Raw genomic sequence first — 57,671 nt, 5'->3', positions numbered from 1 at the left:
CAGCTGCACGTGCATCTGCACCTTGCATCTGCACCGCTCTTCCGAAACCATGGTCCCGCGCAACCGCTGCATCGCAACGACCGCGAATTCCCGGGAGTGCCTCGCATGGGGACGAATGGATCGACCATGCTCGAGCCGTTACGGCAGGGCCTTCCGCCGCTGGATCCCGCGGCCGTGTCCGACGCCGCCTCCTGTTCTCTTCCCGCCCGCTACGAAGCGGTCGGTGACGCGCGGAGGTTCACCCGCAGAACGCTGGACCAGTGGGACCTGGGCGACCGCTTCGACGACGTCTGCCTGGTGGTGTCCGAACTCGTCACCAACGCGCTGCGGCACGCGATGCCGGCCGGCAGTGTGAGCGCGGGCGAGCACAACCCGCCGGTGCGGCTGCACCTGATGCGCTGGACCGGGCGGCTGGTGTGCGCGGTGCGCGACCCCAGCCAGGACAGTCCGGTCGCGCGCGACTCCGAGGACTTCTCCGCGGAGTCGGGACGCGGGCTGTTCCTGGTCGACTCCTTCAGCGACAGCTGGGGCTGGCACCCGATGTCCGGGACGCTGAGCGGCAAGGTGGTCTGGGCCCTGTTCCGGCTCCAGCCGGCGACCGGCCCCCAGGGCACGAACGACTGACCCGCCGCGGCGTTTTGCGACGCCACGGTTCTACGCGCGTTACGTGAAGCGTTCGACCGATCACTCCCGGCCATCCCCGGTCGCCCGTGGACGGCCGGGGATCAGCCCGCTATCAGGTGGTCGAACTCGCCGTCCTTGATGCCCAGGAGCATCGCCTCGATCTCCGCGCGCGTGTAGACGAGCGCGGGACCGTCGGGGAAGCGGGAGTTGCGGACCGCGACACCGCCGTCGGGCAGGCGCGCGAACTCCACGCAGGAACCCTGCGAGTTGCTGTGCCGACTCTTCTGCCAGGCCACATCACGGAGATGCGTGGCCGCCATGCCGTTGTACACGTCGAGGTCCACAGGTCGCTCCCCGGTGGTGCGGTGGCCATGTGGCCAGTGATGCAGCGGTCAACTGGTCCGGATCATAGCTCTGTTCACGTGCAGATGCATGAGCAGATGCACGTGCACGAGGGGTGTTCCTGCGGTTACAGATGTGACGTGTGGGGCCCTCGATATGTTCCCGCGTGTGCCCCGGGACCCTGCTCGCATGCCTCGTGCACAGGATGAGACGCATTCGGGCCCACCGGTGTTCCACGTTCCGGGTCACGGACCTGTCGGCTTGCATCTGCCACTGCGCCGGCAGACGGGCGGGCGGGACGCAGGAGGGTGACGGGGTCAGCGGGGGCCGGCACCGTACGGCAGCAGCGCCATCTCCCGGGCGTTCTTGATCGCGCGGGCGAGCAGCCGCTGCTGCTGGGCGGTCACCCGGGTGACCCGGCGGCTGCGGATCTTGCCGCGGTCGGAGATGAACTTCCGCAGCAGGTCGGTGTCCTTGTAGTCGATGTAGGTGATACCGGCCACGTCCAGCGGGTTGGGGCGGTTCTTGGCGGGCTTGCGGTCGAGCTTGCGGGGCGGCATGGGGGTTCAGACCTCCAGGAGGGTGTCGAAGGCGGGCGGGAGCCGTTTCCAGGCGTCGCGGCCCGCGGCGTACTCGGCGTCGGTCAACAGGCAGGACTCCAGGAGCCGTTCGAGTCCGTCGCGGTCGAGTCCGGGCGAGGTGAAGACGAGGTGCTGGCAGCAGTCGCCGTGCTCGGGGTGCCAGTCGAGGGCGGCGGCCGCCCGGCGCACCGGCGGGACCATGTCCCAGGCCGCGTCCGGCAAGGAGGCGAGCCAGGGGCCGACGCTCTCCACGCACAGGGCGCCGCCGGCCGCGTCCCAGTGCAGCAGCACGTCCGGCTTGTCGGCGAGCCAGAACCGGCCCCGGCTGCGGGCGGCCGCGCAGGTGATGTCCTCCAGTGCCTCGTAGAGCCGCTCGGGGTGGAAGGGCCGGCACCGGTGCCACACCAGCGTGGACACCCCGTGCGCATCGGCCTCGGCGGGCAGCCGGGCACACGCGGGGTGCTGGGCCGCGGCGGCGGACTCCACGTCGAAGCCGGCGAGGGCGGCCCGGGCGAGCGCCGAACGCGGGGAGGGCCGTACGGGGTAGAGGGTGCCGGAGGCGTCGGTGGGTCGTACGGGGTGGTCGGTGGGGGTGGAATCCGTCAGCCGCGTCGCGTGGTCTGGGACCGAAGGATCCGTGAGCCGTGTCGAGTGGTCGGTGGTCGTGGGACGGCCGGTGCCGATCGCGACCTGGTGGGCTGTCGGGTGGAGTTGGGCGAGGAGTTCCCGGTCCTCCTCGTCGGCCTCCGGGGAGTCGAGGACGGCGAGGACGGGGGCGTACTCCAGCTGGCGGGCGAAGGTGTCGGCGACCGTGCGCTGGTCGGTGGCCGCGGCGGCGAGGCCGCGGTCGGCGAGGTCGTCGCCGTTGCCGAGGTACGGCAGCACGAGCGCCGGGTCGACCGCGGTGATCACGCCGGTGACGGTGAGGCCGCCGGCCGCGACCACCTCGGCCATCGCCTTGGGCTCGACGGAGTCCCACAGTTCGACGACGGCGAGGCGGAGCGTCCCTGCCGCGTCGAGGCGGCGCAGCTCCGGGACCAGGTCCTCCCGCAGCGCGCAGCAGGCACAGTCGTTGACCAGGGGCGTCTCGCCGGCGGAGAGGATGCCGCCGGCGTCGCGGATCGTCCGTACGACCGTGCCGTCCGCGGCCGTCGCCAGGTCGTGGTGGAGGACGACACTGCCCGGCACGTCGGCGAGGAGCCGTTCCACGGTGGCCTTGCGGGCGTCGGCGTGCAGCCCGCCGACGATCACGACGGAGAGCATCAGCCCTGCTTTCCGTACCGGCGCTCGAAGCGCTCCACGCGCCCTGCGGTGTCCAGCACGCGCGCGGTGCCGGTGTAGAAGGGGTGGCTGACGTTCGAGATCTCGACGTCCACGACCGGGTAGGTGTGGCCGTCCTCCCACTCGATCGTCTTCTCGCTCGTCATGGTCGAGCGGGTCAGGAAGGCGTGGTTCGCGGCCCGGTCACGGAAGACGACGGGGCCGTAGGCGGGGTGGATTCCCTGGCGCACGAGGGTCAGCGCTCCTCTCGGAAGTCGACGTGGCGGCCGGCGACCGGGTCGTACTTCCGCAGGGTCATGCGGTCCGGGTCGTTGCGGCGGTTCTTGCGGGTCACATAGGTGAAGCCGGTCCCGGCGGTGGACCGCAGCCTGATGACCGGGCGGAGTTCGTTGCGTGCCATGCTGGTACCTTACTGAAAATGAATACCATTAGCGAAACAACCCCGAGAGAGGTGCGTCACCCTTGTCCGCTCACTGCATGCTGACCGGCGCCCGGCCCGGTTTCGGCAACCACATCTCGTTCTCCCACCGGCGCACCTCGCGCCGCTTCGACCCCAACATCCAGTCCAAGCGGTACTGGCTGCCCAGCGAGGGCCGGTACGTGCGGCTGCGGCTGAGCGTGAAGGGGATCAGGACCGTCGACACGATCGGCGTCGAGGCGGCCGTCGCCCGCATCCGAGCCCGGGGAGTGAAGGTCTGATGGCGAAGAAGAGCAAGATCGCGAAGAACGAGAAGCGCCAGGAGATCGTCGCGCGGTACGCCGAGCGGCGGGCCGAGCTGAAGGAGATCATCCGCAGGCCGTCCTCCAGCGACGCCGAACGGCTCGCCGCGCAGCAGGAGTTGCGGCGCCAGCCGCGGGACGCGAGCGCCACGCGCGTGCGGAACCGCGATCAGGTGGACGGCCGCCCGCGCGGTTACTTCCGGACCTTCGGACTGTCCCGGGTCGGACTGCGGGAGCAGGCGCACGCGGGGCATCTGCCGGGGGTCCGCAAGTCGTCCTGGTAACTCTTTCAGGTGAGGCTGGTAGCTTGCTGCGATCCATGCAGCCGCTACAGCTTGGGAGCCTCCAGTGACTACGGCGAACTTCTCGCGCCCCGTGTCGCGCCGACGGGCGGGGCTCGCGGCGGCGGGGCTGACGGGCGTCCTCGTCCTGACGGCGTGCAGCGGGGGCGGGGGCTCGGACGACGGGTCCTCGCCCAGCGCGTCCGCCCCGCCCTCGGCGTCCGCCTCCGGGAGCACCGGCGGCTCCGGCGGTACGTCGTCCTCCGCGTCCGGCAAGGTCGCGGGCAGCTGGCTCACCACCGGCGACGGCAAGGCCGTGGTCCTGGTGGTCAACGGCGACAAGGCGGCGCTCTTCACTACGGGTGGATCGGTGTGCAGCGGCACGGCGAGCACCGAGACGATCCGCCTCAAGTGCCCGGACGGCAGCAAGGAGCGCGCCGAGGGCACGGTGGAGTCGGTCGGCAAGACCTCGCTCAAGGTGAGGTGGCAGGGCTCCCTCGGCACCGAGAGCTTCATGAAAGCCGAGGGCGGAAAGCTGCCGAGCGATTTCCCGACGGCGGGTCTCGGGTCGTAGCCGAACCTGTGTTCGTCGGTGGGGGCGGGCGAGCGGAGTGCTCCGTGATGCGTGATGATCCATGCACCGGACCGCTCACATCAGAGGACTTCACATGCGCGCCGCCCCACTCGCCGTCACCGCTCTCGCCGCGGCCCTGCTGCTGACCGCCTGCGGCGGCGGTGACGACTCCGACGACAAGGCCACCGCGAGCCCGAAGGGCGGCTCGGCCTGTGCGGTCGGCCCGGTGGACCTGGAGGTCGGCCCCGCGAACGTGGCTCCCGCCGCCGGCGACACCGGCAACATCCCCGTCACGCTGACCAACCAGAGCGCGCCGTGCACGCTGGAGGGCTTCCCGGCCGTCGGCCTCAAGGGGTCGGGCAGCACGATCAGCCTCGCCAAGGACACGGCCGCGCAGCCCCAGAAGCTGACCCTGGCCAAGGGGGACACCGCGACCTTCACGATCACGTACGTGCGCGGCAAGGCGGGCGCCGCGGACAGCCTGGACGCCCGGACGCTGGACATCACCCTGCCGGGTGAGGGGACGCCGCACAGCTACAAGTGGTCGTACGGCCCCGTCCAGGGCAAGGGCGGCAAGGCGGACGCCCTGAACGCGTCGGTCAGCGCGTTCGGGCAGGCGGGGGACTGACGGAGGCGGGGGCGCACGGAGGCGGGGGGGGCTGACGGAGCGGGGGCTCACGGAGTCGGGGGGCTCACGGAGCCGGGGCGGGTGTCCGGGCTTCAGCGCGGGCGGGGCCGGGTTTCAACGCGAGCGGGTCCGAGCTTCAGCGCAGGCGGGGCTGGGCCTCAGCACAGGCGGGGCCGGGCCTCAGCGCGAGCGGGGCCCAGCTTCAGCGCGAGCGGGGTCCAGGTTTCAGCGCGGGGGGGTCAGTTGCCGGTTCCGGGGCGGTGGTCGAGCCGGGGGTGGTGGTCGACCCGGGCGCGGTCGGCTGCCTGGGCGCCCTCGGTCCAGCCCGCCTCGTCGGTGACGCCGCGCAGGCGGGTCGTGGTGGTCTCGGGGAACAGGCGGTCCACGCGGTCGGTGACGGCGACCTCGCGGGAGGCCAGCACCGGCAGCAGATCCTCGGTCACCGGGGTCTCGGCGGCGGCCCGCAGCCGGTCGCCGACGCGATGGGCGTAGGCCGCGAGGAAGGACTGCCGGAACGTCTTGGTGCGCTTGCGGCCGCCCGCCCGCTGGGCCGCCTCCGCCTTGGCCATCGCGGACTGCGCCTGCACGAGCAGTGAGGTGTGGAGGAGCTCCACCGCCTCCAGGTCGGCCTCGAAGCCCACGACCGTGGAGAAGGCGAGCGCTTCGTTCCACACGGCCCGGCAGTGGTTGGCGGTCGCCACCGCGTCCAGCAGCACTGCCTTGGCCTGCTCGTACGGCGGCTCGACCCCGATCCGGCAGGCGCCGGGCGTGTCCTTGGCGGGCGCCCGCGCGTCCAGCAGCGCCTCGTCGACACTGTGCCGGGCCATCAGCTCCTGCGCCTTGGCGGTGAGCGCCTCCGCCTCCTCGGGATAGCCGGTCGCCTCCGCCTTGGCGAGCAGCGCGCGGATACGGCCGAGCATGCGGGCGTCGCCCTTGTGCCCCTGCCGGGGCTCCTCCAGGGGCTCCAGAGCGGGCAGCCGCAGCAGCAGGCGGTACAGCTCCAGTACGGCGGTGGCGTGCGGGAAGCGGTCGGGGCGGGGGGCGTTCGGGTCCGGCTCCTGGAGCTCGGCGAGCTGGGCGGCCCAGCGGTGACCGCGCGGGCGGTCCTCGGGGGCCTGCGCGCGGATCAGGGCCGTGACGAGCCGTACGTGCGTGTCGTCCAGCTCCCGCCGCACCAGGCGTACGACGTCGGCGGGCTGCCAGCCGCGCCGCCAGGCCTGCGCCACGAACTCGACTCCCCGCCGGGCCAGTTCGGCGTCCGCCGCGGGGTCGGCGGCGAGGAGGGAGGCACCGGTGTCCAGGGCGGTGTCGTCGTCGGAGTAGAGGGCGGTCCTGAAGGCACGGTCGACGGTCACAGGGCGATCGTCTCACTCCGCAAGGAGAGGCAACCTGCGGTTGACACTCCCCCACTGTCAACCTAAGGTTGACAGCATGACATCGAACCCCGCCGTCACGTCATCCGTACGTCTCGACGACCTGATCTCGGCGATCAAGAAGGTCCACGTCGAGCCCCTCGACCAGCTTCAGGACGCGGTGATCGCCGCGGATCACCTCGGGGAGGTGGCCGACCATCTGATCGGCCACTTCGTGGACCAGGCCCGGCGTTCCGGTGCCTCCTGGACGGACATCGGCCGGAGCATGGGGGTCACCCGGCAGGCCGCGCAGAAGCGGTTCGTGCCGAAGGAGTCCGCCGACCTGAGCGCCGACCAGGGCTTCAGCCGTTACACCCCGCGGGCCCGCAACGTGGTGATGTCGGCGCACAACGCGGCCATCGCCGCCCGCAACCCCGAGGGCCGCCCCGAGCACCTCGTCCTCGGCCTGCTCGCCGAGCCGGAGGGCCTCGCGGCCAAGGCGCTCGTCGCACAGGGGATCACCCTGGACGCCGTACGGCAGGCCGCGACCGACGCGCTGCCGCCCGCCGCCGACGAGGTCCCGGAACTCGTTCCGTACGGCTCCGACGCCAAGAAGGTCCTGGAACTCACCTTCCGCGAGGCGCTGCGCCTCGGCCACAACTACATCGGCACCGAGCACATCCTGCTGGCCCTCCTGGAGTTCGAGCACGGCACCGGCGTCCTGTCCGGGCTCGGCGTCGAGAAGGAGCCGGTGGAGGGTGCCATCGCGAAGGAACTCGAGGGGTATCTCAAGCTCCAGCGCGAGCAGGACGGGCAGCGCGAGCAGGACGAGCAGCGCTGAGGCCGGCCACCGCGGGGGCGGCGGATGTCCGGAAGGTCCGTTGTCAGACCCTGGTGTCACACTCGCAACCATGACCGACCGCTGGGTTCTCGCCCCGGCCGAGGACGGTGGCGTGGAGCTCGCCCCCCTCGGCCCGGACGGGCTGCTCGCCGGGCCGGTCCTGCGGGAGGCGGACGCGGCCGAGGCCGTACGGCGGCGGCCGGAGGTGGCGCGCTGGGTGTGGCGGTCCACCCCCGAGATCTACCCGCGCCTGCTCGCCGCGGGGGTGCGGGTGGAGCGGTGCTACGACATCGAGGACGCCGAGACCCTCCTGCTCGGCCACGCCGGGCGGTCCGGAGAACCCCGCTCGGCCGCCGCCGCCCTGGCCCGGCTGCGCGGCGGCCCGGTACCTCCCGACCCGCCCCAGCGCTCCGCCGAACCGGGCGCGCAGTCCCCCCTGTTCGAACCGCAGGGCGCCCGGCTGCCGCTCACCGACCTGGCCGAGGTCCACGCCGACCAGCAGCGGCGCCATGACGCCACCGCGCACCCCGACCGCATGCGGCTGCTGACCGCCGCCGAGTCGGCGGGGATGCTGGTGGCCGCGGAGATGAACCGCGCGGGGCTGCCGTGGAGCGCCGAGACGCATCGCCGGGTGCTGCACGAACTGCTCGGCGACCGGTACGCGGGCGGCGGCGAACCCCGGCGCCTCGCCGAACTCGCCGACGAGGTGTCCGCGGCCTTCGGGCGCCGGGTGCGGCCCGACCTGCCCGCCGACGTCATCAAGGCGTTCGCCCAGGCGGGCATCAGGATCAAGTCCACCCGCCGCTGGGAGATCGAGTCCCTGGACCATCCGGCCGTGAAGCCGCTGGTGGAGTACAAGAAGCTGTACCGCATCTGGGTCGCGCACGGCTGGTCCTGGCTCCAGGACTGGGTGCGGAACGGGCGCTTCCGGCCCGAGTTCCTGGCCGGCGGGACCGTCACCGGGCGCTGGGTCACCAACGGCGGAGGCGCCCTCCAGATCCCCAAGGTGATCCGGCGGGCCGTGGTCGCCGACCCCGGCTGGCGGCTGGTCGTCGCCGACGCAGACCAGATGGAGCCGCGGGTGCTGGCGGCCATCTCGCGTGACCCCGGGCTGATGGAGGTGGCGGGCCGGGAGAGCGACCTGTACCAGTCCGTCTCCGACCGGGCCTTCTCCGGCGACCGCGCCCAGGCCAAACTCGCCGTGCTCGGCGCGGTCTACGGCCAGACCTCCGGGGACGGCCTGAAGAACCTCGCCGCGCTCAGACGCCGCTTCCCCAAGGCGGTGGCCTACGTCGACGACGCGGCCCGCGCGGGCGAGGAGGGCCGGCTGGTGCGGACCTGGCTGGGCCGGACCTGCCCGCCGGCGGCCGGGTCGGGTGACGCGGAGGAGGCGGGCATCCCCCAGGACGACCCGGCGGGAGCGCCCGCTTCCGCCGAGGACGGCTGGGTGCCCGGGTACGCGTCCGGCAACACCCGCGCCCGGGGCCGGTTCGCGCGGAACTTCGTGGTGCAGGGCAGCGCCGCGGACTGGGCCCTGCTGCTGCTCGCCGCGCTGCGGCGGTCCTGTGCGGAGATGGCGGCCGAACTGGTCTTCTTCCAGCACGACGAGGTGATCGTGCACTGTCCCGAGGAGGAGGCCGAGGCGGTCGTCGCGGCGATCCGGGAGGCGTCACTGCTGGCCGGGCGGCTGACGTTCGGCGAAACGCCGGTGCGGTTCCCGTTCACGACGGCTGTGGTGGAGTGCTATGCGGACGCGAAGTGAGGGGGTGGACGTGAAGGGAGCGGGTGGACGTGAAGTGAGGGGGCGGACGCGAAGGGAGCGGGCGGACGCGAAGTGAGCGGGGGGAGTCGGAGCGGCCCACGTGAGCCGGGGGCGCGGGCGTTAGCCGGGGGCGCGGGCGTCAGCCGGAGTCGCCGGCGTGATCAGGAGTCGCCCGTGTCAGCCGGGGTCGCCCGTCAGCCGGGGTCGCCCGCGTCAGCCCGGTCACCGGCGGGTCGCCGGGGCGTCAGCGTAAGCCCGAGTCGTCGAGGAGGGCGATGAGTTCCTTGAGCACCGTCTTCTCGTCCGTGCCGTCCAGCGCGCCTAGAGCGGCCCGCCACTGCGCGTGCGCCTCCTCGACGCTCCCCCGCTCCCGCAGCAGGAGTCCGTACTGGTGGCGGGCGAGGGCACCGGTGTAGCGGTCGGCGCGGGCGTCGGCGCGGCGCAGCAGTTCCGCGCACTCGGCGGCGGCGCGTTCCCCGTGACCGATCAGGCGCAGGGCGCGGACCAGGCCGAGGCGGCTCTGCGACTCGCCGTGCCAGTCGCCGGGGCTGCCGAGGATGCGCAGGCTCTCCTCGAAGTGGGCCAGGGCGGCGGTCGGTTCACCGAGGGTGAGATGGGCGTAGCCGATGTTGCAGTGCGCCGAGTGTCGTACGACCACGCTGCCGGTCTCCTCGCCGATGGCGAGCGAGCGGCGGTGCTGCTCGATGGCGGCGCGCGGGTCGGTGTGCTCGTAGAGGTTGCCGAGGTTGCTGTGGGTCACGGCCTCGCCGAAGGGGTCGTTCAACCGCCGTGAGTAGGCGAGGCTCCGACGCAGCGTCTTGCCCGACTCGGCGTACCGGCCGAGGCTTTCGAGGAGCAGGCCCCGGTTGTTGAGGCAGCGGCGGATCCAGGAGTCCGCGCCGAGCCGCCGCCAGATCGCGAGGGCCCGGTCGTTGAGGTCCAGGGCGTCGCCGTGCCGCCCGGTGAGGAAGTGCAGGCCGGCCAGATCGCCCAGGGCGCACGCCTCGGCCGCCTCGTCCCCGAGCCGCCGAGCCACCTTGAGCGCGGCCCGGCCGAGGAACTCCGTCTCGGCGACCCGGCCGCTGCGCTGGAGGAAGGGGGAGAGCAGGCGCAGCAGGGCGGAGACATGGCCGGCGGCGCGTTCGTCGGGGGTGTCCTGGTGCCGTTCGACCAGGGCGACGATGTTCTCCAGTTCCGACTCGGCCCAGGCGAAGGCCTTCTCGGACGACGGGAACGGGGCGATGGCCAGCACGTGCGCCGCGTGCTCGGGCGGCTGCGCGGCGGTCGGGTGGCGACGGTCGTCGAGGTCGAGCCCCGGTTCGACGAGGGCCGTCAGGACGCGCTCGGCGACGGCCGCGTACCAGCGCAGGGTGGTGCGGGCGATGTCGGGGGCGTGTCCGGTGCCCGCGAGTTCCCTCGCGAAGTCGCGGACCAGGCCGTGCGGGGCGTAGCGGCCGTACGCCGTCTCCTCCAGGAGGGCCACGTCGACGAGGCGGTCGAGCGCGTCCTCGGCGCGGGACTCGTCGGTGCCGTCGGTGCCGAGGAGCCGGGCGACCAGGGGGACGCCGTAGGTGGGCAGGTCGAGGGCGCCGATGCGGCACAGCGCGAGAGCGGCGTCGCGGTCCGACCGCCGTCCGGAGGCGGCGAGGGCGTCGTGGGCGACGGCGAGGGAGCGGCGGACGGAGAGGTCGTCGTACTCCAGGTGCCGCAACCGGTCCTCGGTGGCGGCGAGTTGGTCGGCTAGGACGTCGGGGGTGAGGGCGTGCCGGGCGGCGAGACGGGCGGCGACGACGCGGAGGGCCAGGGGGAGGCGGCCGGTGAGTTCTATGAGGGGGTGAGTGGCGTCGATGGGGATGGGGGCGTCGACGGGGGTGGGGGGTGAGGGGGCCCCGTCGGTGTCCGTGTCGTGGTGACCGGTGGCCGTTTCGCGGCCGTCCCTGCCCGACACCGCGCGCAGCAGCTCGGCGCTCTCCTCGGCCGAGAGGGGGGTGAGGGGGAAGCGGTGGGCGTCGTCGAGGGCGGTCAGGGGCGAACGGCTGGTGACGAGGACCGCGCAGCCGTGGCCGGCCGGGAGCAGGGGGCGTACCTGCGCGGCGCTCGCCGCGTCGTCCAGGACCATGAGCGTGCGGGTCGGTGCGAGCAACGACCGCAGCAACGCGGCCGCCGCGTCCGGGTGTTCGGGGATGCTGCGCGGGTCGGCACCGAGGTCGCGGAGCAGGGCGGTGAGGGCCTGGGCCGGGGTGAGGGGGGTCATGCCCGGCGCCGCGCCCTGGAGATTGACGTAGAGCTGCCCGTCGGGGAAGCGGTCCCGAAGACCGTGGGCCACGTGCAGTGCGAGCGCGCTCTTGCCGACGCCGGCCATGCCGCTGATGACACCCAGCGAGGGCCCGGTCCCGGAGGTGAGGACGCGGTGCAGGTCACGGCGGGTGGCGAGACGGCCGGTGAAGTGGCCTGGGGGTGGGGGGAGTTGGGCGGGGCGGGACGGGGTCAGGGGGGTGGGCGGTGTGTCTCCGCGCGTAGCGTTCGGCGGGAGATCGTTGGGGGTGGTCGGGTGGGCGCGTTGGGGTTGCCGGGGTTGCTGGGGTTCTGGAGCGACGGCGTCGGCGTCCGGTCCCGCGGGGGTGGGGGCGGCGGGCGGGTTCGTGTCGTGTGATGCGTGCGTGTCGTGCGATGCGCTCGTGTCGTGTGATGCGGTCGCGGCATGCGTGTTGGGGGTGGCGTCGGTCAGGGGGGTGCTGTGGGCCTGGTCGGGGCTGTCAGCCCGGCTGGTGCCGTGGTGCGCATGGTCGGTGCTGTGGGCCCGGTCGGTGCTGTGGGTCCGGTCGGTGCTGTCGGGCGGTGGGGCGGTGAGGTCGTTCGGCTCGGTGCTTCGCGGCGCCGCTCCCCCGCGCAGTACCTCCACGTGGGCCGCGCGGACGGCGGGGCCCGGCTCCACGCCGAGTTCCTCGATGAGGCGGCTGCGCAGGTCGCGGTGGACGGCGAGGGCCTCGGCCTGGCGGCCGGTGCGGTGGAGGGCGAGCATCAACTGGCGGTGGTAGGACTCGCGGAGCGGATGTTCGGCGGCGAGCGCGGAGAGTTCCGGTACGAGGGCGTCGGGCCGGGTGGGCGCGAGGGCGAGCTCGGCGTCGTAACGCCACTCCAGGAGGAGGAGCCGGGCCTCCTCCAGGCGCTGCACCAGGGCGTAACCGGCGACTTCCGAGGGGACTCCGCTGAGCGGTGCGCCCCGCCACAGCGCGAGGGCCGCCGCGCAGGCGTGGAGGGTCTCGGTCCAGTCGCCGTGGGCGTGGGCACCGCGGGCCCGGGCTGCGTGGCTCTCGAAGACCTGGACGTCGAGTTCGCCGGGGGCCACGCGCAGCAGGTAGCCGGGGGCCACCGCCTGGAGCCGCTCGGGGTCGTCGAGCAGCCGACGCAGTCGGGAGACGTGGTTGTGCAGGGACGCCTTGGCGGAGGCGGGCGGGGTGCTCCCCCACAGCGCCTCCTTGAGGGACTTGGTGGAGACGACCCGGCCGGCCTCGAGGAGCAGCGCGGCCAGCAGGATCCGCTGCTTGCGGCTGCCGACCACCCGCACACCGGCGCCGCCGTGGCCGCCGTGACCGTCGTGGGCGTCGTGACCGTCGTACAGGATCGGCGGCCCGAGCAGTGCGAACCGCAGCCCTGACTGCGATCCGCGCCCCATCACACCGCCCACTTCTGGCGGAATTCCGCCCTCGTCACGACGGTTTCCCGCCAGCCAGCCGACACCGTCCAGTGCCGGAATCCGCTCCCACCCCGCGCTTCCACACCATCGGTTCCCCACCGGTGCCGTCGACTTCACGCCAGGCGGCGAGACGCTGAAACGTAGATGCGTTGGCCAATGTTAGCGATTTGTTGGCGCAACCTGATGTGATCACTTCATCGGATCTGGCCCGAGGGTGCGCGCGTAGGACGCGCAGCTCGGGGGAGTGTCGCCGTCGTGGCCGGATCCGTGGGACGCGAGAGGGCCCCGGTCGGCGGAGGTGAACGACCGGGGTCCTCGTCCTGTTTCCGGGCCGAAGTCGCCTACGTCTCAGATCGTGTCGGACCGTCTCGGGCCGTCTCGGGCCGTCTCGGGCCGTCTCGGGCCGTCTCGGGCCGTCTCGGGCCGTCTCGAATGACGGTCGGGGGTCTCAGATAATGGGTGCCTCAGATGATGGGCGGGCGGCCCAGGCGGGTCAGCTGCCAGACCGTTCGCCAGCGCATCGGACGCCGTTCGCCCGCGGGTTGCCGTACGCCCTCGACGAACCCGCCGAGCCAGGCGCGCAGTCCGCTCGACGACCTCGTCCGCAGCAGGGTGAGTGCCGTCCAGACGGCGAGGTGGACCGGGATGAGCGGCAGGGGCAGCCGACGGCGGACCAGCCAGACACGGTTGCGGGCATTGACCCGGTAGTAGATGGCGTGCCGGGCCGGTGAGGTCTTGGGGTGCTGGAGCAGGAGCTCGGGCGCGTACAGGATGCGCCAGCCGCGGTCGGCGGCCCGCCAGGCCAGGTCGGTCTCCTCGTGCGCGAAGAAGAACTCGGCGGGCCAGTCGCCGGTCTCGGCGAGCATGGCCATGCGGAAGCCGTGGCCGCCGCCGAGGAAGCCGGTGACGTATCCGCCGCGCAGCGGGTCGGAGGCGCCGACGCGGGGCACGTGCCGCTGCTGGGTCTCGCCGTGCTCGTCGGCGATGCGGAAGCCGACGATGCCGAGGCGGTCGTCGGCCGCGAACAACTCCTGTACGCGGCGCAGCACATCGGCGTCCACCAGGAGGCCGTCGTCGTCGAGCTCCACGACAACGTCGACGTCGCCGAAGTCCCGCAGGCGGGCGAGCGCCACGTTGCGCCCTCCGGGGCAGCCGAGGTTCTCCTCCACGTCGAGGGTGGTGACCTCGCCGGGCAGGGAGAGCCGCTCGGCGAACTCGGGCAGCCGGCAGCCGTTGCCCACGATCACGATCCGGACGGGGGCGAGGTCCTGCTTGGCCACGGAACGCAGCAGGGCGTCGACCTCGTCGGGCCGGTTGCCCATCGTCACCACGGCGACGGCGACCCTCGGCGCGTCCATGTCCCACGTCCCCTCAATGCGACGGCCATCAACCGCGGCGATGCTAGCCGTTCACGGTAAGGACTTCTCGAGGTTGGGGAGAGGATGGGATGCGCGTCGCCCCCACCTCATCCACTCCTCATCCGCTCCTCATCCCTTCCTCAGCTCCGCCACTTCTCTTTCTGGTTCTGCGTCTGGTTGTCCGTCCGGTTCTCCTTCCGGTTCTCCTTCCGGTTCTCCGTCCGGTTCTCCTTCCGGTTCTCCTTCCGGTTCTCCTTCCGGCGTACGAACTTCAGGCCCGACCAGTCCTCCCCGAGCGCCGCGACCTTCACGTCCACGACGCCGAGGGGCAGGAAGACCTCCCGCAAGCCGTTCTCGGTGATGTCGCTGACGTGGCCGGCCGCTCTTCGTGGCCAGGCGATCCACAGCGCGGCGTGATCCGCCAGGTCCTCGACCAGGCCGGCCGCCTCGCCCGCGAGCCTCGCGTACTCGCGGTGGAAGGCGACCACGACATCCGCTCCGCGAGGTCCACCGGCGGCGAGGTCGCAGTCGTCGGGCAGCCCGGGAATGTCCCACCCGTCGGGCGCGCCGTCGAGCCGGACCCGGTGCCCCGCCTTGATGCCGAGCTTCTTGGCGAGGGGCGTAGCGGAGTAACCTCCCGCTGCAGCAGACCCGGCCGCTCCGGACCCCGCTCCACCGGACCGCGCACCACCAGACCCCGCTCCCCCGGCCCGCGCACCACCAGACCCCGCTCCCCCGGCCCGCGCTCCACCGGACCCCGACCTCGGCCCCGATCCCGCCATGTGGCACCTCACCTCCACGCGCCGGCCCGTCCGCACCGCTCCGGCCCTCGCCCTCCAGCCTGACGGTCTCCGGGCCAGATGTCTCTCCGGACACGGGAGTCACAGGGGCACCGCTGCCGCCCCGCCCCGCCCCTACCGCATGAGCACCGGAACCGGCACCGGCCGCGCGCCACTCCCTACCGCACCAACCGTGCAAGAAGCGTGACCAGGTCCGCCATGAACTGGAGCCAGGGCCGGGCCTGCTCCGCGCGTCGACCGAACCGCCGGCGCCAGGCCCCGGACCTGACTTCCTCCCGCCGCTGAATCGCTCTGTCCCGCACGCGTCGTAAGGACGTGCCGCGGCTCGTTCCGATGCGCTTGCGTCGCCTCATGCACCGACGCTAGCCACGCCGGAACGGGGCCACAGGGCAGCGGACCACCAAATCGGGGAGCCGGTTATTGGCGGTAACGCGTAAGGCGCAGGCACCCGGGGGTCCGCCGTATGTCGCGGACATGGACGACCGACTGGCCGACTGGCCGACTGGCCGACTGGTCAGCTGACCGGCTGACCGGCTGACCGGCTGACCGGCTGACCGGAGAGCTTGGCGCGATCGCGTACGACGCACTCGGCGTCCGTCGCCTGCTTACGTCACCCCGCCGCAACGAGCGCCGTCGCCGCGCCCTCGGCACTTCCCTCCGGCCGAAACCGCCCCAGCCTCCGCGGCGGCACGATGCTGGGCAGCAGCATCTCCCACATCAACGTCGTCTCGGCACTCAAGTCCTGCCGCCCGGACAGCACTTGGGAACTCAGCTGAAGTCCGGTCCAGGAACCCACGATCAGCCGCGCCACCCGGGCCGGATCGACGTCCGGCTTGACGTCCCCTCGCTCCTGCCCCCGAGCCAGGTGACCCTCGAACAGCTCGATCCACCGGGTGTACGGCTCACTGACGATCCCCGTCTTGGAGCTCTGGTCGATCACCAGCCGGATACCGGCCCGCACCCGTACGTCCTGCACCAGCTGACGAGCCATCATGTGCAGGATGTCGATGACGGCCTGCACTCCCGCCCGCTCCGCGGTCGCCGCGGGGCCGGGGACCGAGAACTGCTCGTCGATCAGGGCCTGCGCCAACTCTTCCTTGGACGAGAAGTGGAAGTAGAGCGCTCCCTTCGTCACGCCCGCTTCCTTCACGATGTCGCCGAGAGAAGTCCCGTGATATCCCTCGGCGTCGAAGGCTCGCGCCGCCCCGTCGAGAATGGCCGCCCGAGTGACCTCCGCGCGTTCCTGCCTGGCCATGCATCCAACCCCTTCACCGACTCCCGCTCCAGTCTGCCTCTCCCCTCACAAAAAACCAACTAACTGGTACTTTTCCCGGCGCTCCGGGCTGCACATGCCGCGGGGATTCACTTCTCCGGTGAGGGGTCGGCAGTGGCGGAATGGTTCATTCCGCGAGTAGATCAGACCGAGCCCAAGGGGGCACCGAGATGCGAGCGTACGAGTAAATGCACTCTGACCTGCACTTTCACTCCCCCGACCGAACCCTCCGACGACCAAGGCCGAACTGTTTGACAAACAGGTCGATTGGTTTTTTACTGTGGAGGTACCTCGTGGGAGCGGCTCCCCGCTTCGACGTCGACTGGGGGGTAAGCCGCATGCGATCCGATCTGCTCGGCCCGTTAGAAACCTTTTCCGCAGCAACCCGCGAGCCCCAGAGGGTTCAACAAAGAGGCCATCGCGGGATTTCTACTTCTGTACGCCAATAAAGGCCTGCCCAATCGGCACAGCGTGTTCACCGAGTCGCCGGCCGACGCCCGGCACGGTCGTGCAGAGCCCTGGCGTCTGCGCCGCCCTCTGATCAGCCTCACTCGGCTGCTCAACCCCGCAGCACAAGACCCGATTTCCGCCATGCCGACATGCCCAGGTTCCGGCATGCCCACGTTCCCGCTTGCCCACGTGCCCACATGCCCACGTGCCGACGAAGGAAGTGAGTAATGACCCGCCCCACAGCACCGCCACGCACCCCACGTGGCCTGGCGCTCACCATCCTCTGCGCGATGCAGTTGATGATCATCCTTGACGGGACGATCGTCACGGTCGCTCTTCCGACCATCCAGAACGGGCTCGGCTTCTCCCAGAGCGGCCTGTCCTGGGTGGTGAACTCCTACCTCATCGCCTTCGCCGGCCTGCTCCTGCTGTCCGGCCGGCTCGGTGACCTGATCGGTACGAAGAAGGTGTTCCTGAGCGGTCTGGTCACCTTCACCGTCGCCTCGCTGGTGTGCGGGGTGGCGAACAGCCCCGAGATGCTGATCGCCGGCCGCTTCTTCCAGGGCGTCGGCGCCGCGCTGGCGTCCGCGGTGGTGCTCGGCATGATCGTCGGCCTGTTCCCGGAGCCGAACGAGCAGGCCAAGGCCATGGGCATCTACAGCTTCGTGTCCGCGGGCGGCGGCGCCCTGGGTCTGATCGCGGGCGGTGTCATCACCGACACGTTCGGCTGGCACTGGGTGTTCCTGATCAATCTGCCGATCGGCGCGCTCACCCTGGTGTCCGCCCTGAAGCTGCTCGGTGAGCAGCCCGGCCTGGGCCTGAAGGCGGGCGCGGACGCGGTCGGCGCGGTCCTGGTGACAGCCGGTCTGTCGCTGGGCGTGTTCACCATCTCGCAGGTGTCCGAGGACAAGTTCAGCGCAGGTGAGCTGTCGCTGTACGGAGCGATCTCGGTGGCCCTCCTCGGGGCGTTCGTGTGGCGGCAGGCCACGGCGAAGCGTCCGCTGCTGGCGCTGCGGATCTTCCGCAGCAAGGAGATCGTCGGCGCCAACATCGCGGTGGTGCTGGTGTTCTCCGCCGGTTTCGGCTTCCAGTTCCTCAACGCCCTCTATCTCCAGCGGGTGTTGGGCTTCGACTCGATGCAGACCGGTCTGGCGTTCCTGCCGGCGCCCCTCGTCATCGGCACGATGTCGCTGTTCTTCACCGCCAAGCTGGTCGCCCGCCACGGCACCCGCCCGGTGCTGCTGACCGGGCTGCTGTTCCTCGGCGTCGGTCTGCTGTGGCTCAGCCTGGCCCCGGTCGACGGCACCTACTGGGTGGACGTGGCGCCGACGCTGGCCGTCCAGGGCTTCGGCATGGGTCTGACGGTGCCGGCGGTCATCATGCGCGCCATGTCGGGTGCGAAGCCGGAGGACGCGGGCCTGGCCTCCGGTCTCAACAACACGGCGCAGCAGGCCGGCGCCGCGGTGGGCCTGGCGGTGCTCGCGACGGTCGCCACCGCGCACAGCAACTCGCTGCGGGGTGAGGGCCGTCCGGAGGTCCAGGCCCTGCGCGACGGCTACAGCCTGGCCTTCGTGTGGGCGGCCGGGTTCGTGTTCGTGGCCTGGCTGGTGACGTTCTTCGCGCTGCGGGATGCCAAGCAGCCGAAGGCGGAGCAGGCCGAACCGACGGCGACGGAGGCCGATGCACAGGTCACGGACGTGACGCCCCACGCGGCCCCGACGGTTGGCCACGTCTGACAGTCCGGCAATCCGGCAATCCGCCGGAGCAACTCACCTACAGGAAAGGCGATCACGTGGCGGACAGGATCCGAGTGGGAGTCGTCGGCGCACACGCCGAGCGGGGGTGGGGCCGGCACATCCATCTGCCGGCGCTGAAGGCACTGGACGACTTCGAGGTCACGGCGGTGGCCGCCCGCAGCCCGGAGTCTGCGCGGGCGGCGGCCGAGGTCTGGGGCGCGGGAAGCGCGTACGACGACGCGGCGGCGCTGATGGCCGACCCGGACGTGGACCTGGTCACCGTCGTGGTGCAACTCCCCTCCCGGGACGGCCTGGTGGAGTCGGCGATCGCCGCGGGCAAGCATGTGTACAGCGAGTGGCCGCTGGCCCTGGACGCGGCGACCGCCGAGCGCTTCGAGTCGGCGGCGCGGACGGCGGGCGTACGGCACGCGGTGGGTCTCCAGAGCCGCCACCACCCGGCCGTACGACTCCTGCGGGACCTGCTCGGCCAGGGCCTGATCGGCGAGGTGCTGTCGGCGTCCCTGCTGTTCTCCCTCTCCACGCCCGAGGTGTGGTCGCAGCGGTACGCAGCCCTGTTCGACGAGACGAAGGGCGTCAACCATGTCGCCGTGGTCGGCGGGCACTCGCTGGACATGTTCCAGTACGCCGTCGGGGACTTCACGGAGGTCTCGGCGACCCTCACGACGCGGATCGACCGCGTCACGATGGAGGAGACCGGGCGGCGGATCGAGGTGACCTCGCCCGACCAGATCGTGCTCGGCGGCCTCCTGGAATCGGGCGCGGCGGCCTCGGCCCACTTCATGACGGGCGGCCCGCGGGGCGACGGCTTCCGCATCGAGGTGCACGGCCGCGCGGGCCGCCTGGTCCTGGTGTCGTCCGACGACTCGCTGGTGGGCCCGCAGTTCACCCTGACCCACGAGACGGCGAACGGCACGCCCGCGGAGCAGCTGCCCGTGCCGGACGCCTACGGCCCCTTGCTGGGAACGCCGTCCCCGGTCAGCAACGTGGCCCAGGTGTACAAGGACCTAGGCCAGGCGATCCGCACGGGCGGCGACTTCGCCCCGGACTTCTCGACAGCGGCCCGCACGCACCGCCTGCTGGACGCGATCAAGTCCTCGGCGAAAACTGGCGGTCGGATCCACCTGGCCTGAACACAGCGCGATTCAAGACGTGGACGAGCCGGCCGGGCACGGCACGGCACGGCACGTCGCGGAAGCCGACACAGTGACCCGCGATACGCAGGCCCCTGTCTCCCCGCCGCCCGCGCCACCCCCGGATCAGCCCCCACACCCTTCCGCCCCACCGTCCCGCTCGCTACCGACCGACACCGTGTAGGCGATGCCCGTCCCCACCACGGGCTCGGGCGAGAAGCCCCCAGGCCGAAGCTCGACGTCGAGCACCAGATGCCGACCCTGCTCGATCCTGGTCCAGCAGACGCCGTCCAAGGTGGCGGAGGAGTCCTCCTCGAGCTCCCAGCCGGCCGAGGCGGCTGCCCCGGCGTAGTAGCTGATGACGTCCTCGGGCCTGCCCGGAAACGCGTACAGGCGGTCCGCGTGCAGCCAGGGCGCTCCGCCGCTGTCGTCGTCGCATCCCGTGGTCACGCCCACCCCGCGGTAGTTGGCGGGCACCGAGGCACGAGCGGGCGCAACGCCGAGCACCGGCTGCTCGGCCAGTCGCCGCAGTTCAGAGGCCGCGCCCCGGCAGCCGTCACCCCGACCGAGAGCGGCGCACGCACCCAGAAGAGCGACCGAGAGAAGAAGAGCCGCCGTCAGAAGGACATGAGGGCGGCCGTTGCTCACCAGAGCTCTCACCCGAGCTGCGCACCTCCTGAGCCAATGACGCATTCAAGCCAACTGCCAGAAGCAAATAAAAGGAGCAAAGAGCCCAGAAAGAACTCAGCGTCTCACCCAACTCGACCGCGCCACCCGGACCGCCGAATCACTGAAGTCCTATACGCGCATGCCCACTTGCGGCCTCGGTCTTTACATACTCATGCGCTTGGTAAATATTTCCATTGACCCTCGCCTTACCTCTGCTTGGTATTTAACGGCAGTTGAGGGCTCGCTCACCCGCTCCCGACATCGCAAGAAATCACGCATACCGCCCATCCCTGACCGGCTCCAAGTCCATCCGCTCGATACCGGATGCACCCATCGCGACCTGGCCAGATACATCTCTCCTTCTGATCTCTACGCGGAGATCATGTGAAGGAGAGGTAATGAGCATTCGAAGAACGGGCGCGCCGCCGGGGGTACGCGAGAGATCACCTCTGCGGGGGCGGGTGCGTCGGATCTCCGGCTCGCTCGCGTTCGTGCTCATCGCCGAGGCAGCACTGCTGGCCACAGCCGGCACGGGGACCACCGCAGTCGCCGATGACTCGCCCGCCGCCGGCTCGTCGGCCACGTCCCTCGGCGCTGCCGAGGCGCAGGACGAGGCATCGGCGCTGCTCATGGCCCGGTTGCAGAACCGCAGGATCGAGGTGCTTTCGGAGCGGACCAGTACCGCGACCACCTGGGCGTTGCCGGACGGGACGCTGCGAACCGACACGTACGCCGGCCCCGTCCGAGTGAAGCAGGACGGAAGGTGGCAGGACATCGACACCTCCCTGTCCGACACCGGCGACGATCTCCAGCCCGAGGCCGCCGCGGCAGACATCGCTGTGTCCGACGGTGGTGACCGACAGCTCGCCTCCGTGACCAAGGGCAAGGAATCCTTCGGCCTGGGCTGGCAGGAGAAGCTCCCGAACCCGAAGGTGAAGGAGGACACGGCCTCCTACGACCTGGGCGACGGCCAGACGCTGAAGGTCACCGCGCTGGCACAGGGCTTCTCGGAGAACATCGCCCTCACTCAGCAGCCCGATGCGGCGGTGTCCTACCGGATCCCGCTGGATCTGCGGGGCCTGAAGCTCTCTCAGGCCGACTCCGGCCACCTGCTGCTGAAGGACGGCGACGGAAAGCTGGTTGCCGAGGCCCCCGCCCCCATGATGTGGGACTCGTCGCACAACGATTCCTCCGGCGAGCCCGAGCACAGCGAACGAGTGGACACGAGGATCGAAACCGCGTCCGACGGTTCGCAGACCCTCGTACTCAGCCCGGACAAGGGCTTCCTGGCCACCGCCACCTATCCGGTGACCGTCGACCCCACCTCGACCCTCGCGGTGACGACCGACACCTGGGTCCAGACCCCCGACTACCCCGACAGCCAGGTCTCCTCGGCCGAGTTGAAGTCAGGCACGTATGACGGCGGCACGGACAAGGCCCGCTCCTACCTGAAATTCGACGTGTCGAAGTTCAGCGGCAAGCACATCCTGGACACCAATCTGGCGCTGTACTCGTACTACTCGTCGACGTGTTCCACCTCCGGTGCGGGCACGCAGGTGCGGCGCATCACGTCGACCTGGTCCTCGTCGGACGTGACCTGGTCCACCCAGCCGTCCACCACCACGACCGACGCGGTGACGAACAAGGCGGCACTCGGCTACTCCTCGTCCTGTGCAGCCGGAACGATGAACTTCGACATCGACGGCATCGTCCAGGCATGGGCGGACGGCTCGGCCAACTACGGCCTCCAGGTTCGGGGCGCCGACGAGACGGATTCCACCACCTGGCGCCGGTTCCGCTCGGCGAACTACGTCTCCGGCGACAACTCGGTGGAACCGCACCTGACGGTCACGTACAACTCCTACGCCGTGAACGCCTCGGCGGCCATCGCTCCCTCCGTGGTCAACGCGTACAACGGGAAGCGCTACGTCACGTCCCTGACCCCCACGCTGACGGCCAAGGTCACGGATGCGGACGGGAGTTCGGTCAAGGGACAGTTCGAGGTCACGGCCGATCCCGCGTACGCGGACACCACGTACTCCTACACCGGCACCTCGCCGTCGGTCTCCTCCGGCTCGACGGTGAAGCTCACCGTTCCCTCCGACTCCGCGTTTCCAGCGGCCAAGCACCTGCGGTTCAGGGTCCGCGGTTACGACGGCACGGACTACGGGTCCTGGTCCGGCTACACCGCCTTCGCGCTCAACACCGGCCTGCCCACCGCTCCGGCGGTCTCCTGCGAGACCTACGACGAACAGACCTGGACCGCCAAGGCCGGGTCGGCCGTGGACTGCACGCTGGACACCTCGTCCGCCGACGGCCAGGGCTACTACTGGAGTCTGGACGATCCCAACGCGACGAGCAGGGTCGACGACACCGCGGACGGCAACGGCGGTGACGCGCTCACGGTCAGCATCAGTCCCGACAACGGGTGGCACACCCTCTACGCCAAGACGGTCGACTCCGGTGGGAACCTGTCGGCGGCCACCACGGCTTACACGTTCGGAGTGGGGGCCGACGGCGCCGCCGTGACCTCTCCCAAGGAGGGCACCAGTACCGCAAGGCGCGTCACCCTGAGCGCCCGCGGCAGGACCAGCTACACCTCGGTGACCTGGTACTACCGCACGGACGGAGTGGACGACTGGGTTCAGGTACCGGCCGGTGACGTGGTGACCGCGAGCAGCGGCACCGCCGTCACATGGCCCGTGTCCGTCACCGCCGGCAAGGCCACGGACGTGATCTGGAACGTCGCCTCGACGCTGGGCGTGGACACCGACCTGGACGTACGAGCCACCTTCACCGACGGCACGACCCCGGGCAACACCCAGAGTGTCGGGCTGACGCTCGACCGGGCGGCGGGCGCCGCCCCGCAGAAGAAGGTCGGGCCCGGGCAGGTCAATCTGCTCACCGGCAACTACACCCTCTCCGAGACCGATGTGTCCCTGCTGGGCCTGACCGCGCAGCGTACGGCGTCGTCGCGTGTCCTGAGCGACGACGTCGACTCCGACACCCTCGTCCCCGTCTTCGGCAACGGATGGGTCGCCGGTCAGGGAGCCGACGTACAGGCCGCCCGGTACTCCCGAATCGACGAGCTGAGCGCCGGCAGCATCAGGCTGACCGACATGGACGGTGAGACCGTCGACTTCGCCAAGGGCACGAGTGGCTGGACGTCCGGCGATGTCACCGACGTGACGCTGACCGGCGCAGTCACGGGAACCACATTCACCCTGAGCGATGCCACCGGCACCGTCGCGACCTACACGCAGCCGTCCGGCTCGACCACCGTCTGGCTGCTGGACACCGTCGCCGACACCTCCTCCACCGACGAGATCGACGTCTCCCAGGCGCTGATCACCGGTGACACCGTTCTGGCCCGCCCGAAGTACGCGATCACCGGCAGCGGCACGGTCTCGGCGAAGGACTGCTTCACCGACCGCACCGTCACGGGTTGCCGTGCTCTGGAATACGTGTACGCCGACTCGACCACGGCGACCTCCAGCACGGACGGCGACTACACCGGTCGGGTCAAGAGGATCAACCTGTGGGCCGCCGACCCCGGCGCCTCGACAGCAACCTCCACCGCGGTGGCCGCCTATGCCTACAACACGGCCGGACGCCTGACCCAGGCATGGGATCCGCGCGTGCCGTCCGCACTGAAGACCACCTACGGCTACGACTCCGACAGCAGGGTCACCTCGTACACAAGGCCGGGCCGGCTTGCGTGGACCTTCACCTACGGCTCCGTGGGTGACAGCGCGACCGCCGGGGCCGGCATGCTGCTCACTGCCTCGCATCCCGCGCTCGCGGCGGGTTCGGCCTCGTCGACCGCCGGCACGAGCGTGACGACCGTCGTGTACGACGTCCCGCTCAGCGGCAGCAACGCACCGCATCAGATGACGAGCGGCGATGTGGGGTCCTGGGGACAGGGCGACCGGCCCACGGACGCCGCGGCCGTGTTCTCCGCGGACAACGTGCCTGCCTCCAGCCTCGGTTCGGACCTGAACTCGTCGAACTACCGCCTGTCCACCATCTCTTACCTGGATCCGTCCGGCAACGAGGTCGACACCGCCACCGACGGCGGACATCTGATCAGCAAGGACTACGACGCCTACGGCAACGTCGTCCGCGAGCTCAGTGCGGCCAACCGCGAACTGGCCCTCGGCACCGCCGATGGCGCCGACACCGAACTGGCACGCCTCGGTATTTCCGGCTACTCGACCGCCGATCGGGCCGAGCGGCTGTCCACGCGCTACGTCTACAGCGACGACGGAACCGAGATGAAGGAGGAATACGGCCCGCTGCACAGGATCACCCTCCAGAACGCCCTCTTCGGCGGGGTGTCCGACGCGAAGCTCGCGGCCGGCACCGAGATACCCGCCCGCAAGCACGCCACGTACACCTACGACGAAGGACGCCCGGCCGGATCCGACACCCAGGGCCTGGTCACCAGCACCACCACGGGCGCCTCCGTCGACGGATACCCGGGCGACGCCGACAAGGTGACGGTGTCGACGGAGTACGACTGGAACAGTGGGCTGCCCACGAAGACGGTCACGGACCCGAGCGGTCTGGCGCTGACCACGTCCGCCACCTACACCTCCTCCGGTTCCACCGCGACCAGCACCGTCCCCGGCCCGAGCGCCTCTCAGGGAGTCAGGTCGACGACGACGTACTGGAGCGGCAGCGGCAGCGGGGACTGCTCAGGACATGCGGAGTGGGCCGGGTGGACCTGCCAGGTCACCACGGCATCCGTATCCGGCGGCGCGGCTGGGGAGACCGTCGTCAAGACGGTCACCTACGACCGCTGGGGCAACCAGGTCAAGGTGACCGAGACGTCGTCGGCGACGGCCCGGGTGACGACCTACACCTACGACGGCGACGGCCGCCTGACCAGGACGTCGGTCTCCGCCGGGACGGGAACGACCACACCCGACACCACACGCACGTACAACACCTCGAACGGCCTGGTTGCCACCATCACCACCAACGGCAGGACAGCGGCGTACGGCTACGACAAGCTCGGGCGAGTCATCAGTTATGACGACGGGTCGGGCAACACCGTGACTACCTCGTATGACGCCCTGGACCGCAGGACGAAGGTCAGCGACAGCGTGCCCTCCAGCACCAGCTACGCCTACGGCACGACGGCGGCGGGCGACTCGGTCGTCACCGTCGCCGACTCCATTGCGGGCACCTTCACGCTGACGCACGGAGTGGACGGCCGCCTGGAGTCAGGCACACTCGCCGACGGCAGCACGCTCGCTGTCAGCTACGACGAGGCCGGCAACACGACGACCCGCGCCTACTCCGCCTCGGACGGTACGGCGGAGCTCTCCGACAACGCCTCGTACACGGTCCAGGACCAACGCGCCCACGAGAGCAGGACAGCGGGCACCACCTCGGTCCTCGACTACAGCTACGACCGGGCCGGACGGCTCACGCAAACGGCCGTCGACGAAGGCACCACCTGCACGACGCGGGCCTACACCGTCGACGCCGCCGGAAACCGCACCCAGTCGCGGACCAGCACGGCGAACTGCGCGGACGGAGCCGACTCGACGTCGTCCACGGCCACCGCCTTGTACGACGCCATGGGACGGGCCGGCGCATTCACCTATGACGCCCTCGGCGAGGCCACACAGCTGGACGACGGCACTGCAGTCGGCTACTTCACCAACGGCACCGCGTACCAGTCCACCAAGGGCACCGACCGTGTCACCTGGTCCGTGGACGCCGAGGCCCGCCCGTCCGTGGCCACGGTGTCCAGCAACACCACAGGTACGTGGACGCAGGCATCCGTCACGACCACGCACTTCGGCGCGGGAACATCGCTCCCCTCGTGGAGCACCGACGGCACCACGGTGGTGCGCTGGGTGACCGATCCCGAGGGCAATCTGCTGGCCACCACCGGAGCGACGAAGAACGTCGTGTTGCAGCTGACCGACCTTCACGGCGACGTCGGCGTGGAACTCTCGACGAGCGACGGGAGCGCCACTGTCCACTCCTACACGGAGTACGGAGCGACGGACGCGTCCGCACGCTACGGCTGGTTCGGCAACACCCTGCTCGCCGACCGCCAGGCCAGCGGCCTCGTCCTGGTCCGCGGCAGGCTCTACCAGCCGGCGACCGGCCGCTTTTTGCAACCTGACATCGACGGCGCCGCCTACACGACGTACACCCTGGACGACGCGGATCCGGTGAACGCCCTCCGCCCGACCGCCACCCCGCAGTGAGCGGCCGGCCTGAGGCCACGCCACCGCGATCACCGGACAGAGAGACCACTTTGCGCACGAAGAGACTCGCCGCGCTCCTGGCGGGAGCCCTGGCATTCACCGCTGTCACCACGGAGCATGCGGCCGCCGCAGTACCCACCATCCTCACCGCCTGCGATCCGGGCAGCAGCTGGAAAGCCTGGAGCTACACGCACAAGGCGTACGTGATCACACACGAGAACGACAAGTACAACAACACCGGCATCACCCGGTCCTACTCCATTACCGAAGAGGTGGAGACCGTCGTCACCGCGGGCGCCGAGGCGACGTTCAACACATCAGAGAAGACCAACGTCGTCATCGGGAAAATGGAGGTGACCGTCGGACTCAATCTGCACTACGAGCACGCCCACACGTCGAAGTCGTCCATCACGTCGAGCTTCACGATCCCGTCGAGCGACCATCTGTACATCTTCTACAACGGCACCCGGAAAGCGTGGGGTAAATGGTCGCACTTCCACTGCGACTCCGCACAGAGCTGGCACGTCACCGCATACAAGAAGGTGAAGAGTTTCGCGGGAACCAGCGACGGATCCATTCGCTGCGACAAGTCGACCACCAACGGGCTGGCCAAGCTGGCCAAGAAGAAGTACTGCTTCTGAGGAGGAGGCTGTCGTGAAAAGCAGATCATTCCAACGGCGAGCGGTGGCTTCCCTCGCCGTCCTGAGCGGCCTGGCCACGCTGGTCGCAGGATGCGCAGCCTCGCAGGATGCGAAGAGCACGACGAGTGCCTCGGCCACGCCGAAGGCGGAGAACCCGGTACGCGCATGGACGTGCGCCGAAACCACGTTCCACTGGGGCAGGTTGTCCGAGAGCACGCCTCTCGTGGCAGCCTCCCAGGTGGTTCGCGTGACGTCAGGCAGCCATCTCGGTCTCACCACCTACGCGGCGATTCCCGTACGCCACGTCACAGCCTCGGTCGAGTCCAGCGGGAAACTGGACGCCCATGCGGTACTCGCGTCACTCCGCGCGAAAATGGGCCGCTCCGACCTCGCCGAAGCCGGAAAAACCCTCCCGATCCCAGGGAAGGAGGGATTGTTCAGCACTGACCCGGGGAACACGAAGGGGGACTTCGTCGGATATCTCGGCGTCCATGTCGTGACAGCGGACTTCGCCTACGGGTGTGTCAGCAACAAGACCGGAAAGAGCGTCCCGGCGTACGGCACCGTGACGACGTGGTATCGCCCCATCCAGGGCGAGTTCAAGTGCGGCATCGACATGAAGCTCAACGACGCGGCACGTGAAGCAAATTCTCTCCTATGCGGCGAGAAGGCCTCGCAGGGCGAGTAATACTGCTTCTGGAAGGTTCCGGACGCTGACACGGCGTCCGGAACCTTCCGCGAAGACAGCGGTTACGAGAAGGCACCCACCGCGGCTGAGCCCTCGCACGACCGGACGTCGCCGTGCCCAGCGAGCGAAGGCTGCCAGTAGTCCCGCCCGCGCGCACAGCCGAACCCGGACAACGCGCATGTCGTCGACGGCGGCAAGCCCGCTTCCGTCCGCCTGTTCCCCTAGATCAAGAAAAGCCCCCCGTGACCTCACGGAGGGCTTCACAACATCCTGACCTGCACTTCTGAGAGCCGCCTTCGGGATTCGAACCCGAGACCTACGCATTACGAGTGCGTTGCTCTGGCCATCTGAGCTAAGGCGGCGCGCCGTCCGCACCATGGTGCGATCAGCAACGTCGGTAAGTCTACACAGTTTCCGGAGGTGCTCCGCACCAGCCCTCGGCGCACCCCCGGACCGTCCGCCGAGGCGGCTACGAGCAGCGCTTTCCCTCCGCCGGCGGGGTGCCGCGGAGCAGGTACGTGTCGATCGCGGAGTCGATGCAGGTGCTGCCGCGGCCGTACGCGGTGTGGCCGTCGCCCTCGTAGGTGAGCAGGCGGGCCGAGGCGAGCTGGGCGGCCAGGGCGCGGGCCCAGCGGTACGGGGTGGCCGGGTCGCGGGTGGTGCCGACCACGACGATCGGGGCCGCACCCCGCGCCTCGATGCGATGCGGCTCACCCGTGGCCCTGACCGGCCAGTACGCACAGCTCAGGGACGCCCAGGCAAGGCCCTCCCCGAACACCGGCGACGCCTTCTCGAAGGACGGCAGCGCCCGCTCGACCTCCTCGGGGCTCCCGTAGGCGGGCGGCAGGTCGAGGCAGTTCACGGCCGCGTTGGCGGGCATCAGGTTGCTGTAGCGGCCCCCGGCGTCCCGCTCGTAGTAGCTGTCGGACAGCATCAGCAGGCCGGCGCCGTCCTTGTCCTTCATCGCCGACGTCAGCGCCTCCCGCAGCTGCGCCCACGAGCTCTCGTCGTACATCGCCGCGATCACCCCGGTCGTGGCGAGGGCCTCGCCGAGCCGGCGGCCGTCCGCGTCGCCGGTCGGGATCGGGTGCGCGTCCAGCTTCCTGAAGAAGGCCTTGAGGTGACGGCCGACCTCCGCGGTCGGCGTGCCCTTACCGCCGAGCGGGCAGTCCGGCTGCTGCACACAGTCCTTCGCGAACGACTGGAACGCCGTCTCGAAGCCCGCCGTCTGGTCGAGGTTCATCCGGCGCGCGGGCAGGGAGGGGTCCATCGCGCCGTCCAGGACGAGTCGCCCGACGCGCCCCGGGAACAGGCCCGCGTACGTCGCCCCGAGGAACGTCCCGTAGGAGGCCCCCACGTAGTTCAGCTTCCGGTCGCCAAGCACCGCCCGCACGATGTCCATGTCCCGGGCCGTCTCCACCGTCGACACATGCCGCAGCAGCCCCGGCGAGTGCGCACCGCACGCCTCCGCGAACTCCTTGTAGGCGTCGACGAGTTGCGTGGTCTCGCGCGCGTCGTCGGGGGTGGTGTCCGTCTGGGTGTACGTGTCCATCTTCCGCCCGTCGAGACATTCGACGGGCTCGCTGCGGGCGACGCCGCGCGGGTCGACGGCGACCATGTCGTACCGGGCCCGGACCGCCGCGGGGTAGCCGATCCCGGCGTACGCCTGGAGGTAGCCGACCGCCGAGCCGCCCGGCCCGCCCGGGTTCACGAACAGCGACCCGAGGCGCTTGCCCGGCCCGGTGGCCTTCTTGCGGGAGACCGCGAGCCGGACGTCCCCCGCCCCCGGCTTGGCGTAGTCGAGCGGCGCCTTCAGCGTGGCGCACTGGAAACCGGGGACACCGCAGCTGCGCCAGCGCACCGTCTGTCCGTAGTACGGCGCGAGCGCGGCCGGTGTCGCCTCCGGCAGCGCGGCCAGCGTCACCTCGGCGGCCGCGGTGGCCGAGGTCGACGGACCCGTCGAGGCACTGGCGGAGCAGGCCGAGACGAGGAGTGCCGCGGTCAGAAGGATGCCGCCGGTGCGGAGGGAGCGGGAGCTGCGCCTGGTGTGCATCAGGCGAGCGTAACTCTGCGCAGTTTGCTGATCGCGATCCGTGTGGACAAAGCCTCGTACGAGTGACGCCGGTCAACCCGCCCCCACCGAGGCCACGCCGTGGTCACGACGCCGTCAGCCCGCTCTGAGCGCCATCGCCATCGCCTCCACCGCGAGCAGCGGGGCCACATTGCGGTCGAGGGCCTCGCGGCACGCGCCGATCGCCTCGATGCGGCGGAGCGTGCTCTCCGGTGAGCTGCCGCGGGCGAGCCGCTCCAGGGCGTCCTCGGCGTCCGCGTTGGCGATCGCCACCCTGGATCCGAGCTGGAGGGCGAGGACGTCCCGGTAGAAGGCGGTGAGGTCGGTCAGCGCGAGGTCGAGGCTGTCGCGCTGGGTGCGGGTTCTGCGGCGCTTCTGCTTGTCCTCCAGGTCCTTCATCACCCCGGCCGTGCCGCGCGGCATCCGGCCACCCTGCACGGCCCCCATCGCCGCCTTCAGCTCCTCGGTCTCCTTGCCGTCCATCTCCTCGGCCAACTGCTTGGCGTCGTCGGCCGCCGCGTCGACGAGTTCCTGGGCCGCCCGCAGGCAGCCGCCGATGTCGTCGATGCGCAGGGGGAGCTTCAATACGGCGGCGCGGCGCTCACGGGCGGCCGGGTCGGTGGCGAGGCGACGGGCCCGGTCGACATGGCCCTGGGTGGCACGGGCGGCGGCCATCGCGGCGGCCGGCTCGATGCCCTCCCTGCGCACCAGCATGTCGGCGACGGCGTCGACCGAGGGGGTGGACAGGTTCAGGTGCCGGCAGCGGGAGCGGATCGTCGGCAGGACGTCCTCGATGGAGGGGGCGCACAGCAGCCACACCGTGCGCGGGGCGGGTTCCTCCACGGCCTTGAGGACCGCGTTGGCCGACTTCTCGTTCAGCCGCTCGGCGTCCTCGACGAGGATGATCTGCCAGCGGCCGTTCGCGGGCGAGGTGAACGACTTGCGCACGGTGTCCCGCATGTCGTCCGCGAGGATCTGGGTGCCGACGGCGGCCACGGAGGTGACGTCGGCGTGGGTGCCGATGAGTGCCGTATGACAGCCGTCGCAGAAGCCGCAGCCCGGTACTCCGCCGAGCGCCCGGTCGGGGCTGACGCACTGCAACGCGGCGGCGAAGGCTCTCGCCGCCTGGTTACGGCCCGCGCCGGGCGGGCCGGTGAACAGCCAGGCGTGGGTCATCTTCGACGCCTCGGGCGGCGGGGCGTCGGTGGCGACGGCGGTGACCAGGGCGTCGGCGTCCCGAGCGGCAGCGCCGAGCTGCTCGCTCACCCTCTCCTGGCCGACCAGGTCGTCCCATACGGTCATGGGTTGCGCCGCCCTTTCGTCATGCTTCGTGCGTAGGTCCATTGTGCGGGCCGGCACTGACAACGAGGCGACGGACGGTTGTCGGCCGCGGGCCGGTGGGGGCTGGTCGCGCAGTTCCCCGCGCCCCTAGGTGGGTACAGCTGGGCATGCCTGGAGCACACCCACTCAGGGGCGCGGGGAACTGCGCGACCAGCCACGACACACCCGCACCCCGCCGCCGACCGCTACCGACCCGCCCCCCGACGCCACCGCACCCGGCAACCGCCCCCTACCGCCCCCGACCCCGCCGTCCCCGATCATCCCCGTACTCGTCGTCATGCGGCCCGAGCAACTCGTCCGCCAGCGACGGCAGATCGTCCAGCGGCGTCTCCTCGGCCCAGTCCGAGCGGGGCCTGCGTCGAGGTGCCCCCTGCTCGTCGACCTGCGGCAGCTCCCGCGTGCGCTCCTCGTCCCGGAAGTACCCCGGCGGCACCCGGTCCCCGGGCCCGTCCCCCGACACCGGAGGCAGCACAGCCGTCTCGTCAGCCGCACCCGGCGTAACCGGCGGCAGCACCGCCGTCTCATCGGCCGCACCCGGAGGCACCGGAGGCAGCACGGCCGTCTCGTCGGCCGCACCCGGCGTAACCGGCGGCAGCACCGCCGTGTCGTCCGCCGCACCCGACGGCACCGGCGGCTGCGGAAGCTGCGCCGTCACCTCCGAGTCGGAGACCTCGCCGGAGTCCCCGCGTGAGTCCCCGTCCGTATCCTCGTCGTCCTTCTTCATGGACACCCGGGGCAGCACCGCCGTCTCGTCCACCGGACCGCCCGACGCGTTCGTCGGCGTCACCACGGGCGTGGGCACGGTCGCCGCGTCCAGCCCGGCCGACGGACTCGCGGTCTTCTTCGGTCCCGCCTCCGCAGCCGCGGTCGCGGACTCGGCGAGCCGTCGCGCCTCCTCGGCCCGCAGCAGCGCCTCCTCGGCCTTGCGCTGCTTCTCCAGGCGCCGCTCCTCGGCCTCGGCACGCACGCGTGCCTCCTCCTCGGCCTGCTTGCGGGCGGCCTCCTCGCGGGCCTTGCGACGCGCCTCCTCCTCGGCGCGGGCCTTCTCCTCGGCGAGCAGCCGGACCCGCTCCTCCTCGGCCCGCCGACGCGCTTCCTCGGCCCGCAGCCGGGCCTCCTCCGCCTGCCGCTCGGCCTCGCGCCGCTGGGCCTCCTCCAGCTCGCGCCGCTTGCGCTCCTCCTCCTCGGCCTTCAGCCGGGCGAGCTGCTCCTGGCGCTCCCGCTCCAGGCGCTCCTCCTCGGCCTTGCGCGCGGCCTCTTCCTCGGCCTTGCGCCGCGCCTCCTCCTCGGCCTTGCGGCGGGCCTCCTCCTGCTCGCGGATCTCCTGCTCGGAGAGCGGCAGCAGTTGGTCGAGGCGGTGCCGTACGACGGTGGTGACGGCCTCGGGCTCCTGCCCGGCGTCGACGACCAGGTACCGGCCGGGGTCGGCGGCGGCCAGCGTCAGGAACCCGGACCGCACGCGCGCGTGGAACTCCGCGGGCTCCGACTCCAGCCGGTCCGGCGCCTCCGTGAACCGCTCGCGGGCGATCTCGGGAGAGACGTCCAGCAGGACCGTCAGATGCGGCACCAGTCCGTTCGTCGCCCAGCGGTTGATGCGGGCGATCTCCGTCGGGGACAGGTCGCGCCCGGCGCCCTGGTACGCCACCGAGGAGTCGATGTACCGGTCGGAGATCACGACCGCGCCGCGCTCCAGCGCGGGCCGGACCACGGTGTCGACGTGCTCCGCGCGGTCCGCCGCGTACAGCAGCGCCTCCGCGCGGTGCGAGAGCCCGGCGCTCGACACGTCCAGCAGGATCGACCGCAGCCGCTTGCCCACCGGGGTCGCCCCCGGCTCGCGCGTGACCACGACCTCGTGGCCCTTGGCCCTGATCCACTCGGCGAGCGCCTCGGCCTGGGTGGACTTGCCGGCCCCGTCGCCGCCTTCCAGCGCGATGAAGAAGCCCGTGGCGGCGGGCACCGTCTCCGGGTCGTCGCCGCCGAGCAGCGCGTCCCGCAGGTCGTGCCTGAGGGGGACGCCGGAGCGGTCGTCGACCTTGGCGAGGACCAGCGCGGCCACCGGCAGCAGCAGCGCGCCGACCAGCATCAGCGTGAACGCGGCACCGCCGTGCGCGAAGACGAACTTGCCGTTCTCCAGCCGGTGCGGTCCGATCGCCGCGGCCACCACGGGTGCGAGCAGCGCGCCGAGCGCCACGCTCACGCGGACGACCGCGTGCAGATGCTCGGTGGTCCGGGCCCGCCGGGACTCCTCGGTCTCCTGGTCGAGCAGGGTGTGCCCGGTGTTGGCGGCCACCCCGGCGCCGATGCCGGCGAGCACCTCGATCAGCAGCACGGTGGTGAGGTCCGGGACGAGCCCGGCGGCCAGCAGGGCGATGCCGGTGAAGGCGATCGCCAGCGCGAGCAGCCGGCGCCGCGACAGCGTGACCAGCACCTTGGGCGCCGTACGGACGCCGACGACGACTCCGCCGGTCAGCGCGGCCACCATCAGGCCGTACGTCACCGGGCCGCCGCCCAGGTCCTTGGCGTGCAGCACCGCGACGGCCACGGCCGCGGCGATCGCCCCGGCGACGGCCGCGCAGGCCGGCACCAGCAGTGGGATCGCGCCGGTACGGCCCTTGTCGACACCGGCGCCCGCCTTGGGCCGGCGCAGCCCCTCCAGCGGCGAACGCGCGCGCGGGGTACGGGTGTCGGGCAGTTCCAGGAAGGTCAGCAGCGACAGCGAGGCGGCGAACAGACCGGCCGCGACGTACGAGGCGAGGGCCGCCTGGTGCTGGCCGAACCAGACGATGCCGGAGCCCAGCAGGTTGTTGAGCAGGGCCGCGACGACGAGCACGACGGCGGCGAGCGGGATCACCACGAAGGTCGTGCGCAGCGACAGGCGGCGCAGCGCGTCCAGGTGGTCCGGCAGCGGTCGTACGGTGGCCCCCTCCGGCGGCGGAGCCGGCAGCAGGGCGGGGGCCGCGCTCTCGCGGCACACGGTCCAGAAGCGCTCGGCGACACCGGTCACGAAGGCGGTCACCAGCAGCAACGCGAGGGCGTTCTCCGGCGTCCAGTCTATCCACAGGGGCGCGACGATCAGCAGCGCGATCCTGACGCCGTCCGCGCCGACCATCGTCCAGCGGCGGTCGAGCGGGCCTTCCTGCGACGTGAGCGAGGTCAACGGGCCGAGCAGGACGGCGCCGAAGAGCAGCGTCGCCAGGATGCGCGTACCGAAGACGGTCGCCACTGCGAACGCCACGCCCCGGTAGCCGCCGCCGAACGCGCCCTCGCCGATCGCCGCCTGAAGGGCCAGCAGGACCAGCACCAGGAGCGCGAGGGTGTCGCCGATACCGCCGACGAGTTGGGCGCTCCACAGGCGTTTGAGCTGGGGCCTGCGCAGCAGGGCGCGGACGGCGCGCTCGCGGGAGTCCGCGACCAGGGCGTCGTCGGGGGCCGGGTGAGGGGCCGTGGGCTGCTCGGCACGGGTCATGCTTTCAGCCTATCGGGAGCCACCGACAGCCTGGGATGCCCGTCCTGACGTGCGCACGTCCCGACACCAAAGTGATGCCGGGACGTTCGCTTTGCGAAGCCTCGAACGAGGAGTGCGACCCGTCCGCGGGGGAACACGGACCCGTTGGCCGGGGGAACGCGCCCCGGAACCGGGCCGGATTCAGTCGTCGGACGCCGACTTCGACGCCGTCGCCTTCTTCGCGGCGGACGTGGTCGTCTTCTTGGCCGTCGTCTTCTTCGCCGCCGTGGTCGTCTTCTTCGCCGCGGTCTTCTTGGCGGCCGTCGCCTTCTTGGCCGGGGCCTTCTTCGCGGGCGCCTTCTTCGCCGTCTTCTTGGCGGGGCCCTTCGCCCGCTTCTCGGCGAGCAGTTCGAAGCCGCGCTCCGGGGTGATCTCCTCGACGCTGTCGCCGGAGCGCAGGGTCGCGTTGGTCTCCCCGTCGGTGACGTACGGCCCGAAGCGGCCGTCCTTGACCACGACCGGCTTCTCGCTGACCGGGTCGGTGCCCAGCTCCTTCAGCGGCGGCTTGGCGGCGGCCCGGCCGCGCTGCTTGGGCTGGGAGTAGATCTGGAGGGCCTCTTCGAGGGTGATCGTGAAGAGCTGCTCCTCGGCCTGGAGCGACCGCGAGTCGGTGCCCTTCTTCAGGTACGGCCCGTAGCGGCCGTTCTGCGCGGTGATCTCCTGGCCCTCCGCGTCGGCGCCGACGACGCGCGGCAGCGACATCAACTTGAGCGCGTCCTCGAGGGTCACGGTGTCCAGGGACATCGACTTGAACAGCGAGGCCGTCCGCGGCTTCACGGCGTTCTTGCCGGTCTTCGGGGTGCCCTCGGGGAGCACCTCGGTGACGTACGGGCCGTAGCGGCCGTCGCGGGCGATGATCTGATGTCCCGTCACCGGGTCGGCGCCCAGCTCGAAGTCGCCGCTCGGCTTGGCGAGCAGTTCCTCGGCGAGTTCGACGGACAACTCGTCGGGGGCCAGGTCCTCGGGCACGTCGGCCCGCTGGTGGTTCTCGGAGTCCTTCTCGCCGCGCTCGATGTACGGGCCGTAGCGGCCGACCCTGAGCACGATGCCGTTGCCCACCGGGAACGACGACACCTCGCGCGCGTCGATCGCGCCCAGGTCCGTCACCAGTTCCTTGAGGCCGCCGAGGTGGTCCCCGTCGCCGTTGCCGGCGTCGGCCGCGCCGCCCTCGCCGCCGCCCTCGCCGAAGTAGAAGCGCTTCAGCCACGGCACGGACTGCGCCTGGCCGGCCGCGATGCGGTCGAGGTCGTCCTCCATGCGGGCGGTGAAGTCGTAGTCGACGAGCCGCCCGAAGTGCTTCTCCAGGAGGTTGACCACCGCGAAGGACAAGAAGGAGGGGACGAGTGCCGTGCCCTTCTTGAAGACGTAACCGCGGTCGAGGATGGTGCCGATGATCGACGCGTACGTCGACGGGCGGCCGATCTCGCGCTCTTCGAGCTCCTTGACCAGGCTGGCCTCGGTGTAGCGGGCCGGGGGCTTGGTGGCGTGCCCGTCGACCGTGATCTCCTCGGCGGACAGCCGGTCGCCCTCGCTGACCTGGGGCAGCCGGCGCTCGCGGTCGTCCAGCTCGGCGTTCGGGTCGTCGGCGCCCTCGACGTAGGCCTTGAGGAAGCCGTGGAAGGTGATCGTCTTGCCGGAGGCGCTGAACTCGACGTCCCGGCCGTCGGCGGCGGTGCCGCCGATCTTCACGGTGACGCTGTTGCCGGTCGCGTCCTTCATCTGCGAGGCCACGGTCCGCTTCCAGATCAGCTCGTAGAGCTTGAACTGGTCGCCGGTCAGACCGGTCTCGGCCGGGGTGCGGAAACGATCACCCGAGGGGCGGATCGCCTCGTGCGCCTCCTGGGCGTTCTTGACCTTCCCGGCGTAGGTCCGCGGGCTCGACGGCAGGTAGTCGGCGCCGTAGAGCTGGGTGACCTGGGCGCGCGCGGCGGAGACGGCCGTGTCGCTGAGGGTCGTGGAGTCCGTACGCATATAGGTGATGAAGCCGTTCTCGTACAGCTTCTGCGCCACCTGCATGGTCGCCTTCGCGCCGAAGCCGAGCTTGCGCGAGGCCTCCTGCTGGAGCGTCGTCGTACGGAACGGCGCGTACGGCGAGCGGCGGTACGGCTTGGACTCGACCGAGCGGACGGCGAACTGCGTCTGCTCCAGGGCGGCGGCCAGCGCGCGGGCGTTCGCCTCGTCGAGGTGGAGGGTGTTCGCGCTCTTGAGCTGCCCCAGGGAGTCGAAGTCACGGCCCTGCGCGACGCGCCGGCCGTCGACGGTCTGGAGGCGCGCGACCAGGGACGACGGGTCCGAGGGGTCTCCCGCGCGGCCGGTCGCGAAGGTGCCGGTCAGGTCCCAGTACTCGGCGGAACGGAACGCGATGCGCTCGCGCTCCCGCTCGACGACGAGCCGGGTGGCGACGGACTGGACACGGCCGGCCGACAGGCGCGGCATGACCTTCTTCCACAGGACCGGCGAGACCTCGTAGCCGTAGAGGCGGTCGAGGATGCGGCGGGTCTCCTGGGCGTCGACCAGCTTCTTGTTCAGCTCGCGCGGGTTGGCGACGGCGGCCTGGATCGCGGCCTTGGTGATCTCGTGGAAGACCATCCGCTTGACCGGGACCTTGGGCTTGAGGACCTCCTGGAGGTGCCACGCGATGGCCTCGCCCTCGCGGTCCTCATCGGTGGCGAGGAAGAGCTCGTCGGAGTCCTTGAGCAGGTCCTTGAGCTTCTTGACCTGGGCCCGCTTGTCGGCGTTGACGACATAGATCGGCGCGAAGTCGTGCTCGACGTCCACACCGAGGCGGCGCACCTCGCCGGTGTACTTCTCGGGCACCTCGGCGGCGCCGTTGGGGAGGTCGCGGATGTGCCCGACGCTCGCCTCGACGACGTATCCGGGGCCGAGATAGCCCTTGATCGTCTTCGCCTTGGCAGGCGACTCGACGATGACGAGTCGGCGGCCGCCCGGTGCGGTCTCGCTGGTCGGGGACAACTTCGCTCTTCTCTCCGGTCGACGCTGGGGTATCCCCCAGGCCTTGGTTCCCGGGGTCGGGTCGTGCTGACGCTGCGGAGTGTGACGGTACATCCCGCCCCCGTGTCAAACGGGAAAAGCCCGCAACGGCCACTCGAACGGTAACCCGACTACCGCCATTCCTGCCGCCCGGAGTCCCCACCGGCCTTTTCCGGCTCAACCGGAGGGCGATCTCCCCCTTACCGGTCGGGCGGCTCCCCGGGACGCCTTCAGACGCGGGTGAGGCACCATGCGCCGACGGCCAGCGCGAGCAGCGCGGCGAGGGTCGCGACGGTCGCCGATGCGACGGGACTCACACCGAGGGCGACGGGCCGGCGATGGCGCAGCCGGGCCGCGGTCCACACCAGCAGCGCGCCTCCGAACAGGGCGAACACCACTCCCGCGAAGATCGCCGTCTCGCTCTCCATGGCTGCCCGCGCCCCCTCTTCTCCCGTCCGCGTGTGCGGTTCCGACGGAGACTGGCACGGGCGGAAGGCGGGCAGGCGAACCCCGGGTGAACGCCGGCGCCTGGAGGTGCCTGGGGACCCCTCTGACGGCTCCCGGCCGGGCGCACGGCCCCTGCTCCGGTCGTCGACGGATCCGGTCAGGTTCTCGCCCGGTTCTCACCCTGGTCGCCGCCGTGTGTGACCGGATACGCAGGGGTCCGCGACCGGGGACGATCAGGATCCGGTCCTTGCCGAGCCGAAAACCGACCGGATTCAGACCGCGCGGCGCGGGGCCCCTGCCGGATTCACGCCGGGCCTGCCGGATGCTCGTCGGACCTGCCGGACTCTCGCCGAGCCCGCCGGCTTCACCTCGGCCCGCCAGATCCACGACGGCCCCGCCGGATTCACGCCGGCCCCGCCGGATTCACGCCGGCTCCAGGAACCCCTGCTCCACCAGCACCCGGATCTGCGCGGGCGTGCGGTCGCGCAGGACGACCGGGTCCTCGCCCATGAGCTGGGCGATCGCGTCGAGGATGCGGCCCGCGCTCAGCGAGCCGTCGCACACGCCGGCGAAGCCCGCGCCGACGGTGTCCACCTTGGTGGCCCGGCGCATCCCGCGGTGCTGGCGCAGCACCACGTGCTCGGGGTCCTCCGCGCCGGGCAGCCCGACCTGCTCCTGGACGATCTCGGGCACGAGCTTGAAGTGCGCCTCCAGCAGCGCCGCGTCGTCGTGAGCGCGCAGGTAGTCGAGGCGTTCGAAGTGCGCGCGGACGGTGTCGCCGAGCGGCTGCTCGACCGGGTGCGGCCATTCCTCGACGGTGACCGAGGGCTCGGCCGATCCGGTCCTGCGCAGGGTGATCCAGCCGAAGCCCACGGCCCGCACCTTGCGCGCCTCGAACTCGTCCAGCCAGGCGTCGTACAGCGCCTGGTACGCGGCCGGGTCGCCGCGGTGGTCACCGGCGTCCCTGAGCCACAGCTCGGCGTACTGCGTGACGTCCTGCACCTCGCGCTGCACGATCCACGCGTCGCAGCCGCGCGGCACCCACGACCTGAGCCGGTCCTGCCACTCCTCCCCCGCCACGTGCTGCCAGTTGGCGAGGAACTGCGCGAACCCGCCCTCGTTCAGCAGCTCCCCCGCACCCTGAACGACCGAGCGGCACAGATCGTCCCCGCCCATCCCGCCGTCCCGGTACGTCAGCCGGGCGCCCGGCGAGATCACGAAGGGCGGGTTCGAGACGATGAGGTCGTACGTCTCCCCCTGCCGGAGCGGCTCGAACAGCGAGCCCTCCCGCAGATCGGCCGCCGGGGCGCCGGAGAGCGCCAGCGTGAGCGCCGTGATGTGCAGCGCGCGCGGGTTGAGGTCGGTCGCCGTCACGCGCGTGGCGTGCTGGGCGGCGTGCAGGGCCTGGATCCCGGACCCGGTGCCGATGTCGAGGGCGGAGCCGACGGGCGTGCGGACGGTGATGCCGGCGAGCGTGGTGGAGGCGCCGCCGACCCCGAGGACGACACCCTCGTCCCGGCTGCCGATACCACCGGCGCCGCCGACGGCACAGCCCAGGTCCGACACGATGAACCAGTCCTCGCCGTCGGGTCCGCCGTACGGCCGTACGTCCACCGTCGCGGCCACCTCGTCACCGCCGGCGCGCACCAGCCAGCCGCTCTCCAGACAGGCGTCGACGGGCAGAACGCCCGCCACGCGCGCGTGGGGCACCGGCTGCTGAAGGAGGAACAGGCGTACGAGCACTTCCAGCGGGGTGTCCCCGCGGGTCGCCCGGAGCGCGGGCACGGTCTCGCTGCGGGCGAGCGCCGCGTAAGCGGGCGCACCGAGCAGTTCGAGCAGCCCGTCGGCGGTGAAGGACGCCCCGAGCAGGGCGTCCCGCAGCCGGGCGGCGACGTCGGCGCCTCCGGAGGCGGAGGCGGTGGGAGCGGCGGGCAGCGTGGGCAGGCTGGAGGTACTCACGCCCCCATTGTGGCCCGCACGGCCCGACCGCACAGGCCCACCTCACACCCCGGAAGCCCTGGCCCGCCTCGCGCGAGGCAGCCTTGAGGTCGCATCAAGGTCCGCCTGGAGCGCTCAGCTGTCCGTGGCCGGTGCCGATGCCGCCGGCGACCCCGAGGACTGCTTGCAGCCCGGCTGGTCGGCCAGCGCCTGCTTGGTGTCGCCGGACTCCAGTTCCTTCAGCGCGTTGAGCGCGGTCTGACGCTGCGTCTCCACCTTCTGCATCTCCGCCGAGACGTCCTTGAGGCCCGTGGCGAACTTCGCCTGGTCCTTGGTGTCGAGCTTGTCCACCTGCGTCTTCATGTCGCCGTAGGCCGCGGAGAGGGCCGAGAGCTGATTGACGGCGTTCTGGAGCTTCTTGGCGCCGTCCTCGGCACCGGGAGGCGCGCCGGCGCCCTGGATGACCGTGGCCCGCGCCTTGTAGCCGTCGGCCAGGTCCTGGAACGCCTGGGAGTCGGCCTTCTGGAGCTCCGCCGGGGTGCTCTCGGTGTCCTCGGCCGCCTTGGTGATCGCGTCGTAGGCCGCCGTGATCTTCTTGTTCTGGGCGGGCACCAGGTCGCAGACCTTCTTGGCCCAGGCGTCGAGTTCCTTGTTGTCCTTTTCGCCGCCGCCGCATCCCGACAGCGCCAGTACCAGTACCGCACCGCCGGACAGTGCGGCCGCGAGCTTCTTGTTCACCGGATCGGTCCCTTCCATGGCCTCTCGGCCACCGGACGTTACACGCCACGGGCACCGGATCCACACGCCGAATGCCGCAAATAAGGCGGTTTGCGGGTGTTTGCCCCATGCGAGAGAAGCCTCACGGCCGAGGAGCCCGCACGCGACGGGGCGGGAGGGCGGCGCATGAACACGCGCCGTCCGCCCGCCCCTTGAGCTGGGACTCGTCGAGGGACCTACGAAACCACCGCGGGATCCGCCGACTTGGCCGTCTTCTTCTCGTTGTCTTCGTCACCCACGGCGATCCCGCGCCGCTTGGAGACGTAGACCGCGCCGGCGATCACGAGGAACGCGAGCACGGCGATGAGGATCCGTACGCCGATGCTCTTGTCGTCGCCGTAACTGAACTTGATCACCGCGGGCGCGATCAGCAGGGCCACCAGGTTCATGACCTTCAGCAGCGGGTTGATCGCGGGGCCCGCGGTGTCCTTGAAGGGGTCGCCGACGGTGTCGCCGATCACCGTCGCGGCATGGGCCTCGCTGCCCTTGCCGCCGTGATGACCGTCCTCGACGAGCTTCTTGGCGTTGTCCCAGGCACCGCCCGAGTTCGCCAGGAAGACCGCCATGAGGGTGCCCGCCCCGATCGCGCCCGCGAGGAACGCGCCGAGGGCGCCGACCCCGAGGGTGAACCCGATGAAGATAGGCGCCATCACGGCGAGCAGTCCGGGCGTGGTGAGCTCACGCAGGGCGTCCCTGGTGCAGATGTCGACGACCTTGCCGTACTCGGGCTCCTCGCTGTAGTCCATGATCCCGGGATGCTCGCGGAACTGCCGCCGTACCTCGTAGACCACCGAGCCCGCCGACCTCGACACCGCGTTGATCGCCAGCCCCGAGAAGAGGAAGACGACCGCCGCGCCGGCGATCAGGCCGACGAGGTTGTTGGGCTGCGAGATGTCCATCATCAGGCTCATCGGCGCGCCCGCCCCGCTGAGCTTCTCGCCGACGTCCTGCGCGCCGGTCGTGATCGCGTCGCGGTACGACCCGAAGAGTGCCGACGCCGCGAGGACCGCGGTGGCGATGGCGATGCCCTTGGTGATGGCCTTGGTGGTGTTGCCGACGGCGTCCAGGTTGGTGAGCACCTGCGCGCCCGCGCCCTCGACGTCACCGGACATCTCGGCGATGCCCTGCGCGTTGTCGGAGACCGGCCCGAAGGTGTCCATGGCGACGATCACACCGACCGTGGTGAGCAGACCGGTGCCGGCCAGCGCGACCGCGAACAGCGCGAGCATGATCGACGTACCGCCGAGCAGGAACGCGCCGTAGACGCCGAGGCCGATCAGCAGGGCGGTGTAGACGGCCGACTCGAGACCGATCGAGATGCCGGCGAGGACGACGGTGGCGGGCCCCGTGAGCGAGGCTTTGCCGATGTCCTGGACCGGACGGCGGTTGGTCTCGGTGAAGTAGCCGGTCAGCTGCTGGATGACGGCGGCGAGCAGGATGCCGATGGCCACGGCGACGAGGGCGAGGATCCGCGGATCGCCGTCCTTGCCGGAGATCGCCGTGTCCGTGATGCCGTCGAGGTCGGAGTACTTCCCCGGCAGATAGACGAAGACGGCGACCGCCACCAGCACGAGCGAGATCACCGCGGAGATGAAGAACCCGCGGTTGATGGCGCTCATGCCGCTGCGGTCGGACCTGCGCGGGGCGACCGCGAAGATGCCGATCATCGCGGTGATCACGCCGATCGCCGGGACGAGCAGCGGGAAGGCGAGTCCGGAGTCGCCGAAGGCCGCCTTGCCGAGGATCAGCGCGGCCACCAGGGTCACGGCGTACGACTCGAAGAGGTCGGCCGCCATGCCCGCGCAGTCGCCGACGTTGTCGCCCACGTTGTCGGCGATGGTCGCGGCATTGCGCGGATCGTCCTCCGGAATGCCCTGCTCGACCTTGCCGACCAGGTCGGCGCCGACGTCGGCGGCCTTGGTGAAGATGCCGCCGCCGACCCTCATGAACATCGCGATGAGGGCCGCGCCGAGACCGAAGCCCTCCAGGACCTTCGGCGCGTCGGCCGCGTACACCAGCACCACGCAGGAGGCGCCCAGCAGACCGAGCCCCACCGTGAACATGCCGACGACGCCGCCCGTGCGGAATGCGATCTTCATGGCTTTGTGCGAGACGGCGGTGAGATCCTTTTCCGGCTCGCCTTCCGCCGGAGTGGCTTCTCGTGCCGCCGCGGCCACCCGCACATTGCTGCGCACGGCGAGCCACATCCCGATATAGCCGGTGGCCGCCGAGAAGGCGGCGCCGATCAAGAAGAACACGGATCGGCCTGCGCGCTGATTCCAGTCGTCCGCGGGCAGCAGCATGAGCAGGAAGAACACGACCACGGCGAATACGCCGAGCGTGCGCAGCTGACGTGCCAGATAGGCGTTCGCGCCTTCCTGGACCGCCGCCGCGATCTTTTTCATGCTGTCGGTGCCCTCGCCGGCCGCGAGCACCTGGCGCACCAGGACGCCCGCCACCACGAGCGCCGCCAGGGCGACGACCGCGATGACCGCGATCAGCACCCGGTTGTCGTCGGTGAGCACCGCGGCCGCGAGATGTGTCGTGGGCTGGTCCAACTGATCAGGGGTAGAAAGCCCCGCCATTCGTCCTCCTTGACGCTTGGGCTGAGCTCAAGATGTGGACGGATTGTAGGTACCCCGTCCTGATCAAAACAGGGCGCGGTAAACGGAATTCGCCTTTACAGAACCTGAAAGCAGTAATGCCCCGGAGGCATTCATGAACGATATCTAGATCGTGAAGTAATTCACGAAATGCATCGCACCAGACCACTGTAGGCACAGAAAGCCCATGACGACATGCGGAAGGGCCCCACCGGGGTGGGGCCCTTCCGCATGTCGAACAGATGTCGGGCAGATGGATCAATCAGGGAAGCACTGCGGCCGGCGGCGTGGTCGGCCAGGTCATACGGATCTGTCCGCCATGCTCCCCTGCGGTGACCTCGACGTCGTCGACGAGGCCGCTGATGACCGCGAGGCCCATCTCGTCCTCCTCGGTCTCCACGTCGTGGTCGTCACCCTGAGCGCCGGGAGCCCGATCGCCCGGGGCCGAGCGCGGCGCCTCGTCGCCGACCTCGATGGAGAACTGCTTCTCCTCCTCGATCAGCAGCACCTGGACCGGCGAGGTGATCCCGCCGCTCTGGTGCAGTCCGACGGCACGGGTGCAGGCCTCGCCGACGGCGAGCCTGACCTCGTCGAGGACGGCCTCGTCCACTCCGGCCCTGCGCGCCACCGCTGCCGCCACCAGTCGGGCGGTCCTGACGTGCTCGGGCAGCGCGCTGAAGCGGAGTTCAACGGTGGCCATGCGTCCCCCTCGGAACAACGGGCGTGCTGTCGGGGGGACCGGGCCGCCGAAAGCCCAGCCCCCCTTCTTTCTTGCTTCTGTCGGCGTCCTTCGCCGCCCCGGGCACGGGCCCGGAACGGGTCAGTCGGTCGCCGCCACCGCTTCCTCGACCGAGGTGTGGATCGGGAACACCTTGGTCAGGCCGGTGATACGGAAGATCTTGAGAATGCGCTCCTGGTTGCAGACCAGGCGCAGCGAGCCCTCATGGGCACGCACACGCTTCAGGCCGCCGACCAGCACGCCGAGCCCGGTGGAGTCGAGGAAGTCCACGCCCTCCATGTCGACGACAAGGTGGAAACTGCCGTCGTTCACCAGCTCGACCAGCTGCTCGCGCAGCTTGGGCGCGGTATATACGTCGATTTCGCCACCGACCCTGACGATCGTGCGATCGCCGACGGTCTCGGTCGACAGGGACAGGTCCACGGATCCTCCAGCACCTTGCTATCGAGCGGTCGCCCCTCGGGACACCTCGGCAGAGCCCCCGGGACGGTTCGCCAGCCGCGATGGCATTCAATCACTTACCGGCAGGCGTGCACGACGCCTTGGTCCCATTGTCCGTCACGCCAGTGACACACTCGGTGCCGATGGCCAAGAATCTCCGATCCGATCGACCCCAGACGGACTCCGGCTCCCGCCCCGCGCCGAGCACGGTCCTGGACCGGCTCGCCGCCGGCCCGAGCCGGGCTGCGCGCATCACTCATACGGAGCACTTGCCCCCGCGAGCGGGCCGCCATGCCGTCTGGCCTGACCGGATTCGTTCGGAGGTCGTGGCGGCGGTCCAGGCGTGCGGCATCGAACATCCCTGGGCCCACCAGGCACAGGCCGCCGAGCACGCCCTGGACGGCGATTCGGTGGTCGTCGCGACCGGAACCGCCTCCGGCAAGTCCCTGGCGTACCTCGTGCCGGTCCTCTCGACACTCCTGGACGGCTCCGAGGCCCCGAACGGCCGCGGTGCCACCACGCTCTACCTGGCCCCCACGAAGGCCCTGGCGGCGGACCAGTGCCGCTCGGTGAAGGAACTTTCACAACCGCTCGGCAATTCCGTGCGCGCCGCGGTCTACGACGGCGACACGCCGTTCGAGGAGCGCGAGTGGATCCGCCAGTACGCCAACTACGTCCTCACCAACCCCGACATGCTGCACCGCGGGATACTCCCCTCCCACCCCCGCTGGTCCTCCTTCCTGAAGGCCCTCAAGTACGTCGTCATCGACGAGTGCCACACCTACCGGGGCGTCTTCGGCTCCCACGTGGCCCAGGTCCTACGGCGGCTGCGCCGCCTGTGCGCCCGCTACGGCGCCTCGCCCGTCTTCCTCCTCGCCTCCGCGACCGCCGCCGACCCGTCCGTCGCCGCCGGCCGCCTGACCGGCCTCCCGGTGGTCGAGGTCGCCGACGACGCCTCACCGCGCGGCGAACTGGTGTTTGCCCTCTGGGAGCCTCCCCTCACCGAGATGCAGGGCGAGAAGGGCGCCCCGGTCCGCCGTACGGCCACCGCCGAGACGGCCGACCTCCTGACCGACCTCGCCGTCCAGGGCGTGCGCTCGGTCGCCTTCGTGCGCTCCCGGCGCGGCGCCGAGCTGATCTCGGTGATCGCCCAGGAACGGCTCGCGGAGGTCGACCGCTCCCTGGCCCGCCGGGTGGCGGCCTACCGCGGCGGCTACCTCCCCGAGGAGCGCCGCGCCCTGGAACAGGCCCTGCACTCCGGAGAGTTGCTGGGCCTGGCCGCCACCACCGCCCTCGAACTCGGCATCGACGTCTCCGGCCTGGACGCCGTGCTGATCTCCGGCTACCCCGGCACGCGCGCGTCCCTGTGGCAGCAGGCGGGCCGCGCCGGCCGAGCCGGGCAGGGCGCCCTGGCCGTCCTGGTCGCCCGCGACGACCCCCTGGACACCTTCCTCGTCCACCACCCCGAGGCCCTCTTCGAGCAGCCCGTGGAGTCGACGGTCCTCGACCCCGACAACCCGTACGTCCTCGCCCCGCACCTGTGCGCCGCCGCGGCCGAACTGCCGTTGACCGACGAGGACATGGAGCTGTTCGGCCCCGCCTGCACCGACCTCCTGCCGCAGTTGGAGGCCGCGAAACTGCTGCGCCGCCGCACCAGGGCCTGGCACTGGACCCGCCGGGAGTCGGCCGCCGACCTCGCCGACATCCGCGGCCAGGGCGGCAGCCCGATCCAGATCGTCGAGTCCGGCACGGGCCGCCTGCTGGGCACGGTCGACGCGGGCGCCGCCCACACCACCGTCCACGAGGGCGCGGTCCACCTCCACCAGGGCCGGACGTACCTGGTCCGCTCCCTGGACCTGGAGGACTCGGTCGCCCTGGTCACGGAGGCGAACCCGCCCTATTCGACGGTGGCCCGCGACACGACGGCCATCTCCGTCCTGGAGACCGACGTCGAGATCCCGTGGGGCGACGGCCGCCTCTGCTACGGCTCCGTCGAGGTCACCAACCAGGTCGTCTCCTTCCTGCGCAGACGCCTCATCACCGGCGAGGTGCTCGGCGAGACCAAACTCGACCTCCCTCCGCGTACGCTTCGCACCCGCGCGGTGTGGTGGACCGTCACCGAGGACCAGCTCGACGAGGCCCGCATCGACCCGGAGATCCTCGGCGGCGCCCTGCACGCCGCCGAACACGCCTCCATCGGCCTCCTCCCCCTCTTCGCGACCTGCGACCGCTGGGACATCGGCGGCGTGTCGATCCCCCTCCACCCCGACACGCTGCTCCCCACGGTCTTCGTCTACGACGGCCACCCGGGCGGCGCGGGCTTCGCGGAACGCGCCTTCCACACGGCCCGCGCCTGGCTCACGGCCACCCGCGAGGCCATCGCCTCCTGCGAGTGCGACGCCGGCTGCCCGTCCTGCATCCAGTCCCCCAAGTGCGGCAACGGCAACGATCCGCTGCACAAGAGGGGGGCGGTGCGGCTGCTCACGGTGCTGCTGCGGGGGGCGCCGGAGGCCGGGGTCCCTGAACCGGCCCCGGAACTCCCCCGAAACCCGGAGGCACCGGCACCGGCACCGCAGGCCCCGCCCGTGCCCTGATCTCCGCCGTGAACGGCCCCCGCCCCGAGGCCGCCGTCACGTCCGAGATCTCGCCGACCATCCCGCACCGCACCAGCCGCGTCCCCTGAGCCCGCGCCACCTCCTCCGCCCGCGCACACGCCACCCCGGGCCCGTCGGCCCAGTGGTCCGCCGCCGCGAGCGCCGCGAGATCCGCGGCCCCGGCCGCCCGATGCCGTACGACGACGGCCTGCCCGAAGGCCAGCACACCCCCGAACACCACGCACAGCACCGCGACGGCCCCGACACCCCAGACGGTCGCCGAACCACGGTCCGACCGAGCGCCGACGAGATGAACACCGAGGAACCGGGCGACACCGCGACGGACGCGAGGGACCCACCGGGCTAGGTGAGCGATCCACTGGGCGCAGGAGGTGACCCGCTGGACGCTGGGGGTGACCCGCTGGACACTGGGGGCGGTCGGCGCCGACCGAGTCGGCGCCGGTCCTCTCCTCATCCCCGGCCCCCTTCCCCGACCGTCTCCTCAGCCAGGGCCACGGCCTCCTCCCGTACCTCGAACGGCAGACCGCTGAGCGCGGGCGGCTTCGCCACGACCACCACGCGGACCCGGTCGCCCTCCCGGGCGACCGTGACCTCCGCGTCGCGCGGTGCCGTGTCCCGGGCCACCCGGACGACCGCGTCGGCGGGGTCCTGGCGGGCCGCCGCCCTGGCACCGCTCCTGGCCGCGTCCACGCACTGGATCTGCGCGGCCACCACGAGCAGCCCCCACACGAGCGCCATCGCGAACATCACCAGGACGGGCAGCACCATGGCCGACTCGGCCGTCACGAACCCCTGGTCCGCCGCCCGTTCACGCCTTCCCATCGAGCGCCTGCTTCACGATGGCCTGGAGCTCCGCGCTGACGGCCCCGCTCGTCACCACCTTGTAGAGCACCACGGCGAAGGCCACCGCGGCGACGATCCCCATCGCGTACTCGGACGTGACCATCCCCGCGTCCCGGCGCGCCGATCCCATCGATCGCGCCCGGCACACCACACCGCACATCAGAGCACGCATCCGTGCCCGTACCGCCTTGTACATCTCGACCCCCGTGAGGTTCAGTCCTGCTCGTCTGTTCGTCTGTTCGTCTGTCGGTCTGCTGCTCGTCCGCCGGATCACCGGCCGTCGTCCCTCATCGCCCACCTCCTCCCAGCACTCCGCCCGCGAGCCCGATCACGATCGGCAGGACGCCGACGGCGATGAACGCGGGCAGGAAACACAGCCCCACCGGCGCGGTGACCAGCACGGCGGCTCTTCGCGCCCGTGCCGTCGCGGCGCGCCCCCAGTCGGCGCGGGCGTCCGCCGCGAGCCCGGCGACCGGAGCGGCGGCGGGCAACCCGGTCACATCGGCGCGTTCCAGCAGCCGCGCCAGCGGTCCGGCCCCCGGAGCCGAGGCGAGCCTGCGCCACGCCTCGCCCGGCGCACCGCCGAGCCGCACCTCCGCCGCCCCGCGCGCCAGGCCCTCCCCGACGGGCCCGCCCAGAGCCTCACCGACGGCCTGCGCCGCGATCACCGGACCGGCGCCGGCCGCGATACAGGCGGCCAGCAGATCGGCGGCGAGCGGGAGTTGCCGCGCCGCCTCGCGTGCGTCCGCCTCCCCGGTACCGGCACCGGACGCCTCCCGGAGCCGCCACCGCCACAGCCCCACCGCGACGGCCAGCCCGACGGCCACACCGGGGGCCCCGCCGATCAGCACCCACCCGACGCACCCGGCGCCGACCACCGGCAGCCACCGCCGCCCGAACTCCCGCCCCTCGAACCGGGAACGGTCCGCTGTGGCCTCTGCGGCGTCCAGCAACTCGCCCAACCGTCGCCGCAGTCTCCGCTCCTGCCGGACCGCGGCACCCCACCGGACGAGCCAGGCGACGACCACCGCAGCCCCCAGGACCACCCCCAGCCTGTGGACAACTTCCGCGCTCACGTCGCCTCAGCTCCCCGCACGATCCGCATCGCCCACCACATCCCGACCCCCTCCAGCACCCCACCGACCACCAGACAGCCCAGCCCGGCCCCCGAGTGCAGCAGCACCCGCAGGGGATCGGCGCCGAGGGCGGCCCCGAGGCCAAGGCCCAGGACCGGCAGCGCGGCGAGCATCCACGCGGTGGACCGCGCGCCCGCCAACTGGGCCCGCAGATCGGCCCGTTGATCCCGCTCGGCCCGCAGCGCCCCCTCCAGCCGATCGAGTCCGGCGGCCAGCCCCGCCCCCTGGTCCACGGCCACCCGCCAGCAGGCGGCGAGCCCCAGCAGCCCTTCGGCCCCCGGCCGCCGAGCCGCCGCAGCCAGCGCCCCCGGCACATCCCCACCGAACCGAGCCGCGGCCAGCACCCCAGCCTGCGCCTCCCCGAGCCCACCGCCTCCGGGCACTCCGGGCCCCACGCGCCCGAACCCGAGTCCGAACCCACCGGCTCCGGGCACCCACCCAGGACCCGCTCCCCCGGCTCCAAGCCCACCGGCTCCCGGCGGCCGCCCAGGACCGGCTACCCCGGCTCCAAGCCCACCGGCTCCGGGCGCCCACCCAGGACCCGCTCCCCCGGCTCCAAGCCCACCCGAGCCGGTCACCCCACCCCAGGCCGCCCCGGCTCGGTTCCCCTCACCGCCAGCGCCCTCCAAGTCCCGCACCGCCAGCACCAGCGCCTCCCCCGGCTGCCGTCCCGCCCGTACCTCCCCCGCGACCGCCGCGCACAGCGCGATCACCGCGTCAGCCCGCCGCTCCCGCACCCGACGCGCCTCCCGGGCCAGCCGCACCCGCCGCAGCAACGGCACCCCGGCCGCCCCGGCGATCAACGGCAGCACCGAAGCGCCCAGCACGGCCAGCACCAGCCCCACGACCGCCGACGACCACTCGATCCCCAGCCGCTCGCGAACCCGCCGCAGTTCCCCGGCCACAGATCCCCAGACCGGCGGCCCGACCCCCACCACCCCACCACCCGCGAACAACGCCTGCGCCCGCCGCAACCCGGCCCGCCTGCGCCCCCAGAGCCACACGGCCAGCCCAAGACCCCCCACAGCCGCACCCACCGACATCTCATCCATCCCTGTCACCGCGCCCTCTCCTCGTCCGACCCGCGCGCCCACATCGGCCCGCCACTCACGACCCGCCCGACCCACCAGCACCGTCACCCCGGCGACATCACCCGCCCTCCCCCGCCGTCACCCCGGCGACATCACCCGCCCTCCCCCGCCACCTCCCGCAGCGCTCCCCCGAGCAGCCCCCGCAACCGCTCCCACCCCGGCTCGCGCACGAACGCCTCCGCTCCCCACCGCAGCGCCGGCACCGTCCGCACCCACCCCGAGGCGTCCCGCTCCAGCACCCGCACCTCGGCGATCCGCCGCCGCCCGCTCCGGTCGCGCACGAGGTGCAGCACGACCGACAACGCCGCCGCCAACTGGCTGTGCAGCGCCGCCCGGTCGAGGCCCGCCGCCGTACCCAGCGCCTCCAGACGGGCAGGGACATCGGCCGCCGCGTTCGCGTGCACGGTTCCGCAGCCGCCCTCGTGGCCCGTGTTCAACGCGGCCAGCAGGTCCACCACTTCGCGCCCGCGCACCTCACCCACCACCAGCCGGTCGGGCCGCATCCGCAGAGCCTGCCGCACCAGGTCCTCGAGCGTGACGAGGCCCGCGCCCTCCTGATTGGCGGGTCTGCTCTCCAGCCGAACGACGTGCGGATGGTCCGGCCTGAGCTCCGCCGAGTCCTCCGCGAGCACGATCCGCTCGGCCGGCCCGACGAGCCCCAGCAGCGCGCTGAGCAGCGTCGTCTTGCCCGTGCCGGTCCCACCGCTGATCAGGAAGGACAGCCGCGCCTCCAGCAAAGCCCGCAGAACCCGGTCGCCGCCCGGCGGCACCGTGCCGGCCGCGACCAGCTCGTCCAGCGTGAACGCGCGCGGCCGGACCACCCGCAGCGACAGACAGGCACAGCCGACGGCGACCGGGGGCAGCACCGCGTGCAGCCGGGTCCCGTCGGGCAGCCGGGCGTCCACCCAGGGCCGGGCGTCGTCGAGGCGCCGCCCGGCCACCGCGGCGAGCCGCTGCGCGAGTCGTCGTACGGCGGCCGTGTCCGGAAAGGTGACCGCGGTCAGTTCGAGTCCGCCGCCCCGGTCCACCCAGACCCGGTCCGGCGCCGACACCAGGACGTCCGTCACGGACGGGTCCGCGAGCAACGGCTCCAGGGGGCCGCTTCCGACCAGCTCGGACCGCAACCGCGCGGCCGCGCCCAGCACTTCGGCGTCGCCCAGGACCCGCCCCTGCTCCCGCAGCGCCTGCGCCACCCGCGCGGGCGTCGGTTCGGCGCCGCTCTCGGCCAGCCACTGCCGCACCCCGTCCAACAGCCCGACGGCCCCGATGGCCTCGCCGTCCACGACTGCCCCGACGGACCCGACGGACCCGATCGCCCCGATGGACTCGCCGACCCCGAGCGCCCCACCGACAACCTCACGCGACCGGGCCCGAGTCCGCGTCCGAGACCGAAGCCCCGGTGCAGAACGCACCGCCCCGACCCCGTCCGCCCACGCCCCCTCGAAGTCCCCGCTCATGCGCCGCCCGCCTCCGCCAACGCCCGCTCCCAGAACTCCTTGCAGAACCGCGAGAGCGGCCCCCGCGCGGCCGCTCCCGGCGGTGGCCCGCCTCCGTGCGGGCGTTGCAGCGACGACTCCACCGGCACCTCGCCCACCAGGGGCAGGCCCAGCAGCCGGGCCACCTCGCGGTCGTCGAGGCCGGGGGCGTAGGGGCCGCGCACCGCCACCCTCAGGTCGCGCAGGACCATGCCGACAGCGGAGGCCATGCGGCCGGCCGCGGCGACGGCCCGCAGTTCGGCGGGGACCACGAGGATCCCGAGGTCGATCTGGGCGAGGGCCTCGGCGACGCCGTCGTCGAGCCGGCGGGGCAGGTCGACGACGACGGTGCCGCCGCGGCGCCGGGCGGCGGCGAGCACCGCGCGGACGGCCGGGGGCGGGACGGCGATACGGTCCCCGCGGTCCCAGCTGAGCACCCGCAGCGAGTGCAGGCTCGGCAGCGACTCCTCCAGGGCGCCGCCCCCGACCCGGCCGCGGGAGGCCGCGAAGGCGGGCCAGCGCAGCCCTTCGGTGCTCTCGCCGCCGAGGAGTACGTCGAGTCCGCCGCCCAGCGGATCCGCGTCCACGAGGAGTGTGCGCAGTCCCTCCCGCGCGGAGGTGACGGCCAGGGCGCACGCGAGCGTGGAGGCGCCGGCCCCGCCCCGGCCGCCGATGACGCCGACGGTGAGGGCGGGCCGGCCGACGCCCTCGGCGACGTCGGCGATGCGGTCGACCAGCCACTGTTCGCCGTCGGGCAGCATCAGGACGTGGTCGGCGCCGATCTGAACGGCTCGTTTCCACACTCCGGAGTCGTCCTGGTCCCGGCCCACGAGCACCACTCCGCGCCGGCGCGCGGCTCCGCGTACGCGCCGGGCGGCGTCGTCGCCGACCAGGACGAGCGGGGCGGTTTCCCAGCTGCCTCTGCGCTCCGGCAGCCCGTGGTGCACCTCGGGTTTCGCCCCGGCCGCCGCGCACAGGCGCAGCAGGTCGTCCAGCAGGTCCTCGTCCTCCGTGACGATCAACGGCTGCCCCTGCCGCCCTCCGGCGGCGGGCTGCGGATCGTGTGTGACGGCTGCGGCCACGTCCTCATCCCCCTTCGCTGCGACGCCCGAAGGCCACAGGCGGCCCGTGCGTCGTCTTTCTCACGCGGCCCCTTCGGCCCCGCGATTCCCAGACATGTGAAGAACCGGCGAGCGGCCTCCATATGAGCGGCCGATACGAACCGGCCAAAAACACCCGACTAACCGGAACCAGCCATGAAGTCGGCCCGAGCGGGATGCGTGGGAATCACGGTGCAGCGATCCCGGAAATCGTGTGGATCTTGGTCGATAACTGTGGACAACTCAGCGGTTGTGAATATCGCCGTCACCCATACCGGTGAGCCTGGTGGCACCCGTGTGCGACCTCCACAGAGCAGCACAACGACTACGCACCGTGACGGATCTTGGGCATGCGAACGAGGCGGCCGAAACCGCCTGACGAGGGTCGCAGGACCGCGACAGAAAGAGGAAAAACACACCCGGACATGCGACGACCCCCACCGGGGGGGAGAGTGGGGGTCGTCTCCACGGCCGACTCGGGGGGGGAGGAGCCGGGCCGGGTTAGCACGGTCGCGAACGATCCGTGACTTCCATGGTGTACCCGAGAGCCCTCTCAGGCAAACCCACGCGCCCCACCTTACGCCGAATGGGCTGCGCCTATGCTCGGGGTCGTGGATAACCACTCCTTGCCCCGCACAGCTGCCTTCTTTGACCTGGACAAGACGGTCATTGCGAAGTCGAGCACGCTCACGTTCAGCAAGTCGTTCTACCAAGGCGGCCTGATCAACCGCAGGGCCGCCTTGCGGACCGCCTATGCCCAGTTCGTCTTCCTCGTCGGCGGTATGGACCACGCCCAGATGGAGCGCACCCGCGAGTACCTCTCCTCGCTCGTGCGCGGCTGGAACGTCCAGCACGTCAAGGAGATCGTGGCCGAAACCCTCCATGACCTGATCGACCCGATCATCTACGACGAGGCCGCGTCCCTGATCGAGGAGCACCACACCGCCGGGCGTGACGTCGTCATCGTGTCCACGTCGGGCGCCGAGGTGGTCGAGCCGATCGGTGAACTCCTGGGCGCGGACCGGGTGGTGGCCACCCGAATGGTCGTCGGCGAGGACGGCTGCTTCACCGGCGAGGTGGAGTACTACGCGTACGGCCCCACGAAGGCCGAGGCGATCAAGGAGCTGGCCGAGTCCGAGGGGTACGACCTGGAGCGCTGCTACGCCTACAGCGACTCGGCGACCGACCTGCCGATGCTCGGCGCCGTAGGACATCCGCATGCCGTCAACCCGGACCGGACCCTGCGCCGCGAGGCTCTCGCGCGCGGGTGGCCGATTCTCGATTTCCACCGCCCGGTCCGGCTCAAGCAGCGGCTGCCCGGGTTCGCCGTACCGCCCCGCCCGGCGCTCGTGGCGGTCGCCGCGATAGGAGCCGCGGCGGCCACGGCGGGCCTCGTCTGGTACGCGAACCGGCGGCGGTCGACGGTGGCGTGAGGCGATTCAGCACACTTGGCGCCTATTTGAGGATAAAAGTAAAGAACTGCCGACGGGGGTTCCGCTTGCCCGGGGCCAGGAGTACAAAGGGTTTAACGGCCCGCGAGACCAAGGACATCCGAGAGGATCACCTTTAACAACGCATTTGGCCCCACGGACCGAGCATGGACATCGAGCACCCACGCGACGTCGACCCGTCGATTACGGGCCAGCCGCACCAGGTGACGGGCAAAGTTCCCGACCTGATGGGCAACATATCGAGGACGCTTGGTAACTCGGTGAACATGCCAGCGGCGGTACGAATCCTCGTACCGCCGCAACCCTGTTCAGGGGCCTTCCTCAAGGAGGGCCTTTTCCGCGACCGCGCTCACGCCGCCCCGCGCTGGAGCGCCTCGCACACGGCCGTCGACTCGCGCGCGCCCAGTTCGATCGCGCTGCCGCAGTGGGCGATCCAGGCGGCCATGCCGTCGGGGGTCCCGGAGACGTAGCCGTCGAGCGCCGCCAGGTAGGCGGCGCGCCCCAGTTCGGCGTGGCCGACCTCCGCCGGGCAGACCGACTTGGGGTCGAGGCCGCTGCCCACCAGGACGATCCGCGCGGCCGCGCGCGCGACCAGGCCGTTGTGCGAGACGAAGGGCCGCAGCGCGAGGAGTTCGCCCTGTACGACGGCGGCCGTGACCAGGGCGGGCGCGGAACTGCCCGCGATGATCAGCTCGGACAGCCCCTCCAGGCGGCCCGAGACCTCGGCCGCTCCGGGCAGCGGCAGTTCGACGAGCGGCTCGTGGACGTCCTCGCCGGCCTGGCGCGGGCGCCCGACCTCGTCGCCGTCGCTCGCCGCGGCCACCAGGTGCAGCCGGGCCAGCACCCTGAGGGGCGACTGCCGCCAGATGGACAGCAGTTGGCCGGCCTCGGCGGTCAGCCGCAGCGCCGCGCCCACGACCCGCGCCTCGTCGTCGACGCCGAAGTCGGAGCGCCTGCGCACCTCCTCGAGGGCCCAGTCCGCGCCGGACAGCGCGGCCGAGCCGCGAGCGCCGCGCAAGGCCGCTTCAGAGGTGATCTCGTTGCTGCGGCGCCGCATGACACGGTGCCCGTAGACCCGGTCCACGGACTTGCGCACGGACTCCACGGAATCGGCCACGCCGGGCAGCGAACCCAGGGCGGCGAGCGGGTCGGCGGTCGCGCCTGTCGTACTCATGAGTACGACCCTACGCACCCAGGGCCTGCGCCCCACGATGGAGTGGTCTTCTTCACGCCCGTATGCCACTTACAGCTATCGAACGACTACTCTTCGTGAACATGAAAATTGCTTTCGTCGGGAAGGGCGGCAGCGGCAAGACCACCCTGTCCTCCCTGTTCATCCGCCATCTCGCGACCACCGGTGCGCCGGTGATCGCCGTCGACGCCGACATCAACCAGCACCTCGGCCCGGCCCTCGGCCTGGACGAGGCGGAGGCGGCCGCGCTGCCCGCGCTGGGCGAGCGGCTTCCGTTGATCAAGGAGTACCTGCGCGGCTCCAATCCGCGGATCGCCTCCGCCGACCAGATGATCAAGACCACCCCGCCCGGAGAGGGCTCCCGGCTGCTGCGGGTCCGTGAGGACAACCCGGTCTACGACGCCTGCGCCCGGCCGGTGGAACTCGACGGCGACGTCGTCCGTTTGATGGTCACCGGCCCCTTCACCGACGCCGACCTGGGGGTCGCCTGCTACCACTCCAAGACCGGAGCGGTGGAGCTGTGCCTGAACCACCTGGTGGACGGGCGGGGCGAGTACGTCGTGGTGGACATGACGGCGGGCTCCGACTCCTTCGCCTCCGGCATGTTCACCCGCTTCGACATCACGTTCCTGGTCGCCGAGCCGACGCGTAAGGGGGTCTCCGTCTATCGCCAGTACAAGGAGTACGCCCGCGACTTCGGCGTCACGCTGAAAGTCGTCGGCAACAAGGTGCAGGGCCGGGACGACCTCGACTTCCTCCGCGCCGAAGTCGGGGACGACCTGCTGGTGACGGTCGGGCACTCGGACTGGGTGCGGGCCCTGGAGAAGGGCCGGCCGCCCCGGTTCGCGCTCCTGGAGGACGTCAACCGCCGCGCCCTGCACCGGTTGCGGGAGGCCGCCGACGCGACGTACGAGCTGCGCGACCCGGAGCGCTACACCCGGCAGATGGTGCACTTCCATCTGAAGAACGCCCAGTCCTGGGGCAACGAGCGCACGGGGGCCGACCTGGCGGCCCAGGTCGACCCCTCGTTCGTGCTCGGCGAGAGCGCGGTGGCGGCGGTCTGACGGCAACCGCCCGACCGGACGCCCACCGCTCCTTGACCGCCCCGCCGGACGCCTACCGCTTGGCCGCCGGCGCCCCCGGTACGCCCTTCGGTGCCGGGGCCGGGTGGCCGTTCAGGAAGTCCTGCCAGCCCTGCTTCGGGGCCTCGCCGACGTTCAGGGTGCGGAGCTTGTCCAGCGTGCCCGGGTCCTGGGCGTCCAGCCAGTCGGCCAGCTGCCGGAAGGAGACACAGCGCACGTCGGACTTGTTGCACACCTGCTCGATGGTCTCCTTGACGGCGCGCATGTAGGTGCCGCCGTTCCAGGACTCGAAGTGGTTGCCGATGATCAGGGGCGCGCGGTTGCCGTCGTAGGCCCGGTAGAAGCCCTTGAGGAGGCCCTCGCGCATCTGGTCGCCCCAGAACCGGTACTTGGCCGGGTCGCCCTGGGTCCTGGTGCCGGACTGGTTGACCATGAAGTTGTAGTCCATGGTGAGCTGCTCGTACGAGTGCCCCGGGAAGGGCACGAGCTGCATCGACAGGTCCCACAGGCCCTGCTTCTTCCGGGGCCACAGCTGCTCGTTGACCCCGCTGGTGTCGTAGCGGAAGCCGAGCTCGCTCGCGGCCCTCATGAAGTTCCGCTGGCCTTCGAGGCAGGGTGTGCGGGCGCCGACGAGCTCCTTGTCGTAGTCGAAGGGCAGGGGTGAGGCCTTGGTCATCCCGGTGTTGGTCTTCCAGGACTTCACGAACTTCTTCGCCTGGGCGATCTCGTCCTTCCACTCCGCCACGGACCACTCGCCGACGCCGCCGCCCTTTCCGCAGAAGTGGCCGTTGAAGTGGGTGCCGATCTCGTTGCCCTCCAGCCATGCGAGGCGCAGCTGCTTGACGGTGTCGGCGATGCCCTGCTCGTCGTTGAAGCCGATGTCGGAGCGGCCCGGGGAGTGCTGCGGCGGCCGGTACTCGGCGCGCTTGTCCTCCGGCAGCATGTACACGCCGCTGAGGAAGTACGTCATGGTCGCGTGGTTCTCCTTGGCGACCTCGCGGAAGTGGGAGAACAGTTTCTGGCTGTCCTCGCCGGCGCCGTCCCAGGAGAACACCACGAACTGCGGGGGCTTCTCACCGGGCTTGAGGCGTTCGGCCCGGGGCAGGTGGGGCTGGGCTCCGGTGTAGGCGGTGGAACCGTCGCCGATCAGGCGG

At 71.4% G+C, this 57,671-nt stretch carries 46 protein-coding genes and 1 tRNA gene (1 of these 47 cut by a window edge); 16 read left to right on the top strand and 31 right to left on the bottom strand.

Annotated features, from left to right (window positions below):
• Nucleotides 1–126: 126 nt before the first annotated feature.
• Nucleotides 127–624 carry an ATP-binding protein gene (locus tag AQJ54_RS31510; RefSeq protein ID WP_062242906.1) on the top strand — a complete coding sequence of 166 codons (498 nt, stop codon included), beginning with the start codon at nt 127–129 and terminating at the stop codon, nt 622–624.
• A 101-nt stretch (nt 625–725) separates the two neighbouring features.
• On the opposite strand, the gene AQJ54_RS31505 is transcribed toward AQJ54_RS31510, so the two are convergent.
• The 5 genes from AQJ54_RS31505 to rpmG form a co-directional block, all read right to left on the bottom strand.
• Complete coding sequence (locus AQJ54_RS31505) at nt 726–968, bottom strand: DUF397 domain-containing protein (protein WP_020141037.1); 243 nt, start codon at nt 966–968, stop codon at nt 726–728.
• 315 nt (nt 969–1,283) lie between these two features.
• Nucleotides 1,284–1,526 (bottom strand): 30S ribosomal protein S18, encoded by a 243-nt coding sequence (gene rpsR / locus AQJ54_RS31500; RefSeq protein WP_062033509.1) that lies wholly within the window; start codon nt 1,524–1,526, stop codon nt 1,284–1,286.
• A 6-nt stretch (nt 1,527–1,532) separates the two neighbouring features.
• Nucleotides 1,533–2,810, bottom strand: a complete 1,278-nt coding sequence (locus tag AQJ54_RS31495; RefSeq protein ID WP_062242902.1) for a GTP-binding protein — start codon at nt 2,808–2,810, stop codon at nt 1,533–1,535.
• A complete protein-coding gene (locus AQJ54_RS31490) occupies nt 2,810–3,058 on the bottom strand; it encodes a type B 50S ribosomal protein L31 (protein ID WP_062033515.1) in 249 nt (82 codons plus the stop codon). The genes AQJ54_RS31495 and AQJ54_RS31490 overlap by 1 nt, the downstream gene beginning before the upstream one ends.
• Before the next feature lie 5 nt (nt 3,059–3,063).
• Nucleotides 3,064–3,228: a 50S ribosomal protein L33 gene (rpmG, locus tag AQJ54_RS31485; RefSeq protein WP_020141033.1), complete on the bottom strand. Its 165-nt coding sequence runs from the start codon at nt 3,226–3,228 to the stop codon at nt 3,064–3,066.
• 62 nt (nt 3,229–3,290) lie between these two features.
• On the opposite strand from rpmG, the gene rpmB reads away from it, so the two are divergent.
• From rpmB to AQJ54_RS31465, 4 genes are all read left to right on the top strand, one after another.
• Complete coding sequence (rpmB, locus tag AQJ54_RS31480) at nt 3,291–3,527, top strand: 50S ribosomal protein L28 (protein ID WP_028810193.1); 237 nt, start codon at nt 3,291–3,293, stop codon at nt 3,525–3,527.
• A complete protein-coding gene (gene rpsN, locus AQJ54_RS31475; protein WP_062033518.1) occupies nt 3,527–3,832 on the top strand; it encodes a 30S ribosomal protein S14 in 306 nt (101 codons plus the stop codon). The genes rpmB and rpsN overlap by 1 nt, the downstream gene beginning before the upstream one ends.
• 64 nt (nt 3,833–3,896) lie before the next feature.
• Complete coding sequence (locus AQJ54_RS31470) at nt 3,897–4,403, top strand: hypothetical protein (RefSeq protein WP_062242898.1); 507 nt, start codon at nt 3,897–3,899, stop codon at nt 4,401–4,403.
• 94 nt (nt 4,404–4,497) lie between these two features.
• Entirely contained in the window at nt 4,498–5,031 is a 534-nt protein-coding gene (locus AQJ54_RS31465; protein ID WP_062242895.1) for a DUF4232 domain-containing protein, read from the top strand.
• A gap of 239 nt (nt 5,032–5,270) precedes the next feature.
• On the opposite strand, the gene AQJ54_RS31460 is transcribed toward AQJ54_RS31465, so the two are convergent.
• A complete protein-coding gene (locus AQJ54_RS31460) occupies nt 5,271–6,386 on the bottom strand; it encodes a DUF2786 domain-containing protein (protein ID WP_062242892.1) in 1,116 nt (371 codons plus the stop codon).
• A gap of 76 nt (nt 6,387–6,462) precedes the next feature.
• On the opposite strand from AQJ54_RS31460, the gene AQJ54_RS31455 reads away from it, so the two are divergent.
• The gene (locus AQJ54_RS31455) at nt 6,463–7,224 is read left to right on the top strand and encodes a Clp protease N-terminal domain-containing protein (RefSeq protein ID WP_062242889.1); all 762 of its coding nucleotides are present in this window, start codon (nt 6,463–6,465) and stop codon (nt 7,222–7,224) included.
• Between the two features lie 70 nt (nt 7,225–7,294).
• On the top strand, nt 7,295–8,986 hold the full coding sequence (locus tag AQJ54_RS31450; RefSeq protein WP_062242886.1) for a bifunctional 3'-5' exonuclease/DNA polymerase: 1,692 nt from the start codon (nt 7,295–7,297) through the stop codon (nt 8,984–8,986).
• Nucleotides 8,987–9,230: 244 nt separating this feature from the next.
• On the opposite strand, the gene AQJ54_RS31445 is transcribed toward AQJ54_RS31450, so the two are convergent.
• The 4 genes from AQJ54_RS31445 to AQJ54_RS31430 form a co-directional block, all read right to left on the bottom strand.
• Complete coding sequence (locus AQJ54_RS31445) at nt 9,231–12,662, bottom strand: AfsR/SARP family transcriptional regulator (protein ID WP_062243081.1); 3,432 nt, start codon at nt 12,660–12,662, stop codon at nt 9,231–9,233.
• Between the two features lie 485 nt (nt 12,663–13,147).
• On the bottom strand, nt 13,148–14,041 hold the full coding sequence (locus tag AQJ54_RS31440; protein WP_062242883.1) for a glycosyltransferase family 2 protein: 894 nt from the start codon (nt 14,039–14,041) through the stop codon (nt 13,148–13,150).
• Between the two features lie 140 nt (nt 14,042–14,181).
• Nucleotides 14,182–14,529: a DUF3052 domain-containing protein gene (locus AQJ54_RS31435; protein ID WP_248845473.1), complete on the bottom strand. Its 348-nt coding sequence runs from the start codon at nt 14,527–14,529 to the stop codon at nt 14,182–14,184.
• Between the two features lie 922 nt (nt 14,530–15,451).
• Nucleotides 15,452–16,096, bottom strand: coding sequence for a ScbR family autoregulator-binding transcription factor (locus AQJ54_RS31430; RefSeq protein ID WP_062242878.1), 645 nt, complete (start codon nt 16,094–16,096; stop codon nt 15,452–15,454).
• A 695-nt stretch (nt 16,097–16,791) separates the two neighbouring features.
• Between AQJ54_RS31430 and AQJ54_RS31425 the strand changes: the two genes are divergently transcribed.
• Both AQJ54_RS31425 and AQJ54_RS31420 read left to right on the top strand, forming a co-directional pair.
• A complete protein-coding gene (locus tag AQJ54_RS31425; protein WP_062242876.1) occupies nt 16,792–18,300 on the top strand; it encodes an MFS transporter in 1,509 nt (502 codons plus the stop codon).
• Between the two features lie 56 nt (nt 18,301–18,356).
• On the top strand, nt 18,357–19,451 hold the full coding sequence (locus AQJ54_RS31420; protein ID WP_062242873.1) for a Gfo/Idh/MocA family protein: 1,095 nt from the start codon (nt 18,357–18,359) through the stop codon (nt 19,449–19,451).
• Nucleotides 19,452–19,577: 126 nt separating this feature from the next.
• Here AQJ54_RS31420 and AQJ54_RS31415 read toward each other — a convergent pair whose 3' ends face one another.
• A complete protein-coding gene (locus AQJ54_RS31415; protein ID WP_248845472.1) occupies nt 19,578–19,928 on the bottom strand; it encodes a hypothetical protein in 351 nt (116 codons plus the stop codon).
• 590 nt (nt 19,929–20,518) lie between these two features.
• On the opposite strand from AQJ54_RS31415, the gene AQJ54_RS31410 reads away from it, so the two are divergent.
• From AQJ54_RS31410 to AQJ54_RS31400, 3 genes are read left to right on the top strand one after another with little or no spacing between them, the layout of a single operon-like run.
• Entirely contained in the window at nt 20,519–26,350 is a 5,832-nt protein-coding gene (locus tag AQJ54_RS31410; protein ID WP_159055574.1) for a DNRLRE domain-containing protein, read from the top strand.
• Nucleotides 26,351–26,400: 50 nt separating this feature from the next.
• Nucleotides 26,401–26,991, top strand: coding sequence for a hypothetical protein (locus AQJ54_RS31405; protein WP_062242865.1), 591 nt, complete (start codon nt 26,401–26,403; stop codon nt 26,989–26,991).
• A gap of 13 nt (nt 26,992–27,004) precedes the next feature.
• On the top strand, nt 27,005–27,679 hold the full coding sequence (locus AQJ54_RS31400; protein WP_159055573.1) for a hypothetical protein: 675 nt from the start codon (nt 27,005–27,007) through the stop codon (nt 27,677–27,679).
• A gap of 288 nt (nt 27,680–27,967) precedes the next feature.
• Here the strand turns inward: AQJ54_RS31400 and AQJ54_RS31395 are convergent.
• The 11 genes from AQJ54_RS31395 to bldG all read right to left on the bottom strand — a co-directional run bounded on the left by AQJ54_RS31395 (nt 27,968) and on the right by bldG (nt 44,514).
• Nucleotides 27,968–28,041 (bottom strand) — tRNA-Thr (locus AQJ54_RS31395).
• 107 nt (nt 28,042–28,148) lie between these two features.
• The gene (locus AQJ54_RS31390; RefSeq protein ID WP_062242859.1) at nt 28,149–29,732 is read right to left on the bottom strand and encodes an alpha/beta hydrolase; all 1,584 of its coding nucleotides are present in this window, start codon (nt 29,730–29,732) and stop codon (nt 28,149–28,151) included.
• 114 nt (nt 29,733–29,846) lie between these two features.
• On the bottom strand, nt 29,847–31,052 hold the full coding sequence (locus tag AQJ54_RS31385; RefSeq protein WP_062026050.1) for a DNA polymerase III subunit delta': 1,206 nt from the start codon (nt 31,050–31,052) through the stop codon (nt 29,847–29,849).
• A gap of 268 nt (nt 31,053–31,320) precedes the next feature.
• Entirely contained in the window at nt 31,321–34,557 is a 3,237-nt protein-coding gene (gene tmk / locus AQJ54_RS31380; RefSeq protein WP_062242856.1) for a dTMP kinase, read from the bottom strand.
• A gap of 180 nt (nt 34,558–34,737) precedes the next feature.
• Nucleotides 34,738–37,569 (bottom strand): type I DNA topoisomerase, encoded by a 2,832-nt coding sequence (gene topA, locus AQJ54_RS31375; protein ID WP_062242853.1) that lies wholly within the window; start codon nt 37,567–37,569, stop codon nt 34,738–34,740.
• 248 nt (nt 37,570–37,817) lie between these two features.
• Nucleotides 37,818–38,015, bottom strand: a complete 198-nt coding sequence (locus tag AQJ54_RS31370; protein WP_062026047.1) for a hypothetical protein — start codon at nt 38,013–38,015, stop codon at nt 37,818–37,820.
• Nucleotides 38,016–38,457: 442 nt separating this feature from the next.
• A complete protein-coding gene (locus tag AQJ54_RS31365) occupies nt 38,458–39,993 on the bottom strand; it encodes a DUF7059 domain-containing protein (protein ID WP_062242850.1) in 1,536 nt (511 codons plus the stop codon).
• A gap of 114 nt (nt 39,994–40,107) precedes the next feature.
• Entirely contained in the window at nt 40,108–40,728 is a 621-nt protein-coding gene (locus AQJ54_RS31360; RefSeq protein ID WP_062026046.1) for a hypothetical protein, read from the bottom strand.
• Between the two features lie 197 nt (nt 40,729–40,925).
• A complete protein-coding gene (locus tag AQJ54_RS31355) occupies nt 40,926–43,334 on the bottom strand; it encodes a sodium-translocating pyrophosphatase (RefSeq protein WP_062242847.1) in 2,409 nt (802 codons plus the stop codon).
• Nucleotides 43,335–43,614: 280 nt separating this feature from the next.
• Nucleotides 43,615–44,052 carry an ATP-binding protein gene (locus tag AQJ54_RS31350; protein ID WP_030324015.1) on the bottom strand — a complete coding sequence of 146 codons (438 nt, stop codon included), beginning with the start codon at nt 44,050–44,052 and terminating at the stop codon, nt 43,615–43,617.
• 120 nt (nt 44,053–44,172) lie between these two features.
• On the bottom strand, nt 44,173–44,514 hold the full coding sequence (bldG, locus tag AQJ54_RS31345; RefSeq protein ID WP_006132569.1) for an anti-sigma factor antagonist BldG: 342 nt from the start codon (nt 44,512–44,514) through the stop codon (nt 44,173–44,175).
• A gap of 80 nt (nt 44,515–44,594) precedes the next feature.
• Between bldG and AQJ54_RS31340 the strand changes: the two genes are divergently transcribed.
• The gene (locus tag AQJ54_RS31340; RefSeq protein ID WP_079070085.1) at nt 44,595–47,126 is read left to right on the top strand and encodes a DEAD/DEAH box helicase; all 2,532 of its coding nucleotides are present in this window, start codon (nt 44,595–44,597) and stop codon (nt 47,124–47,126) included.
• Here AQJ54_RS31340 and AQJ54_RS46900 read toward each other — a convergent pair.
• A complete protein-coding gene (locus AQJ54_RS46900; RefSeq protein WP_243659523.1) occupies nt 47,014–47,376 on the bottom strand; it encodes an Rv3654c family TadE-like protein in 363 nt (120 codons plus the stop codon). The genes AQJ54_RS31340 and AQJ54_RS46900 overlap by 113 nt on opposite strands.
• On the opposite strand from AQJ54_RS46900, the gene AQJ54_RS46895 reads away from it, so the two are divergent.
• On the top strand, nt 47,269–47,493 hold the full coding sequence (locus AQJ54_RS46895; protein ID WP_062242841.1) for a hypothetical protein: 225 nt from the start codon (nt 47,269–47,271) through the stop codon (nt 47,491–47,493). The genes AQJ54_RS46900 and AQJ54_RS46895 overlap by 108 nt on opposite strands.
• A 104-nt stretch (nt 47,494–47,597) precedes the next feature.
• On the opposite strand, the gene AQJ54_RS31330 is transcribed toward AQJ54_RS46895, so the two are convergent.
• From AQJ54_RS31330 to ssd, 6 genes are all read right to left on the bottom strand, one after another.
• Complete coding sequence (locus AQJ54_RS31330; RefSeq protein ID WP_062026042.1) at nt 47,598–47,969, bottom strand: TadE family type IV pilus minor pilin; 372 nt, start codon at nt 47,967–47,969, stop codon at nt 47,598–47,600.
• Entirely contained in the window at nt 47,956–48,186 is a 231-nt protein-coding gene (locus AQJ54_RS31325; protein ID WP_062242838.1) for a DUF4244 domain-containing protein, read from the bottom strand. Before AQJ54_RS31325 ends, AQJ54_RS31330 begins: the two co-directional genes overlap by 14 nt.
• 91 nt (nt 48,187–48,277) lie before the next feature.
• Entirely contained in the window at nt 48,278–49,066 is a 789-nt protein-coding gene (locus AQJ54_RS31320; protein WP_062242835.1) for a type II secretion system F family protein, read from the bottom strand.
• Entirely contained in the window at nt 49,063–50,187 is a 1,125-nt protein-coding gene (locus AQJ54_RS46890; RefSeq protein WP_079070084.1) for a type II secretion system F family protein, read from the bottom strand. Before AQJ54_RS46890 ends, AQJ54_RS31320 begins: the two co-directional genes overlap by 4 nt.
• Nucleotides 50,188–50,309: 122 nt before the next feature.
• On the bottom strand, nt 50,310–51,500 hold the full coding sequence (locus AQJ54_RS31310) for a TadA family conjugal transfer-associated ATPase (protein ID WP_248845471.1): 1,191 nt from the start codon (nt 51,498–51,500) through the stop codon (nt 50,310–50,312).
• Nucleotides 51,501–51,670: 170 nt separating this feature from the next.
• The gene (gene ssd, locus AQJ54_RS31305; RefSeq protein ID WP_062026024.1) at nt 51,671–52,774 is read right to left on the bottom strand and encodes a septum site-determining protein Ssd; all 1,104 of its coding nucleotides are present in this window, start codon (nt 52,772–52,774) and stop codon (nt 51,671–51,673) included.
• A gap of 617 nt (nt 52,775–53,391) precedes the next feature.
• On the opposite strand from ssd, the gene AQJ54_RS31300 reads away from it, so the two are divergent.
• Nucleotides 53,392–54,225: an HAD family hydrolase gene (locus AQJ54_RS31300; protein WP_062026023.1), complete on the top strand. Its 834-nt coding sequence runs from the start codon at nt 53,392–53,394 to the stop codon at nt 54,223–54,225.
• A gap of 367 nt (nt 54,226–54,592) precedes the next feature.
• On the opposite strand, the gene AQJ54_RS31295 is transcribed toward AQJ54_RS31300, so the two are convergent.
• Nucleotides 54,593–55,417: a Fic family protein gene (locus AQJ54_RS31295; protein WP_062242828.1), complete on the bottom strand. Its 825-nt coding sequence runs from the start codon at nt 55,415–55,417 to the stop codon at nt 54,593–54,595.
• Nucleotides 55,418–55,518: 101 nt separating this feature from the next.
• Here AQJ54_RS31295 and AQJ54_RS31290 point away from each other — a divergent pair, with 101 nt between their 5' ends.
• Nucleotides 55,519–56,499 carry an ATP-binding protein gene (locus AQJ54_RS31290; protein WP_062243075.1) on the top strand — a complete coding sequence of 327 codons (981 nt, stop codon included), beginning with the start codon at nt 55,519–55,521 and terminating at the stop codon, nt 56,497–56,499.
• 52 nt (nt 56,500–56,551) lie between these two features.
• On the opposite strand, the gene AQJ54_RS31285 is transcribed toward AQJ54_RS31290, so the two are convergent.
• On the bottom strand, nt 56,552–57,671 hold the 3' portion of the coding sequence (locus AQJ54_RS31285) for a polysaccharide deacetylase family protein (RefSeq protein WP_062242824.1). The gene runs 158 nt beyond the window's last position; only the last 1,120 of its 1,278 coding nucleotides appear in the window; the start codon falls outside the window, past its right edge — the gene reads right to left on this strand; it ends in the stop codon at nt 56,552–56,554.

It is taken from the genome of Streptomyces griseorubiginosus, assembly GCF_001514195.1.
Taxonomy (GTDB): Bacteria; Actinomycetota; Actinomycetes; order Streptomycetales; family Streptomycetaceae; genus Streptomyces; species Streptomyces griseorubiginosus.
Note: the sequence above shows the minus strand (reverse complement) of the source record. Positions and strands in the feature narration are given on the sequence as shown.

Bases quoted from the DNA above. Each gene is read 5' to 3' on its own strand.
- AQJ54_RS31510 (WP_062242906.1), top strand. From the start codon at position 127: ATGCTCGAGCCGTTACGGCAGGGCCTTCCGCCGCTGGATCCCGCGGCC.
- rpsR (WP_062033509.1), bottom strand. From the start codon at position 1,526: ATGCCGCCCCGCAAGCTCGACCGCAAGCCCGCCAAGAACCGCCCCAAC.
- AQJ54_RS31495 (WP_062242902.1), bottom strand. From the start codon at position 2,810: ATGCTCTCCGTCGTGATCGTCGGCGGGCTGCACGCCGACGCCCGCAAG.
- rpmG (WP_020141033.1), bottom strand. From the start codon at position 3,228: ATGGCACGCAACGAACTCCGCCCGGTCATCAGGCTGCGGTCCACCGCC.
- rpsN (WP_062033518.1), top strand. From the start codon at position 3,527: ATGGCGAAGAAGAGCAAGATCGCGAAGAACGAGAAGCGCCAGGAGATC.
- AQJ54_RS31465 (WP_062242895.1), top strand. From the start codon at position 4,498: ATGCGCGCCGCCCCACTCGCCGTCACCGCTCTCGCCGCGGCCCTGCTG.
- AQJ54_RS31455 (WP_062242889.1), top strand. From the start codon at position 6,463: ATGACATCGAACCCCGCCGTCACGTCATCCGTACGTCTCGACGACCTG.
- AQJ54_RS31450 (WP_062242886.1), top strand. From the start codon at position 7,295: ATGACCGACCGCTGGGTTCTCGCCCCGGCCGAGGACGGTGGCGTGGAG.
- AQJ54_RS31445 (WP_062243081.1), bottom strand. From the start codon at position 12,662: ATGGGGCGCGGATCGCAGTCAGGGCTGCGGTTCGCACTGCTCGGGCCG.
- AQJ54_RS31440 (WP_062242883.1), bottom strand. From the start codon at position 14,041: ATGGACGCGCCGAGGGTCGCCGTCGCCGTGGTGACGATGGGCAACCGG.
- AQJ54_RS31430 (WP_062242878.1), bottom strand. From the start codon at position 16,096: ATGGCCAGGCAGGAACGCGCGGAGGTCACTCGGGCGGCCATTCTCGAC.
- AQJ54_RS31425 (WP_062242876.1), top strand. From the start codon at position 16,792: ATGACCCGCCCCACAGCACCGCCACGCACCCCACGTGGCCTGGCGCTC.
- AQJ54_RS31410 (WP_159055574.1), top strand. From the start codon at position 20,519: ATGAGCATTCGAAGAACGGGCGCGCCGCCGGGGGTACGCGAGAGATCA.
- AQJ54_RS31390 (WP_062242859.1), bottom strand. From the start codon at position 29,732: ATGCACACCAGGCGCAGCTCCCGCTCCCTCCGCACCGGCGGCATCCTT.
- AQJ54_RS31385 (WP_062026050.1), bottom strand. From the start codon at position 31,052: ATGACCGTATGGGACGACCTGGTCGGCCAGGAGAGGGTGAGCGAGCAG.
- tmk (WP_062242856.1), bottom strand. From the start codon at position 34,557: ATGACCCGTGCCGAGCAGCCCACGGCCCCTCACCCGGCCCCCGACGAC.
- AQJ54_RS31370 (WP_062026047.1), bottom strand. From the start codon at position 38,015: ATGGAGAGCGAGACGGCGATCTTCGCGGGAGTGGTGTTCGCCCTGTTC.
- AQJ54_RS31360 (WP_062026046.1), bottom strand. From the start codon at position 40,728: ATGGAAGGGACCGATCCGGTGAACAAGAAGCTCGCGGCCGCACTGTCC.
- AQJ54_RS31355 (WP_062242847.1), bottom strand. From the start codon at position 43,334: ATGGCGGGGCTTTCTACCCCTGATCAGTTGGACCAGCCCACGACACAT.
- AQJ54_RS31350 (WP_030324015.1), bottom strand. From the start codon at position 44,052: ATGGCCACCGTTGAACTCCGCTTCAGCGCGCTGCCCGAGCACGTCAGG.
- AQJ54_RS31340 (WP_079070085.1), top strand. From the start codon at position 44,595: ATGGCATTCAATCACTTACCGGCAGGCGTGCACGACGCCTTGGTCCCA.
- AQJ54_RS31330 (WP_062026042.1), bottom strand. From the start codon at position 47,969: ATGGGAAGGCGTGAACGGGCGGCGGACCAGGGGTTCGTGACGGCCGAG.
- AQJ54_RS31325 (WP_062242838.1), bottom strand. From the start codon at position 48,186: ATGTACAAGGCGGTACGGGCACGGATGCGTGCTCTGATGTGCGGTGTG.
- AQJ54_RS31300 (WP_062026023.1), top strand. From the start codon at position 53,392: ATGCTCGGGGTCGTGGATAACCACTCCTTGCCCCGCACAGCTGCCTTC.
- AQJ54_RS31295 (WP_062242828.1), bottom strand. From the start codon at position 55,417: ATGAGTACGACAGGCGCGACCGCCGACCCGCTCGCCGCCCTGGGTTCG.
- AQJ54_RS31290 (WP_062243075.1), top strand. From the start codon at position 55,519: ATGAAAATTGCTTTCGTCGGGAAGGGCGGCAGCGGCAAGACCACCCTG.